Annotated in this window: 50 protein-coding genes and 1 riboswitch (1 of these 51 running past the window's edge); of the genes, 33 read left to right on the top strand and 17 right to left on the bottom strand. The window is 71.3% G+C overall.

All coding sequences use genetic code 11. The annotated features are described in order from the left end of the window. Positions 1-487 carry the 3' portion of a 2-hydroxyacid dehydrogenase gene (locus STSP_RS05105; RefSeq protein ID WP_067272611.1) on the top strand. The gene continues 518 nt to the left of window position 1, outside the view, so only the last 487 of its 1,005 coding nucleotides appear in the window; its start codon lies beyond the left edge, outside the window; the stop codon is at positions 485-487. Here STSP_RS05105 and STSP_RS05100 read toward each other — a convergent pair. Both STSP_RS05100 and STSP_RS41110 read right to left on the bottom strand, forming a co-directional pair. Beyond that, positions 430-2,325, bottom strand: a complete 1,896-nt coding sequence (locus STSP_RS05100) for an anthranilate synthase family protein (RefSeq protein WP_067272608.1) — start codon at positions 2,323-2,325, stop codon at positions 430-432. The genes STSP_RS05105 and STSP_RS05100 overlap by 58 nt on opposite strands. Positions 2,326-2,429: 104 nt before the next feature. Further along, positions 2,430-2,486 carry a trp operon leader peptide gene (locus STSP_RS41110; protein WP_078066895.1) on the bottom strand — a complete coding sequence of 19 codons (57 nt, stop codon included), beginning with the start codon at positions 2,484-2,486 and terminating at the stop codon, positions 2,430-2,432. A 165-nt stretch (positions 2,487-2,651) separates the two neighbouring features. Here STSP_RS41110 and STSP_RS05095 point away from each other — a divergent pair, with 165 nt between their 5' ends. Together STSP_RS05095 and STSP_RS05090 are read left to right on the top strand one after the other, a co-directional pair. Further along, on the top strand, positions 2,652-4,004 hold the full coding sequence (locus STSP_RS05095; RefSeq protein WP_067272605.1) for a class II 3-deoxy-7-phosphoheptulonate synthase: 1,353 nt from the start codon (positions 2,652-2,654) through the stop codon (positions 4,002-4,004). A gap of 185 nt (positions 4,005-4,189) precedes the next feature. Further along, entirely contained in the window at positions 4,190-4,429 is a 240-nt protein-coding gene (locus tag STSP_RS05090) for a (2Fe-2S)-binding protein (protein WP_078066892.1), read from the top strand. A 37-nt stretch (positions 4,430-4,466) separates the two neighbouring features. On the opposite strand, the gene bfr is transcribed toward STSP_RS05090, so the two are convergent. Then, positions 4,467-4,961 (bottom strand): bacterioferritin, encoded by a 495-nt coding sequence (gene bfr, locus STSP_RS05085; protein ID WP_067272600.1) that lies wholly within the window; start codon positions 4,959-4,961, stop codon positions 4,467-4,469. A 155-nt stretch (positions 4,962-5,116) separates the two neighbouring features. Between bfr and STSP_RS05080 the strand changes: the two genes are divergently transcribed. After that, positions 5,117-5,749 carry a sulfite oxidase-like oxidoreductase gene (locus tag STSP_RS05080; RefSeq protein ID WP_067272597.1) on the top strand — a complete coding sequence of 211 codons (633 nt, stop codon included), beginning with the start codon at positions 5,117-5,119 and terminating at the stop codon, positions 5,747-5,749. A 33-nt stretch (positions 5,750-5,782) separates the two neighbouring features. On the opposite strand, the gene STSP_RS05075 is transcribed toward STSP_RS05080, so the two are convergent. The 5 genes from STSP_RS05075 to thiO form a co-directional block, all read right to left on the bottom strand. Then, positions 5,783-6,652, bottom strand: coding sequence for a deoxyribonuclease IV (locus STSP_RS05075; RefSeq protein WP_067272595.1), 870 nt, complete (start codon positions 6,650-6,652; stop codon positions 5,783-5,785). 81 nt (positions 6,653-6,733) lie between these two features. Beyond that, a complete protein-coding gene (gene pknB / locus STSP_RS05070) occupies positions 6,734-8,668 on the bottom strand; it encodes a Stk1 family PASTA domain-containing Ser/Thr kinase (protein ID WP_067272594.1) in 1,935 nt (644 codons plus the stop codon). A 229-nt stretch (positions 8,669-8,897) separates the two neighbouring features. Further along, positions 8,898-9,692: a thiazole synthase gene (locus STSP_RS05065; protein WP_067272593.1), complete on the bottom strand. Its 795-nt coding sequence runs from the start codon at positions 9,690-9,692 to the stop codon at positions 8,898-8,900. Positions 9,693-9,700: 8 nt separating this feature from the next. Continuing rightward, complete coding sequence (gene thiS / locus STSP_RS05060; protein WP_067272641.1) at positions 9,701-9,901, bottom strand: sulfur carrier protein ThiS; 201 nt, start codon at positions 9,899-9,901, stop codon at positions 9,701-9,703. A 20-nt stretch (positions 9,902-9,921) separates the two neighbouring features. Beyond that, a complete protein-coding gene (gene thiO, locus STSP_RS05055; RefSeq protein WP_078066890.1) occupies positions 9,922-11,211 on the bottom strand; it encodes a glycine oxidase ThiO in 1,290 nt (429 codons plus the stop codon). Beyond that, a riboswitch (TPP riboswitch) is annotated at positions 11,209-11,322 on the bottom strand. It overlaps the preceding gene by 3 nt. Positions 11,323-11,369: 47 nt before the next feature. Between thiO and STSP_RS05050 the strand changes: the two genes are divergently transcribed. From STSP_RS05050 to STSP_RS05025, 6 genes are all read left to right on the top strand, one after another. Continuing rightward, positions 11,370-11,747, top strand: a complete 378-nt coding sequence (locus STSP_RS05050) for a hypothetical protein (protein WP_067272591.1) — start codon at positions 11,370-11,372, stop codon at positions 11,745-11,747. Positions 11,748-11,779: 32 nt separating this feature from the next. After that, positions 11,780-13,042 carry an NAD(P)/FAD-dependent oxidoreductase gene (locus STSP_RS05045; RefSeq protein ID WP_078066889.1) on the top strand — a complete coding sequence of 421 codons (1,263 nt, stop codon included), beginning with the start codon at positions 11,780-11,782 and terminating at the stop codon, positions 13,040-13,042. Positions 13,043-13,345: 303 nt separating this feature from the next. After that, positions 13,346-13,711 carry an Rv2175c family DNA-binding protein gene (locus STSP_RS05040; RefSeq protein WP_067272589.1) on the top strand — a complete coding sequence of 122 codons (366 nt, stop codon included), beginning with the start codon at positions 13,346-13,348 and terminating at the stop codon, positions 13,709-13,711. A gap of 118 nt (positions 13,712-13,829) precedes the next feature. Beyond that, the gene (thiE, locus tag STSP_RS05035; RefSeq protein ID WP_067272588.1) at positions 13,830-14,507 is read left to right on the top strand and encodes a thiamine phosphate synthase; all 678 of its coding nucleotides are present in this window, start codon (positions 13,830-13,832) and stop codon (positions 14,505-14,507) included. Between the two features lie 158 nt (positions 14,508-14,665). After that, positions 14,666-15,586 (top strand): methylenetetrahydrofolate reductase [NAD(P)H], encoded by a 921-nt coding sequence (gene metF / locus STSP_RS05030; protein WP_067272586.1) that lies wholly within the window; start codon positions 14,666-14,668, stop codon positions 15,584-15,586. Positions 15,587-15,631: 45 nt separating this feature from the next. Continuing rightward, the gene (locus STSP_RS05025) at positions 15,632-16,585 is read left to right on the top strand and encodes an SCO2102 family sporulation regulator (RefSeq protein WP_067272585.1); all 954 of its coding nucleotides are present in this window, start codon (positions 15,632-15,634) and stop codon (positions 16,583-16,585) included. Between the two features lie 69 nt (positions 16,586-16,654). On the opposite strand, the gene STSP_RS05020 is transcribed toward STSP_RS05025, so the two are convergent. The 4 genes from STSP_RS05020 to STSP_RS05005 all read right to left on the bottom strand — a co-directional run bounded on the left by STSP_RS05020 (position 16,655) and on the right by STSP_RS05005 (position 22,282). After that, the gene (locus STSP_RS05020; protein WP_067272583.1) at positions 16,655-18,154 is read right to left on the bottom strand and encodes a phytoene desaturase family protein; all 1,500 of its coding nucleotides are present in this window, start codon (positions 18,152-18,154) and stop codon (positions 16,655-16,657) included. A gap of 492 nt (positions 18,155-18,646) precedes the next feature. Beyond that, positions 18,647-19,315 carry a TetR/AcrR family transcriptional regulator gene (locus tag STSP_RS05015; protein WP_067272637.1) on the bottom strand — a complete coding sequence of 223 codons (669 nt, stop codon included), beginning with the start codon at positions 19,313-19,315 and terminating at the stop codon, positions 18,647-18,649. A gap of 29 nt (positions 19,316-19,344) precedes the next feature. Then, the gene (locus tag STSP_RS05010; protein ID WP_067272582.1) at positions 19,345-21,471 is read right to left on the bottom strand and encodes a YhgE/Pip family protein; all 2,127 of its coding nucleotides are present in this window, start codon (positions 21,469-21,471) and stop codon (positions 19,345-19,347) included. Then, positions 21,443-22,282 (bottom strand): ATP-binding cassette domain-containing protein, encoded by an 840-nt coding sequence (locus STSP_RS05005; protein ID WP_067272580.1) that lies wholly within the window; start codon positions 22,280-22,282, stop codon positions 21,443-21,445. Before STSP_RS05005 ends, STSP_RS05010 begins: the two co-directional genes overlap by 29 nt. A gap of 168 nt (positions 22,283-22,450) precedes the next feature. Between STSP_RS05005 and STSP_RS05000 the strand changes: the two genes are divergently transcribed. The 3 genes from STSP_RS05000 (at position 22,451) to STSP_RS04990 (ending at position 24,717) form a co-directional block, all read left to right on the top strand. After that, a complete protein-coding gene (locus STSP_RS05000) occupies positions 22,451-23,008 on the top strand; it encodes an SAV_6107 family HEPN domain-containing protein (protein ID WP_067272579.1) in 558 nt (185 codons plus the stop codon). A gap of 237 nt (positions 23,009-23,245) precedes the next feature. Then, a complete protein-coding gene (locus STSP_RS04995; protein WP_067272576.1) occupies positions 23,246-24,028 on the top strand; it encodes a methyltransferase in 783 nt (260 codons plus the stop codon). A 284-nt stretch (positions 24,029-24,312) separates the two neighbouring features. Next, positions 24,313-24,717, top strand: a complete 405-nt coding sequence (locus STSP_RS04990; RefSeq protein ID WP_067272573.1) for a DUF3040 domain-containing protein — start codon at positions 24,313-24,315, stop codon at positions 24,715-24,717. A gap of 252 nt (positions 24,718-24,969) precedes the next feature. Here STSP_RS04990 and STSP_RS04985 read toward each other — a convergent pair whose 3' ends face one another. The 4 genes from STSP_RS04985 to STSP_RS04970 form a co-directional block, all read right to left on the bottom strand. Then, the gene (locus STSP_RS04985) at positions 24,970-27,441 is read right to left on the bottom strand and encodes a transglutaminase TgpA family protein (RefSeq protein ID WP_067272634.1); all 2,472 of its coding nucleotides are present in this window, start codon (positions 27,439-27,441) and stop codon (positions 24,970-24,972) included. After that, positions 27,438-28,811, bottom strand: a complete 1,374-nt coding sequence (locus tag STSP_RS04980) for a DUF58 domain-containing protein (RefSeq protein WP_067272570.1) — start codon at positions 28,809-28,811, stop codon at positions 27,438-27,440. Before STSP_RS04980 ends, STSP_RS04985 begins: the two co-directional genes overlap by 4 nt. Then, a complete protein-coding gene (locus tag STSP_RS04975) occupies positions 28,811-29,863 on the bottom strand; it encodes an AAA family ATPase (protein ID WP_067272569.1) in 1,053 nt (350 codons plus the stop codon). The genes STSP_RS04980 and STSP_RS04975 overlap by 1 nt, the downstream gene beginning before the upstream one ends. A gap of 298 nt (positions 29,864-30,161) precedes the next feature. Further along, positions 30,162-30,710: a beta-class carbonic anhydrase gene (locus STSP_RS04970; RefSeq protein WP_067272566.1), complete on the bottom strand. Its 549-nt coding sequence runs from the start codon at positions 30,708-30,710 to the stop codon at positions 30,162-30,164. Between the two features lie 395 nt (positions 30,711-31,105). On the opposite strand from STSP_RS04970, the gene rsmH reads away from it, so the two are divergent. The 16 genes from rsmH (at position 31,106) to STSP_RS04890 (ending at position 48,937) form a co-directional block, all read left to right on the top strand. After that, positions 31,106-32,077 (top strand): 16S rRNA (cytosine(1402)-N(4))-methyltransferase RsmH, encoded by a 972-nt coding sequence (rsmH, locus tag STSP_RS04965; protein ID WP_067272564.1) that lies wholly within the window; start codon positions 31,106-31,108, stop codon positions 32,075-32,077. Positions 32,078-32,141: 64 nt separating this feature from the next. Next, positions 32,142-32,756: a hypothetical protein gene (locus STSP_RS04960; RefSeq protein WP_067272562.1), complete on the top strand. Its 615-nt coding sequence runs from the start codon at positions 32,142-32,144 to the stop codon at positions 32,754-32,756. A 5-nt stretch (positions 32,757-32,761) separates the two neighbouring features. After that, complete coding sequence (locus STSP_RS04955) at positions 32,762-34,735, top strand: peptidoglycan D,D-transpeptidase FtsI family protein (RefSeq protein ID WP_269801024.1); 1,974 nt, start codon at positions 32,762-32,764, stop codon at positions 34,733-34,735. Positions 34,736-34,754: 19 nt separating this feature from the next. Beyond that, the gene (locus STSP_RS04950) at positions 34,755-36,410 is read left to right on the top strand and encodes a UDP-N-acetylmuramoyl-L-alanyl-D-glutamate--2,6-diaminopimelate ligase (RefSeq protein WP_078066887.1); all 1,656 of its coding nucleotides are present in this window, start codon (positions 34,755-34,757) and stop codon (positions 36,408-36,410) included. Between the two features lie 4 nt (positions 36,411-36,414). Next, a complete protein-coding gene (locus STSP_RS04945; protein WP_067272548.1) occupies positions 36,415-37,845 on the top strand; it encodes a UDP-N-acetylmuramoyl-tripeptide--D-alanyl-D-alanine ligase in 1,431 nt (476 codons plus the stop codon). After that, on the top strand, positions 37,842-38,915 hold the full coding sequence (gene mraY, locus STSP_RS04940) for a phospho-N-acetylmuramoyl-pentapeptide-transferase (protein WP_067272546.1): 1,074 nt from the start codon (positions 37,842-37,844) through the stop codon (positions 38,913-38,915). The genes STSP_RS04945 and mraY overlap by 4 nt, the downstream gene beginning before the upstream one ends. Further along, positions 38,897-40,324, top strand: a complete 1,428-nt coding sequence (gene murD / locus STSP_RS04935; RefSeq protein WP_067272543.1) for a UDP-N-acetylmuramoyl-L-alanine--D-glutamate ligase — start codon at positions 38,897-38,899, stop codon at positions 40,322-40,324. Before mraY ends, murD begins: the two co-directional genes overlap by 19 nt. A 161-nt stretch (positions 40,325-40,485) precedes the next feature. Continuing rightward, positions 40,486-41,844 carry a putative lipid II flippase FtsW gene (ftsW, locus tag STSP_RS04930; protein ID WP_067272631.1) on the top strand — a complete coding sequence of 453 codons (1,359 nt, stop codon included), beginning with the start codon at positions 40,486-40,488 and terminating at the stop codon, positions 41,842-41,844. A 6-nt stretch (positions 41,845-41,850) separates the two neighbouring features. Then, positions 41,851-42,939 (top strand): undecaprenyldiphospho-muramoylpentapeptide beta-N-acetylglucosaminyltransferase, encoded by a 1,089-nt coding sequence (gene murG / locus STSP_RS04925; RefSeq protein WP_067272540.1) that lies wholly within the window; start codon positions 41,851-41,853, stop codon positions 42,937-42,939. Between the two features lie 34 nt (positions 42,940-42,973). Then, positions 42,974-43,774, top strand: coding sequence for a cell division protein FtsQ/DivIB (locus STSP_RS04920; protein ID WP_067272537.1), 801 nt, complete (start codon positions 42,974-42,976; stop codon positions 43,772-43,774). 285 nt (positions 43,775-44,059) lie between these two features. Continuing rightward, complete coding sequence (gene ftsZ, locus STSP_RS04915) at positions 44,060-45,253, top strand: cell division protein FtsZ (protein ID WP_067272534.1); 1,194 nt, start codon at positions 44,060-44,062, stop codon at positions 45,251-45,253. Positions 45,254-45,271: 18 nt separating this feature from the next. Continuing rightward, positions 45,272-46,009: a peptidoglycan editing factor PgeF gene (pgeF, locus tag STSP_RS04910; protein ID WP_067272531.1), complete on the top strand. Its 738-nt coding sequence runs from the start codon at positions 45,272-45,274 to the stop codon at positions 46,007-46,009. A 6-nt stretch (positions 46,010-46,015) separates the two neighbouring features. After that, positions 46,016-46,735, top strand: coding sequence for a YggS family pyridoxal phosphate-dependent enzyme (locus STSP_RS04905; protein WP_067272528.1), 720 nt, complete (start codon positions 46,016-46,018; stop codon positions 46,733-46,735). 138 nt (positions 46,736-46,873) lie between these two features. Then, positions 46,874-47,494: a cell division protein SepF gene (locus STSP_RS04900; protein ID WP_067272525.1), complete on the top strand. Its 621-nt coding sequence runs from the start codon at positions 46,874-46,876 to the stop codon at positions 47,492-47,494. A 50-nt stretch (positions 47,495-47,544) separates the two neighbouring features. Further along, on the top strand, positions 47,545-47,829 hold the full coding sequence (locus STSP_RS04895) for a YggT family protein (protein ID WP_067272523.1): 285 nt from the start codon (positions 47,545-47,547) through the stop codon (positions 47,827-47,829). Between the two features lie 46 nt (positions 47,830-47,875). Next, the gene (locus STSP_RS04890) at positions 47,876-48,937 is read left to right on the top strand and encodes a DivIVA domain-containing protein (protein ID WP_157902774.1); all 1,062 of its coding nucleotides are present in this window, start codon (positions 47,876-47,878) and stop codon (positions 48,935-48,937) included. A gap of 368 nt (positions 48,938-49,305) precedes the next feature. On the opposite strand, the gene ileS is transcribed toward STSP_RS04890, so the two are convergent. Continuing rightward, the gene (gene ileS / locus STSP_RS04885; protein WP_067272521.1) at positions 49,306-52,449 is read right to left on the bottom strand and encodes an isoleucine--tRNA ligase; all 3,144 of its coding nucleotides are present in this window, start codon (positions 52,447-52,449) and stop codon (positions 49,306-49,308) included. 677 nt (positions 52,450-53,126) lie between these two features. Here ileS and STSP_RS40895 point away from each other — a divergent pair. The 4 genes from STSP_RS40895 (at position 53,127) to STSP_RS04865 (ending at position 57,584) form a co-directional block, all read left to right on the top strand. Next, positions 53,127-55,250: a TraR/DksA family transcriptional regulator gene (locus STSP_RS40895; RefSeq protein ID WP_332835346.1), complete on the top strand. Its 2,124-nt coding sequence runs from the start codon at positions 53,127-53,129 to the stop codon at positions 55,248-55,250. A 125-nt stretch (positions 55,251-55,375) separates the two neighbouring features. Continuing rightward, positions 55,376-56,047 carry a signal peptidase II gene (gene lspA / locus STSP_RS04875; protein WP_067272519.1) on the top strand — a complete coding sequence of 224 codons (672 nt, stop codon included), beginning with the start codon at positions 55,376-55,378 and terminating at the stop codon, positions 56,045-56,047. Between the two features lie 107 nt (positions 56,048-56,154). Then, complete coding sequence (locus STSP_RS04870; RefSeq protein WP_067272516.1) at positions 56,155-57,099, top strand: RluA family pseudouridine synthase; 945 nt, start codon at positions 56,155-56,157, stop codon at positions 57,097-57,099. Next, a complete protein-coding gene (locus STSP_RS04865) occupies positions 57,096-57,584 on the top strand; it encodes a GNAT family N-acetyltransferase (RefSeq protein ID WP_198547267.1) in 489 nt (162 codons plus the stop codon). The genes STSP_RS04870 and STSP_RS04865 overlap by 4 nt, the downstream gene beginning before the upstream one ends. The last annotated feature ends 87 nt before the right edge of the window (positions 57,585-57,671 follow it).

Here is a 57,671-nt window from a genome sequence, read left to right as displayed (position 1 = left end):
CATCGCCGAGAACCCCGCCTGCGTCGAGCTCGGCATGGACTACGTCGAGAAGGAGCGGCTCTTCGCCGAGGCCGACCTGATCAGCCTGCACGTACCGCTGATGCCCGCGACGCAGAACCTCATTGACGCGGCGGCCCTGAAGAGCATGAAGAACGACGTGATCCTGGTGAACTCCAGCCGCGGCGGACTCATCGACTCCCAGGCCCTCGTCGACGAGCTGCGCAAGGGCCGCTTCACGGGCGTCGGCCTCGATGTGTACGAGGCGGAGGCAGGGTTGTTCTTCCTCGACAAGTCGCTGGAGATCGTCGTGGACGACACCCTGGCCCGCCTCGTCACCTTCCCGAACGTGCTGGTCACCTCGCACCAGGCGTACTACACCGAGGACGCCGTCGGCCAGATCATCGACACCACGCTGCACAACGTCCTGGACTACAAGGCGGGCCGCCGCTCCGACAACGTCCTGGTGCCCTCCGCTCCCAGGAGCTGACCCACGAGCTCCCGCACGATCGCCGCGCCGCGCAGCGACAGCACCGACTCGGGGTGGAACTGCAGCCCCGCGAAGCCGTTTCCGCGCAGTGCGTGCACCTCGCCCGTGGCCGCGTCCCGGCTGACTTCGATCCCGTGCGCCGCCAGCTCCAGGGCCGCGTCGTCGTCGCAGGCCGCCACGAAGCTGTTGTAGAAGCCGACGGTCTCCCGGCGCCCGAAGAGGTCGATGTCCGTCTGCGCGCCCTGGTACGGCACCTCCTTCCGCACGATCTCCAGACCCAGCTCCGCCGCGATCAGCTCGTGGCCGAGGCACACGCCCAGCACCCCGTGCCGGTGGCTGCCGAGGACCTCGGCGGTGAGTGCCCGCAGGAACCGCATCTTGGGGTCGCCGGTATCGCCCGGATCCCCGGGCCCCGGGCCGAGGACCAGCGGACCCTCGTGCGCGAGCACAGCGTCGCGCAGCCCCGGCTCGTCGTACCGCCGCACGGTCACCTCGAGACCCGACGCACGCAGTACATGCGCGAGCATCGCCGTGAACGTGTCCTCGCCGTCGACGACCAGCGCGTGCCCCTCCAGCGCCGACGACCTCTCCTGCATCCGCAGCCAGAACGGCGCGAGCCCGGCGCGGCGCCCGTCGAGGGCGGCCTGGACGCGCGGGTCGTCCGCAAGGCCCGGCCGGTCCCGCTCCTCGCGCGGCCGTCCCGGGCGCACCCCCAGCGCGGCCAGCACGCCCGCCGCCTTGGCATGCGTCTCGGCGACCTCGCTCATCGGGTCGGAGCCACGCACGAGGGTCGCGCCGACCGGGACCCGCAGTCGCCCCGCGGGGTCGATGTCGGCGGTACGGATGAGGATGGGGGAGTCGAGGGTCTGTGCGCCGCTCGCGTCGAGACCGACCAGCGCCAGGGCGCCTGCGTAGTACCCCCGCCCACCCACTTCGTGGCGCTCGATGACGCGGCACGCGTTCTGCACGGGCGACCCGGTGACGGTCGCCGCGAACATCGTCTCGCGCAGCACCTCGCGCACATCCAGGGACGACCGTCCCCGCAACTCGTACTCGGTGTGCGCGAGATGGGCCATCTCCTTCAGCCGCGGCCCGATGACGACACCGCCCATGTCGCCGACCGTGCACATCATCTTGAGCTCCTCGTCGACGACCATCGAGAGCTCCTCGATCTCCTTGCCGTCGGCGAGGAAGTCGAGCAGATGCTCGGGGGTGGGTCCCTCGGCCGGGTACCGGTACGTCCCGCTGATCGGGTTCATCACGACCGTCCCACCCGACATGCGGACGTGCACCTCCGGGCTGGCCCCGACCAGCGTCCGGTCGCCGGTGTGCACGACGAACGTCCAGTAAGCGCCGCGCTCGCCGACCAGCAGCCGCCGGAACAGCGCGAGGGCGTCCTCCCTGGTGAAGCCCGGGATCTCACCCTCGTACGTCCGCCGGATCACGAAGTTCGCGCCCTCGCCCCGCCCGATCTCCTCGCGCAGCACACGGCCGACGATCTCCGCGTACGCGTCGTCGGTCACGTCGAAGGCGCCGCCCTCGACGCGCACGTCATGGGCGGGAAGCTGCGCGAGCGCCTCGGCGAGCGGCATCTCGTACGCCTCCTCGGCGGTCAGCACCGCGAGCGGGGTGCCATCGTCCGTCACGTCGAAGCCACGCTCCCGGATCTGCCGGAAGGGGACGAGCGCGAGGCCCTCGTCGGGGAGGTCGGCGAGGCGGTCGTACGTGGCGACCGGGCCGACCAGCACCTCGACCGTGTCGTGATCACGACCCGGAGTGCGGCGGCGCAGCAGGGCGAAGGGCGGGCAGTCGGCGTCGAGCAGTCTGTGCAGGTCCACGGCGGGGTTCCTTCCCTGGGGCTTGTGCTGCTGGGAGGAACGGCCCGTGGAAACACCGAAGGCCGCCCCTCGGGCGGCCTTCGCGAGTCTGTGAGTACGCGCAGTCAGTGGGCCGCCGGATGAGCGGTCCACCACCAGTTCTGGGTCGTGTGCGCGAACATGCCCGGCACCCTACCCCATGCCGCGCCCCTGCGGCCCGAGACGTGGTTCCCGTCGTCGAAGACTGCTTCGAAGACGGCATCGCAGGCGCCGTCGAACGAGCACGCACCGTCTCACTTGCTGAGCGGGGTCGGGGGCGCCCGACACGACCCCGTAATGTGGGGGACGTGACCGTGAACGCTAAGTCCACCGCTGACGGTGGCAACACCTGGCGAGACCTGCCCGCGGCGCAGCAGCCCGAGTACCCCGATGCCGAGGCTCTGCGCGACGTCGTCGCGGAGCTCGAGTCGTATCCGCCGCTCGTCTTCGCGGGCGAGTGCGACCAGCTGCGCGCCCGGATGGCGGCCGTCGCCAAGGGAGAGGCGTTCCTTCTCCAGGGCGGCGACTGCGCCGAGGCCTTCGACGCCGTGTCCGCCGACCACATCCGCAACAAGCTCAAGACCCTGCTCCAGATGGGCGCCGTGCTGACCTACGCCGCCTCGGTGCCGGTCGTGAAGGTCGGCCGGATCGCCGGCCAGTACTCCAAGCCGCGCTCCAAGCCGACCGAGACCCGCGACGGCGTGACCCTGCCGACGTACCGCGGCGACTCCGTCAACGGCTTCGAGTTCACCGAGGAGGCCCGCGTCCCGGACCCCCAGCGCCTGAAGCGGATGTACAACGCCTCCGCCTCGACGCTGAACCTGGTGCGCGCCTTCACCACCGGCGGCTACGCCGACCTGCGCCAGGTGCACGCCTGGAACCAGGACTTCGTGAAGTCGTCCCCTTCGGGCCAGCGCTACGAGCAGCTGGCGCGCGAGATCGACAACGCGCTGAACTTCATGCGGGCCTGCGGCACGGACCCGGAGGAGTTCAAGACCGTCGAGTTCTACTCCTCGCATGAGGCGCTGCTGCTGGACTACGAGTCCGCGCTGACTCGTGTGGACTCGCGTACCGGCAACCTGTACGACGTCTCGGGCCACATGGTGTGGATCGGTGAGCGCACCCGCCAGCTGGACGGGGCGCACATCGAGTTCGCGTCGAAGATCCGCAACCCGATCGGCATCAAGCTCGGCCCGACCACGACGGCCGAGGAGGCGCTGCAGTACATCGAGCGCCTCGACCCCGAGCGCGAGCAGGGCCGGCTGACCTTCATCGTGCGGATGGGCGCGGACAAGATCCGCGACCGGCTGCCCGAGCTGGTCGAGAAGGTCACGGCCTCGGGTGCCGTGGTCGCCTGGGTGACCGACCCGATGCACGGCAACACGTTCGAGGCGGCCTCCGGCCACAAGACGCGCCGCTTCGACGACGTGCTGGACGAGGTCAAGGGCTTCTTCGAGGTCCACAAGGCGCTGGGCACCCACCCGGGCGGTATCCACGTGGAGCTGACCGGTGACGACGTCACCGAGTGCGTGGGCGGCGGCGACGAGATCTTCGTCGACGATCTGCACCAGCGCTACGAGACGGCCTGCGACCCGCGGCTCAACCGCAGTCAGTCGCTGGACCTGGCCTTCCTGGTCGCCGAGATGTACCGGGACCAGTAAGGACCTGGACCAGTAAGGACCTTCGGCAGGCCTTCTACGCAGGAGTGGGGCGCGGATCCGTGTGATCCGCGCCCCACCGGCGCATCCGGGGCTTTTACGCGCTTCCGGTCCCGGGTAAGGTTAGGTTAGCCTCACCGACGAGATCGGGATGGCACTCGACGATCCCGTCCGTCATCACCGGGGAGGTGAACCGCGTGTACGTCTGCAGCTGCTTCGGTGTGACCGAAGCGCAGGTGAAGGACCACGCGGCCTCCGGTGCCTGCACACCCCGGCAGATAGCCTCGGCCTGCAAGGCCGGTACGGACTGCGGGTCGTGCGTACGTCGTATCCAGGCGCTGCTGGGGCGGGGCGCCTGCCCGCGTCGGGACCTGCTCGAACAGCAGGACGAGCCGACGACGGCTGTCCTGTCCGCCGAGGCCGCCTGAGCCCCTGCGGAGGGCGCTCGAGCTGGGAGCGGCCGACTCAGTCGCTCGTCGACGACGGCTGGTGCTGTTCGATGACCGTGGAGATGTACAGCGCTTCGCCCAGCTTCTCGATCAGGTCCAGCTGGGTGTCGAGGTAGTCGATGTGGTGCTCCTCGTCGGCGAGGATCATCTCGAAGATGTTGGCCGACGTGATGTCCCCCTTGGCCCGCATGACCTCGATCCCGCGCCGGAGACGGTCGATCGCCTCCACCTCGACCTGCTTGTCGGCCTGGAACATCTCCGTGAGCGTCTGGCCGACCCGGACGTGGAACAGCCGCTGGTAGTTGGGCAGGCCGTCGAGGAAAAGGATGCGGTCGGTGAGCGTCTCGGCGTGCTTCATCTCGTCGAAGGACTCCGCACGGGTGTACTTCGCGAGCTTCCACCAGCCGAAGTTCTCCTGCATCTTCGAGTGCAGGAAGTACTGGTTGATCGCCGTGAGCTCGGCGGTCAGCTGCTCATTCAGGAACTCGAGGACCTCGGGGTCGCCCTGCATCGCAGAGGCTCCTTCCCAGTGTGTGACGGGCCATATGGCGCGCATCCTTGCACCGCTGCGGTAGGTCGTCCAGTAAGTGCACGCTTAGTGGGAGTTGTCCGGAATCGACGCGGGGCCGGTCAATTGCACTCCCTCCCGTCTGTCAGGATGGAGGCATGGGTCATCCGTCGGGTCGCGAATCTCGGGAAGCAGTGCAGTCCGAGCTGCCACCGGGACAGCGACTGCAGAAGGGCTGGCCGGTCACGCACTACGGTCCCGTACCCAAGTTCCGGCCCGAGCGCTGGGAGTTCCGGGTCTTCGGCGCCACCGCCGACGGGGACAAGCACTGCTGGACCCACGAGGAGTTCTCGGCCCTCCCGTACGCAACGGTCGTGGCCGATCTGCACTGCGTCACGAAGTTCAGCATGCTCGGCGCCGAATGGGGCGGCGTCCCGGCCACGACCGTCCTGGAGCTCGCGCCGCCCGCGCCCGATGTCACCCATGTGATGGTCTGGGCGGAGTACGGCTTCAGCTCGAATCTGCGGCTGTCCGACTTCATGTCCGACCGGACGATCTTCGCGACACACAAGGACGGCGAGCTCCTCACCGCCGAGCACGGCTTTCCGCTGCGGCTCATCGTGCCCCATCTGTACGCCTGGAAGGGGCCCAAATGGGTCCGCGGCGTCGAGTACATGACCGCCGACCGGCGCGGCTTCTGGGAGGAGCGCGGCTACCACAACATCGGCGACCCCTGGCGAGAGCAGCGCTACTCGTACCAGGAGGAGCCCGGGGACGGCCCCGAGCTCTGACTCACCGGCGGCCACTCACCGGCCTCGGATCGGTCAGCCGTCCCGGAGCTTCTTCAGGCGCGCCACGTCCGCCGCGTGGCCCTCCTTGCGGCCCGGTGTCTCGATGACCAGCGGCACCCCCTCGGTCGCGGGGTGGCTGAACAGCTCGCGGAACGGGTCCTCGCCTATGTGGCCGCTGCCGATGTTCTCGTGACGGTCCTTGTGGGCCCCCACCACATCCTTCGAGTCATTGGCGTGGATGAGGCGGAGACGCCCCTCGCCGACCGTGTCCACCAGCCGGTCGAGGGTCTGCTTCATCCCGCTCGGTCCTGCCAGGTCGTGGCCCGCCGCGAAGACATGGCAGGTGTCCAGGCAGACACCGAGCTTCGGGTGGGCGTCGAGAGCCTCGAAGTACGGGCCGAAATCCCAGGTGCGGGAGCAGAGCGAGGCGCCCTGGCCCGCGGTGGACTCCAGCAGCAGATACGGATCGTCGTCGTGGGTCAGCTCGTCGAGCAGCGGCAGCATGTGCTCGCGTACCTGCTTGAGGGCGACGGCGCGGTCGCGGCCACCGGTTGCCGAGCCGGTGTGCACGACGACGCCCAGCGCGCCGATCTCGCGGCCGCGGCGCAGCGAGTGCCGCAGCGACTCCACGGACCGCTCGACCGTCGCCTCGGTATGCGAACCGAAGTTGATCAGATACGGGGCGTGCACGTACGCGGGCACCGACTCGGCGGCGCAGGCCGCGCGGAACTCCTCGTCCTGCCTCGCGTTGCCGACGGGCGTCGCCCAGCCGCGCGGATTGGCGACGAAGACCTGGACGGTCTCGGCGCCGATCTCGCGCGCGTACGACAGACCGACGGTGGAGAGGCCGCCGGCCACGGGGACATGGCTGCCGACGGGATTGCGGGACTGCTGGGTTGTCACACCCCTCAGGGTGTCATGGGGCTGGGCGTGGTCCGGCAGCGGTGGTAGGAACGGGCGCCCAAAAGCGGGGGCCCGTGCCCGTCAGCCGATCTTGATGGTGATCGTCGAGCCCTTGGGGGCCTCGTCGCCGCCCTCCACCGACTGGCTCTTCACCGTGTCGCCGAAGAGCCCGAACAGTCCGCGGTCCTCCCTGACCTGGAACCCGGCGTCCTCGAGCTTCTGCCGGGCCTCGTCCACGCTGTCGCCCACCACGTCGGGGACCTCGACCATCACCGGGCCCTTGGAGATCGTGAGCGTGATCGTGTCGCCCTCCGCGACTTGGCGGTCCGCGGCCGGCGACTGCCTCGCCACCAGGCCCGCGTCGAACTCGGAGTTCACCTGGGCAGAGGCGATCTTCACCTTCAGGCCCTCGTCCTCCAGGTCGGCGGTCGCGTCCTCGATCGATTCGCCCGTGACGTCGGGCACGTCCACGGGCCTGCCCTTGCTGACGGTCAGCGCGACGGCCGAGCCGGCCCGGCGCACGATGCCCGCCGACGGCTCCGTACTGATCACGGAGCCCCTGTCGATCTCCTCGCTGAACGCCCGGGTGACCATGCCCGGCTCGAGCCCGGCGTCCTTCAGCTCGGACTTCGCCTGCGCCAGCGGCAGGCCCTGCAGATCGGGGACCTGCACGGTCTCCGGGCCCAGCGAGATCGTCAGCGTCACGCCGTCGTTGTGGCGGATGCGCGCGCCGGCCGTGGGGTCGCTGCTGATGACGGTGCCGCGCGTGACGGTGTCGCTGTACTGGCGCTTGACGCCGTTCACCTCGAGACCGGCGTCCGCGAGCCGCTCCCTGGCCTGCGCCTCGGTCTTCGTCAGCAGCGGCGGCACCTTCGTGAACTGGCCGGAGTTGATGTACCACACGCCGGCGCCGAGCCCCAGCGCCAGCAGCACCGCGGCGATCACCGCGAACATGCCGCGCCGGCCGCCTCCCGTACGGCGTGGAGCAGCCGGGGGCGGGCTCTCCAGCCGGCTCGTGCGGTTGAGTACGGCTTCGTCGGCGTCGTCGTTCACCGGCAGCGGCCGCGCCACGGACAGCCCGCGGGGAATCACGCTCGTACGGTCACCGGAGATGTCGCGCCCGTCATGCCCGTCGCCACGGGCGCCCGGCGGCACCGCGTCCAGCTGCTCGTCGGTGAGCCCGGCCCGCGCCTCCCGGAGGCTCGCCAGCAGCGCCACCGCGTCGTGCGGGCGCACCTCGGGCGTACGGGCGGTCGCGGACGCGACGAGTTCGTCGAGCGCGTAGGGCAGGCCCGGCACGGCGGCCGACGGCGGCGGCACGTCCTCGTTGAGGTGCTGGTAGAGCACCTGGGCCGGGGAGTCGCCGGAGTGCGGCTTGCCGCCGGTCAGCATCTCGTAGAGGACGACACCGCACGCGTACACGTCGACGCGCGGGTCCGCGGTGCCGTGCTCGATCTGCTCCGGCGCGAAATACGAGACGGTGCCGAGCACGGCTCCGGTGGTGCTGGTCACGGTGTCCACGGCCCGTACGAGCCCGAAGTCGGCGACCTTGACCCGTCCGTCGTCCCCTATGAGCACGTTCTCCGGCTTCATGTCGCGGTGCACGAAGCCGGCGCGGTGCGCGGCGCCGAGGGCGGCCAGCACCGGCTCCAGGATGTCCAGCGCGGCCCGCGGCTGGAGGGCCCCGCGCTCCCGCAGCACGTCACGCAGGGTGCACCCGGCGACGTACTCCATGGCCAGGTAGACGTAGCCGCCGTCCGTGCCCTGGTCGTAGACGCCGACCACATTGGGGTGCGAGAGGCGCGCCACCGACTTCGCCTCACGGATGAAGCGCTCGACGAACGACCCGTCGGCGGCGAGCGCAGGGTGCATCACCTTGAGCGCGAGGACGCGGTCGAGGCGGGTGTCCACGGCCCGGTAGACCGTGGCCATCCCGCCGACCGCGATACGGGCGTCGATGCGGTACCGGCCGTCGAGCACCTGCCCGACGAGGGGGTCCTGAAGGGTCGTGTCCACGGAGGCGAGTCTACGAGCCGGGACTGTCAGCCCCCGCCCGCTGCGGGACTTCCGAGCATGGAATGCAGCACAGCTGTGACTGTTCCCGCAGCGCCTGAAGGGGCGCCCCTTCAGGGGCGCGGGGCTGTATCGATATGCGGCTCCGCCGCGTGGGCGCGACCAGCCACGGCGGCGCCGCAGATAACGGACGGCACATCGCGGCACTCCCAGCGGAGCGCCTTGCGCCCCGCTAGAACGCGGGCCGCTCCGGGTCCAGCCGGGCCATCCCCTCCGTGGGGGATGACGCCTCGGCGAAGTGGCGCCGCGGGATCCGCCCCGCCCGCCGCGCCAGGCGCCCCGCCTCCACGGCATGCCGCATGGCCTCGGCCATGAGCACCGGCTCCTGGGCCCGGGTGACGGCTGAGGCGAGCATCACACCCGCGCACCCCAGCTCCATCGCCAGCGCCGCGTCCGACGCCGTCCCGGCCCCCGCGTCCAGAATCACCGGCACGCGCGCGTGCTCCACGATCAGCTGGAAGTTGTGCGGATTGCGGATGCCGAGGCCGGACCCGATGGGCGAGCCGAGCGGCATGATCGCCGCGCAGCCGACGTCCTCGAGCTTCCGTGCGAGGACGGGGTCGTCGTTCGTGTACGGCAGGACGGTGAAGCCGTCGTCGACGAGCGTCTCGGCGGCGTCCAGGAGCTCGACCGGGTCGGGCAGCAGCGTGCGCTCGTCCGCGATGACCTCGAGTTTCACCAGGTCGGTGCCGAGGGCCTCGCGCGCGAGGCGGGCGGTCAGCACGGCCTCGCCTGCGGTGAAGCAGCCCGCCGTGTTCGGCAGGACGCGGATGCCGAGCCGGTCCAGGACGGACAGCACCGAGCCGTGGACGCCCGGGTCGACGCGGCGCATGGCGACCGTCGTGAGCTCCGTACCGGACGCGACGAGGGCCCTCTCCAGGACGTCGAGGCTGGGCGCCCCGCCGGTGCCCATGATCAGGCGGGACGAGAGGGACAGGCCGCCGATGACGAAGGGGTCGTCTGCCATGAGTCTGATCAACCTCCCTGGACTGCGGTGAGGACCTCGACGCGGTCCCCTGCGGTGAGCGCGGTCGTGGGCCACTCCGCGCGCGGAACGACGGTTTCGTTGAGGGCGGCGGCGACGCCGGACGGCGCGGTGGTGAGCGTGGCGACGAGCGCGCCGAGTGCGGTGCCTGCGGGGACCTCCCGCGGCTCACCGTTGACCGAGATGCGGATCGATGTGGTGGCCGGGCGGTTCATGCGGGCTGCTCCGTGAAGGCGGCCGGCTCCGTGATCGACTCCGTGGCCGACACCGTAGGCCCCATGAGCGGGTTGCCATCCGGGCCGAAGCGGGTGGGCGTGAAGGGGCGTGCTTCTTCGGGCAGTTCGCCGGTCGTCAGCGCGTGCGCCAGCACATCACCGGTGACCGGCGTGAGCAGCACGCCGTTGCGGTGGTGGCCGGTGGCCAGCAGCAGCCCGGGCAGGGCCGACGGGCCGAGCAGCGGCGCGTTGTCGGGGGAGCCGGGCCGCAGCCCGGCGCGCGTCTCGGTGAGCGGCAGCTCGGTGATGCCGGGCACCAGCTCGTGCGCGTCGCGCAGCAGCTCGTACACGCCGCCCGCGGTCACCGTCGTGTCCCAGCCGAGCTCTTCGCTGGTCGCGCCCACCACCAGCTCGCCGTTCTCGCGCGGCACCAGATAGACCTGGCTGCCGCGGACGACGGCGCGCACCGTACGGCTCAGGAACGGCCCGTACCGATCCGGCACGGTCAGCCGCAGCACCTGCCCCTTCACCGGCCGCACGGGCGGCAGTACGTCGTCGGGGACCCCGTCGAGCCTGCCGCTGAGGCTTCCCGCGGCGAGCACGACCTGCCCGGCGCCGAGCCGTGTGCCGTCGGCAAGGACGACGCCGGCAGCCCGGTCGCGTACCACCGTCAGCCGTTCCGCCCACAGCCGGTGAAAGGTCACCCCGGCCCGCTCGCAGGCCGTGAGCAGCGCCCTTGCGAGGCGTCGCGGATCGACCTGGTGGTCGCCGTCGACCCTGAGCCCCCCGCGCACGCCCGGCGCGAGCATCGGCTCCAGGCGTCGGCACTCGCGCCCCGTGAGCCATTCCGACTCGAGGTCGCACCGGCGCTGCAGGGCGTGCAGTTCCCGCAGGTGGGCGCGGTCGTCGGCGTCCAGAGCGACGGCGAGGGTGCCCGACCGGCGGTAGCCGAGGTCCTGTCCGGTCGCCTCGGTGAGCTCCGCGGCGAAGTCCGGGTAGCGGCGCGCGGATGCGAGGTTGAGGCCGAGCAGCGTCTGCTCGCCGTAGTGCAGTTCGGTGACGGCGGCGAGCATGCCTGCGGCCACCTGGGCGGCCCCGCCGCCGGGCTCGGGGTCCACGACGGCGGTGGACAGCCCGCGCTGCGCGGCCCGCCAGGCCGTCACGAGCCCGATGATGCCGCCGCCGACCACGAGGACGTCGGGCGAGGAACCGGGATCGGCTGATTCCGGCGAATCGGCAGATGAACGGGCGGATTCTGGTGAAGTGTGCACATCGCGTGCTGGCATGGGCGTCGAGCCCCTCCCTTCGCCGGCATGACCCGGATCAGGTTCGTACGGTCGGAGGCCGTCCCAGCCTCCCTCTCAGCCCGGTACGTCCGGGCTCCCGCGAGTACGGTGGCCACCCTAGCCTTTCGTCCCGCGCCTCAGTAAGGGAGCCTCCGCCCATGGCACGCCCGTCCGTACGGTCCCTCGACGGTCTCGTCCTCGCCCCGGTCGCCGACCAGGCCCCCGGTCAGGTCGGTACGCGGACCCGGTTCACGTACCACGAGAAGGACGGTGAGATCTGGGCGGAGTACGCGGGCGGCGACGTCGTGCGCGGCCATCTGGTGGGTACGCGTGAGGGCGACCGCCTCGACTTCCGGTACGTGCAGCTGAAGCGGGACGGCACGACCTCCTCGGGCCACTGCGTGTCGGCCGTCGTCGAGCTGGCGGACGGCAGGGTGCGGCTGGAGGAGACCTGGGAGTGGGAGTCGCAGGACGGCAGCGGGACAAGCGTCGTGGAGCAGATACCGGCCGAGGAAGGTGCAGCACAGGCCCGCTGACTGACACGACGTCAGTTGATTATGGTGATCGGGTGAGCGAGCAGACCCCGGCGGGCAGCCGGACAGCACAGGACGCCCCGGGTGGGCGCTCCGCGCAGGCGCACCGCCGCGTCGTGATCGTCGGCGCGGGCATGGCCGGCGTGCAGACCGCCGTCGCACTCCGCGAGCAGGGCTTCGCCGGCGAGATCGTCCTGATCGGCGCGGAGCCGCACCAGCCGTATGACCGGCCGCCGCTGTCCAAGGCCGTGCTCCTGGGCAAGGCGGAGAGCTCCGCCTTCGACGTCGACTTCGAGGCGCTCGGCCTCGAACTGCACCTGGGCCGCGAGGTCACCGGACTGCGGCCGGCCGAGCACGAGCTGGACACGGAGCAGGGGCCCGTCCCGTACGACGTACTGGTCGTGGCCACCGGCGCCGAACCCATTCAGCTCCCCGGTGCGGAGGGCGTCCCGGGCGTCCACCTGCTGCGCACCCTGGATGACGCCGAGCGGCTGCGGCCCGTACTGGCCGAGCAGCACGACATCGTGGTCGTCGGCGCGGGCTGGATCGGCGCGGAGTTCGCCACGGCCGCGCGCGAGGCGGGCTGCTCGGTGACCGTGGTCGAGGCCGCCGACCGTCCGCTCGCGGGGGCGCTGCCCGCCGAGGTCGCCGCGCCGATGGCGGCCTGGTACGCCGACGCCGGCGTCGAACTGCGCACCCACGCGCGCGTGGAGCACGTCGAACCCGGAGCGGTCGTCCTTGCGGACGGCACCCGGCTGCCCGCGGGGGCCGTCGTCGTCGGCATCGGCGCGCGGCCCGCCACGCGCTGGCTGGAGGGATCCGGCGTCGAGCTGGGCTTCCACGGGGAGATCGTGACGGACGACCACCTGCGGACCTCGGTGCCCGACGTGTACGCGGTCGGCGACTGCTCCTCCTTCCCTTCGGGAAGGTACGGAGAGCGCCTCATGGTCCACCACTGGGACAACGCCCTCCAGGGGCCGCGCACGGTAGCCGCCAACATCATCGGGGCGACCCCCGAGACGTACGACCCCGTGCCCTACTTCTGGTCGGAGCAGTTCGGCCGCTTCGTGCAGTACGCGGGGCACCACGCGGCCGCCGACGCGCTGGTGTGGCGCGGCGACCCCTCCGGAGCCGCCTGGACGGTGTGCTGGCTCCGCGACGAGCGGCTCGTGGCACTCCTGGCGGTAGGCCGCCCACGGGACCTCGCGCAGGGCCGCAGACTGATCGAGGCGGCAACCCGCATGGACGCAACCCTGCTGACGGACCCGTCCCGCCCCCTCAAGGCTGCGACCGCCTGAACGTACCCGATGTGGACTGGCGTCCCGCACCGCTGTGGGCAGCCGTTGCGCACACCGTTGTGGGCAATCGTTCCGCAGGGCTGGGGGCACCTCCCAGCGGTAGCTGGGGGAGGGTGGGCACAACCCACGACGGTGGGCGCCCCTGCGTCGTACGGGACCCCCGTGCCGGGCGACGCGCCCACGTCCGCGCGCAGCGAATCCCGCACCGTACGCCCCGCTCAAAAGCGCCCCCGCCGGCACGGCGAGCCCCCGCTGGGAGGCGCCCAGCTTCCGAGTGTCAGTCCGGGATGGCAGGCTTGTCCCGTGACCGAGATTGACACAAAGATCGATGCTCTCGTCCCCGCCTGGCTCACTCTCCCCGACATCGCCGAAAGGATCGGTGTCGAGGTGACGCGTGTCCGGCAGCTGGTCAAGGAGGGCCAGCTGATCGCGGTGCGCCGCGGTGAGAACCGGGCACTGCACGTGCCTGCCGCCTTCATCGACGGAGACAAGGTCGTCAAGGGCCTGACCGGCACCCTGACGCTCCTGCGGGACGACGGCTTCACCGACGAAGAGATGCTCGAGTGGCTCTTCACCCCCGACCCGAGCCTGCCCGGCACGCCCGCCCAGGCCCTGAGCGAGAATCGCGGCACGGAGGTGAAGCGCCGCGCGCAGGCGCTCGCCGTCTGACACCTGGGCTCCCGAGTCCGGGGCCACCGCGCCCGGGGCCCGGGAGCCCGCGGCCCGTAACCTGATCGCCGCCACTCCGCCACACCGCCGCACCACCGTCACGGGGGACACGTACGCCATGAACGAAACCGCCGACCCGGCCACCGCCCCCGCGGCCGCACTGCGGGCGCAGCTCGCCGACGCCCGGGTCTACCTCTGCACCGACGCGCGCAAGCGCCAGGGGGACCTCCCGGAGTTTCTCGACGCCGTCCTCGAGAACGGCGTCGACATCGTGCAGCTGCGCGACAAGGGCATGGAGGCCGGTGAGGAGCTGGAGCACCTCGCCGTCTTCGCCGACGCCTGCCAGCGGCACGGCAGGCTCCTCGCCGTGAACGACCGTGCGGACGTCGCCCACGCCATCGGCTCCGACGTGCTGCATCTGGGCCAGGGCGACCTGCCCGTCCCCGCCGCTCGCGCGATCCTCGGGGACCGCGTCCTCATCGGCCGCTCGACGCACGCCGAGCCGGAGGCCGCGGCTGCAGCCGTCCAGGACGGAGTGGACTACTTCTGCACGGGCCCGTGCTGGCCTACGCCCACCAAGCCGGGCCGGCACGCACCCGGCCTGGACCTCGTGCGTTACACGGCGTCGCTCGGCACGGACCGGCCGTGGTTCGCCATCGGCGGCATCGACCTGGGCAACCTGGACGAGGTGCTCGACGCGGGCGCCCGCCGGGTCGTCGTCGTACGCGCGATCACCGAGGCCGACGACCCGGCGGATGCCGCGGCGGAGTTCGCGAAGCGACTGCGGGCCGCCTGACCAGCATGCCGTGATCGATCCCGCGTGACGCGACCGGCGTGATCGAAACCGGCCGATCCGGGGTGTATGCCGTCCGATACGTGGACAACAGCCCGACAAAAAGGGCAAATCACCCTGCTCCGGTTGGGGGACCGCCGGGGCCTGGCTAACCTGCGGGTATGGCCCTCGGAACCGCGTCCACCAGGACTGATCGCGCACGGACCGTGCGCGACATGCTCGCCACCGGCAAAACCACGTACTCGTTCGAGTTCTGGGCGCCGAAGACCCCGAAGGGCGAGCGGAACCTGTGGAACGCGCTGCGCCGCATCGAGGCCGTCGCACCCAGCTTCGTCTCCGTCACCTACGGTGCGGGCGGCTCCACGCGCGCCGGCACCGTGAAGGCGACCGAGCAGATCGCCGCGGACTCCACGCTGACCCCGGTCGCCCACCTCACCGCGGTCAGCCACTCCATCGCGGAGCTGCGCAACATCATCGGGCAGTACGCGGACGCCGGGATCCGGAACATGCTCGCGGTCCGCGGCGACCCGCCCGGCGACCCGATGGGCGACTGGATCCCGCACCCGCAGGGCCTGACCTACGCGGCCGAGCTCGTGCGGCTCATCAAGGAGTCCGGCGACTTCTGCGTGGGCGTCGCGGCCTTCCCCGAGATGCATCCGCGGTCGGCGGACGAGGACACCGACGTGCAGCACTTCGTCGACAAGTGCCGCGCCGGCGCCGACTACGCGATCACGCAGATGTTCTTCCGGCCCGAGGCGTATCTGCGGCTGCGGGACCGGGTCGAGGCCGCGGGCTGCACGACCCCGATCATCCCGGAGGTCATGCCCGTCACCAGCGTGAAGCAGCTCGAACGGCTGCCGCAGCTCAGCAACGCCGTCATCCCGGACTCTCTGAAAGAGCGGATCCTCACAGCGAAAGACGATCCGGCCGCTGTACGCTCCATTGGCATCGAGTTCGCAACGGAGTTCTGCGCGAGGCTGTTGAGCGAAGGCATCCCGGGACTGCACTTCATTACCCTCAACAACTCCACGGCGACGCTGGAAATCTACGAGAATCTGGGCCTGCACCACCCACAGGCCTAGACCGGCCGCAGCCGGACGGGCGGCGGCCCAGGGAGAGGGGCGTACATGGGCTGGACGGTCCTCTACATCGCATTCGGCATCGTCGCGCTGTGGCTGCTCGGCGAGGTGCTGCTGCAGTACAAGGCGCGGCTTCGCTGGCGGCTGCTGGCCTTCGTCGGCTTCCTCGGGGTCGTCCTCGGCGTGCTGATCCCCTCGGTGGTGGTCATCGGGATCGGTGCGGCCGCCTTCGCCGTCGGACAGACGTACGTCACGCTCTCGTTCCGCCGCGGCTTCTCGACCGGCTGGGCGCTCAGCGGCGTACCGGGCGTCAGCAAGCGCCGCGAGGAGGAGCCGCCGTCCCGCCAGGAGCCGACGCTCGAGGTGTCCGGCCTGGAGGCGGAGGAATCCGCCGAGCACGGCTTCGGATACGCGGAGGGGGACGCCGACATCCCGGCCCCCGCACAGGCGGCCGAGGGCGCCTTCGCGTATGCGTACGCGGGCGACGGAACGTACCAGCACCAGCAGCCGGGCGACGGAACGTACCGTCAGGGCGGCGACGAGACGCACGTGTACGAGCCGCTGCCGATGCCCGACGACACCGGCCAGTACGGCGTGTACAGCGACCCGAACTCGGCGGCATACGAGCCCGCCGCGTCCGCGCAGCAGACCGCCGGCTACGGCTATGACGGCTACGGCGGTTACGGCCAGCAGCAGTACGACTCGTACGGCGACCAGCAGCAGTACACCGGGTACACCGACCCGTACGCCGCGACCGGCACGTACGGCGGCCAGCAGCAGTACGACGCATACGGCCAGCCGTACGGACAGGGTGGGTACACCCAGGATCCGTACGCGGCTTCCGCATACGGCTCGGAGACGCCGCCGGGTGGCGTGTGGGTGCCCCAGCAGCGCGATGGCGACCAGCAGCAGTACGGCGGTGAACTGCCGCCGGAGCAGGGCTATCCGCAGGAGGAGCAGGGCGGTTACGACACCGGGTACAACCAGCAGTACCGCTACTGAGCTCCGGCGCGCCCGGCGGCTGCCCCGCCCCGAAGCCGGGCGGTCACTGCGAACCGAAGCCGGGCGGTGTCACTGTGAACCGCGGAAGTCCGGTCCCTCCACGATGAGTCCGGCGACGAGCGCGCCCGACATGCCCGCGTGCGGCAGCCCGCCGCCCGGGTGCGCCCAGCCGCCCACCGCGTAAAGCCCCGGTATGCGTGTGCTGTTCGACGGGTGCAGCAGGCGGCCGCCGGCCGAGGCGAGCGCGGGCGCAGGCACGGAGCCGCCGTCGGCGCCCGTGGCCGCGGCGACGTCGGCCGGGGTGCGCACCTTGTGCCACAGAAGCCGGTCCCGCACGCCGGGAACCGCCCGCTCAGCGACCGTCAGAACCCGGTCCACATCGGCCTCCGAGAACTCCGCGTGCGCCGGGACCGTGACGGTCAGGGTCACCGCCTCGTGCTCCCCGTCCGGCACCAGAGCCGGGTCGCCGGGGCGCAGCACCGTCACGGTCGGCGAGGCGGCGAGAGCGGGCCGCGGTCCGAACAGGAGGTCGAGCTCGCCCTGGCGGTCGCCTGCGTGCACCACCGTCCGGTACGCAGTGCCCTCGGGGCGGCCGCCCCGCAGGGCGAGCAGCACCGTCAGCCGGCTCGGCAGCCCGGCCTGCGGCGGAACCTCGCCCGCCGCCCGGATCGGCGGCCCTGGCAGCAGGCCGTCCAGCACCTCCGGCGCGACGCCCGCGACCACGAAGTCGGCGTCCTCGGCCGACCGGTCGGACAGCTCCACGCCCGCCGCGCGGCCGTCCTTATCGACGACCCGGACCACCTCCGCGCCGAAGCGGAACTCCACCCGCCGGGCCAGACACCGCTCGTACACCGCCTCGGCCAGCGCTCGCGGTCCGCCGCGCACGGACCAGACGCCGAAGGTCTGCTCCATGTACGGCAGTACGGCCGCGCTCGCAGGTGCGGTGCGCGGATCCAGGCCGTACGCCAGGGCATAGTGCTCCAGCAGCGCGCGCAGCCGCGGCTCGCCGCCCAGCTCCAGCTCCGCCACCTCCGCCAGCGTCGTCGCCACCCGGTCCCTGCGCAGCAGGCGCCGCTGCACGACCGCCGGATACGGCTCGCGGTCCGCCAGCACCTGCCAGTTCGGCCACAGCGGCTCTTCGAGCAGCGGGCGGCGCGAACGGTCCCAGGCCTCACGGGCACGGTTCATGAACGCCGCCCAGCGCGCCCCCGCACCCTCGCCCAGCGCGGCGTCCAGCGCCTCACCGACACCCGCGCGTGACGCGTTCGGCAAGGACACCTCGGTGCCGTCCGCGAAGACGTGGCGCACCGCGGGCTCCACCTGCGTCAGCTCGACGCACTGCTCCAGGGCCTCCTTGCCCGTCTTGAGGAACAGATCGCGGAACACCGCGGGCAGCTGCAGCAGGCCCGGGCCCGTGTCGAAGGCGAAGCCGTCGCGCTCGACGCGGCCCAACGCCCCGCCGAACGTCGCCGCGCGCTCGTACACCACCACCCGGTGGCCCGCGACGGCCAGCCGGGCAGCAGCCGCCATGGCGCCCATCCCAGCGCCGATCACCGCAATCCGTGCCATGTCAGGGACTTTATCCGCCCCCACCGACAGTCCCGTCCGGCGGCCGCCGATGGCCCGGCCCGCGGCGGGGGAGTGACGGGGCGAGTACGGGAACGGACGCCGTGGTCACCAGTCGGCAGGGCTCGCCCCTGAGGGTGAGCACACATGTCTGAGTATCCGTACCTAGGCGGTGAGTTGAGTAGGTATGCGGATGGGCTGCGACCTGCGCAGACGGAAGAGTGGGGGCACGGAAAGGGGCGCCGGCGCCGGTACCGCCGACACGGGGCGGCGGAACGGTGCGGCGCCCTTGGCCGCTCCTCCTTCGCAGGCCGGACGAGCACGGGACGGGGAACCGGAGGGGGAAGGGACCGGGGGAACGGGGGACGGGGAACCGGGAAACGGGGAACGGGGGAAGCACGGGGGATGCGCCGGTCCGGTGAGGTCTCAAGGGGGATGAGGTCGCGCCGGACCGGCGCCTTTCGTCGGGTCGGCTCAGCGACTCGTCGGATCGGCTCAGCGTCGGCCGGCCACGCGCCCCTGCAGCAGCCGGGACAGTGCGGCGTGGACGTCGTCGAGCGAGCGCGCGGGCTGGAACGCCTTCCAGTCCAGCGCGGCCACCAGCACCATCCCGAACAGCGCCGCCGCCGTCAGCGGGACGTCGATCTCCTCGCTCAGCTCGCCGCTGTCGACGCCGTCGCGCAGCACGCGTTCCACCACCGCGACGGCCTCCTGGCGCAGCACCATCAGCGTGGACTGCCAGGCCCGGTTGGTGCGCCACAGCTCGGCCACGTACAGCTGCGTGAAGGCCGGATAGCGGTCGATGAAGACGAGCCCCGCGCGGACCATCGCGTCCAGGGCGTCGACCTTGCTGCCGCCGCCCTGCGCGGTCTTGTCCGCCGACTCCCGAAGGGAGGCGGTCAGGAGGCCGACGCCGTGCCGCAGCAGTTCCTCGAAGAGGACCGACTTGCTCGCGAAGTTGTAGTAGACCGTGCCCTTCGCGACCCCGGCCCGTTCGGCGATCTCGTCCACGGTGGTCGCCGAGAAGCCCTGTTCGGCGATGAGGCTCACGGCCGCCTCGTAGAGCTTCTGCCGGGTGGCCTGGCGCCGCGTTCCGCCGCCGTCCGCGGATCTGCCGCTGCCTCCCGGGGCCCTGCTGCCGTCCACGGCGTTGCCGCCGTCCATGGCCTTGGTGCTTTCCATGGCCTTGATTCTCACAGGCTCAGCTCCGGGTGCAGCCGGTCCAGCGTCCAGACCTGCCTGCGTCGCGCGGAGACCGCGGTGAGCGCGAGAGCCCCCGCCGTGAAGGCCGCGAGCACGGCGCACGCCTGCCACACGGGGCCGAGGCCGCCACCTGTGATCAGCCTTCTGAGCGCCTCGACGACGTAGCTCATGGGCAGGAAGGGGTGGAGCGTGTTGAAGAACTGCGGGCTGGTCTGTACGGGGTACGTACCGCCCGCCGACGTCAGCTGCAGCATCAGGAGGGCCAGGACGAGGATGCGCCCGGCCGGCCCGAAGCGTGCGTTCAGCCACTGCACGATCGCCGCGAAGCACCCTGTCACCAGGCACAGGAAGCCCACGGTCCCGGCCGCCCGCACCATCTCCAGGCCCAGCCCCCAGTGCAGGACCGACATGAGCGCGGCCGTCTGCAGGACTCCCAGCGCGGCCACCGGCAGCCAGCCCGCCAGCGTGATGCGCCACGCGGAGGCGCCCACGGCGAGCGCACGCCGGTTGAGGGGCTGGATCAGCATGTACGCCACCATCGCGCCGACCCAGAGGGACAGCGGAATGAAGTACGGGGCGAAGCCCGTGCCGTAGTTGGGTGCCTTGTGCAGCGACTGTGAGGCCAGCTGGACCGGGTCGGACATGACCGCGGTGCGCTGGTCGCGGTCCTGCTTGTCGTAGTCGGGGATCCGGGCGGCGCCGTCGTGGAGGCCGCCCGCGAGTTCTCCGGAGCCGTCGGCGAGCTTGAACAGGCCGCCGTCGAGGTCGCCGGCGCCCGTCTTCAGCTCGCCGACGCCCGTGTCGAGATCGGCAGAGCCGGACCTGGCGGTGGTCAGGCCGGAGTGCAGTGCCGCGGCGCCCTGGGCGACCCTGGCGGCTCCCCGGTTGAGCTGGTTGATCTGGGACACGGCCGTGTCGAGGTCCTCGTCGAGGTGCGGTGCCGCCTCGGCCAGTGCGTTCGCCTGCTTCTGCAGCGTCGCGAGGTCCTTGCCGAGGGCGCTGACGTCGCCGTCGTAGCCATGCACCACCGTGTTGACGTCCTCGGCGAGCCTCGCGGCATCGGCGGCCGCGTCCCGCGCCTTCTTCAGATCCCCGCACGCCGGGTCGGCCACCAGTGCCTTCTCGCAGCGCCTCTCGTAGACGGCGTCAAGGGCCGCGGACGCCTCGCGGGTGCCCGCCTCGGCGAGCGGCGCGGTCCTGACGAACGTGTCCAGATGGCCGCGGACCACGCCCGCCGAGTCCGCGACGATCCGCGCGGTGTCCGCGATCGTCTTTCCGTTGGCCCTGAGGAGCGGACGCACCTGGTCAGCGGCCGTGTTGACCTTGTCGGCCAGCTTCTGAGTGCCGGCCGCGACCTGCTGCGAGCCGTCCTCGAGATCGCCCGCGCCCTTGTCGAGCTTCCGGATGCCCTCGGCCAGCCTGGAACTGCCCCCCTTGGCGTCCTTCAGCCCGTCCGCGAGATCCTTCGCCCCCTTCTTCGCCTTGCCGATCCCGCTCTCGAGGTCGTCGGCTCCCTCGGCGGCCTTCACGGTCGCGTCGTGGATGTCCGAGAACGAGATGAAGATGCCGTCCAGGAACGACCGCGAGGCGCTGGCGGAGGCCGCCGAGCGCACCTCGGAGAAGACCGTCCGGGAGATCTGCCCGACGATGTAGTTGTTCGCGTCGTTCGTACGCACCTGAAGGGCGCCGGTCTCCGGGCCCGAGCCGGAGCGGGAGCCGGGTCTGGAGGCGGTGGCGGCTGCGGTGTCGGCGCTGGAGGCGATGCGCCGGCTGAAGTCGGCGGGCATCGTCAGCGACAGATAGTAAGTCCCGTCCTCGACACCCTCGCGAGCCTCGGCGGCACTCACCTCGTGCCACTGGAACACCTCGCTGTCCAGCAGCTTCCCGGCGATCTCGTCGCCCGCCGCGACCGTCCTGCCGGAGACGGTCGCCCCCTTGTCCTCGTTGACGAGCGCCACGGGTATCCGGTCCAGCCGGCCGTACGGATCCCAGAACGACCACAGATACAGCGCGCCGTACAACAGAGGCAGTAGGAGCAGCGATGCGAGCGCCGCGCGCGGGAGCCGTCCCCTGCGGAAGCGCCTCAGCTCAAGCGCGGCCAGCTTCGGCGAGCGCATCCGCCGTCTCCTTCTCGTCGTCGGCCATGTCGGTTCGGTCGGAGGGCGCGGGCGCGCTGCTCGGGGCCGTGCGCGGGTTCTCCGTGCGGCTCGCCGTGGACACGGTCTGCACGTCCTCGGGGGCCTCGCTGCACACCGCCACCACCGTGGTCCCCGCCTCGGCGATCGACCGCAGCAGCGCCCAGGCCTCTGCGCGTTCCGCGTCCGAGAGCTTCAGGTCCGTGTCGTCGACGCCCAGCACGCCCGGCCGGCCGATGAGTGCGAGCGCCAGCGACAGCCGCAGTGCTTCCAGCCGCTCCAGATCCCGTACGGCCGTGGGCGTGCCCTTGGGCAGAGCCGACGTGTCGAGTCCGGCGGCAGAGAGCGCCGACTCGATCCGCAGCCGCACCTCGGCCGCCCTCTCGGCGCGCGGTCGCAGCAGGGATCGCAGCAGTGCCCGCAGCGAGCCGTCGTAGCGCCGCTGCAGCAGGGTTCGCTCGCTCAGGTGTTCCGCGACGGTCAGGGAGGGGTCGAGATCCGTCACCCCGGGTACCGGGCCGAGCGCGCTGATGCGCCGCACCGCCGCCATCTGCTTCGGCAGCCGGAACCGTCCGACGGACGCCCGGCCCTCGGTCGGCCTCATGCGCCCGGTGAGCGTGAGCAGCAGGCTGGTGCGGCCGGAGCCGGACGGGCCCTCGATCGCGATCAGCGCCCCGGGCTCCGCGTCGATGTCGACACCCCGGTACGCCCAGCCGCGCGGGCCCCGGAGCCCGAGCGCCTGGGCCTTGACGGCCACCCCGACCCCGTGCGGAACGTCCACCGTTTCCCCCATCGAGACCCCTCGAACTCGCTCGGTCTTTTGAACTGACTGGTCAGTGTAAAAATTAGCCCGAACCTGTCTTCGAAGCAAAGTCCCAGGTCAGAGCCGATTGTCAGTGGCGTACTCCACGATGAGCACATACGGCCGTTGTGCCGTCACACAGACGACAGGAGGTTCGTCATGGCCAGTTCGTCCGCAGCTGCCGCAGGCCGGCGCCGCGCCTCCGGCCCTGCCCCCTCACTGACAGGCCCGGCGATCGACGTGCACCCCGTGCTGCGCCGGGCCACGGCCCCGCCCGCCGCGCTCGACCTGCTCGCCCAGGCCCGCGCGGGACTGGACGAGGCGGCCCTGCTGGAAACCCCGAACGAGCGCTACGCGACAGCCCACCTCGCGGCCCTGCGCACGGCGGCAGCCGTTCTCGCCGTGCGCGGCCGCCCCGAGCCGACGGCGCGACGCCGCGCCAGGATCCGGAGCGCCTGGGAAGTGCTCCCTGAAATCGCTCCCGAACTCACCGAGTGGAGCGCCCTGTTCGCCTCCGGCGCCGAGCGCAGGGCCCGCGCCGAAGCGGGCATACGGGGCGCGGCCAGCCGGCGTGACGCCGACGACCTGCTGCGCGACGTGGCGATGTTCCTGCGCCTGGTCGAGCGGATGCTGGTGCTGCAGCCCGTACTGCCCCAGCCGAGGCCGGACGGCGCGAGGCCGGACGGCGCGGGCGGCGAGGTCCCGGACGCGGGCTGAGGTCCGCCGTGAGTGCGTCCCCGGCATGCGGGGACGGCGGGCGGTACGGATGAACCGGCAGCTGAACGGACAGCTGATACGGATGGCGCGGGCGCCGCTGGGACGGATGCCGGGGCACCGGGCGGAAGGCAATAAGGTGGAGGCGCCTGCATCCTTCCCGTGCCCGACCGGGCTGGGGAAGGCACGCCCATCGCTCCGCCGCACACGAGGCGGTGCCGCGCCGAGGAGTCAACTGCCGTGTCGGACCCGATGCGCCCCCGCGCCTCTCTCCGTACCGCCGTGGTCTGGGAGGTCCTGAAGGACGCCCTCGAGGCCCGGGTGAAAGCCACGGGGCGGGAGTCGCTGGACGTCCTCGACACGGGGGGCGGCAGCGGCAACTTCGCGGTGCCCGTGGCCCGCCTCGGTCACCGTGTCACGGTCGTCGACCCCAGTCCGAACGCACTGTTCGCGCTGGAGCGCCGCGCAGCCGAGGCCGGCGTCGCAGACCGCGTGCAGGGTGTGCAGGGCGACGCCCACGGCCTGTTCGACGTCGCCGAGCGGGGCGGATACGACGTCGTGCTGTGCCACGGCGTCCTGGAGTACGTGGACGACCCGGCCGAGGGGGTGCGCAACGCGGTCGAAGCGCTCCGCCCCTCGGGCGTGCTGAGCCTGCTCGCCGCGGGTCTCGGCGGCGCGGTGCTCGCCCGGGCGCTCGCCGGCCACTTCACGGAGGCCCGGCGCGCGCTCACCGACCCGGCCGGACGCTGGGGCGAAGGCGACCCCGTGCCCCGCCGGTTCACCGCCGAGCAGCTCACCGGGCTGGTGTCGGAGGCCGGCGTGCACGTCGGCGCGGTGCACGGCGTGCGGGTCTTCGCCGACCTGGTGCCGGGCGTCCTGGTCGACACCGAGCCGGGCGCCCTCGAGGCACTGCTCAAGCTCGAGGCGGCCGCCGCCGAGCTGCCGTCCTTCCACTCCGTGGCGACCCAGCTCCATGTGCTCGGTGAGAAGCAGGAGCGCGGCGAAGAGCGCGACGAGACCTGAGCCCGCCGGGCGCACCGGCCGCCGCGCCGCTGATCAGCAGCGCAGCCGCACATGGAGTACGCCACAGGCCCTCCGATCGGGCGTCTCGGGCCGTATGATCGAGGGAGACGGTTCCGGCATGAGGAGTCGGCCGCTGGGGAATGCACGCTTCAGCGAGCCGACGCGCCATGGCGGTCCAGGATGGCGAATTGGCGTAGAGGGGCGGGTTTCACGGGGGCGATTCCCTGCCTATCCTGAAGGGGACCCCCCGGTCGCCCCGGCGACTGCACGATGAGGAGGACTCCGTGCCGCTCTCGGAGCACGAGCAGCGAATGCTCGAGCAAATGGAGCGAGCGCTGTACGCCGAAGATCCCAAGTTCGCGACAGCGCTTGAGGGAAGCGGGCTGCGTACATACACCCGGCGACGGGTCTATCAGGCGGTCGCGGGCTTCCTGGTGGGTATCGCGCTCCTCATGGCCGGAATGGTCGCACAGCAGATCTGGATCAGCGTGGTGGGCTTCCTCGTCATGCTGGGCTGCGCGGTGCTCGCTGTCACCGGCTGGCGCAAGGCGCCGAAGCCGGGTGAGCACCCCGCCCCCGGAGCGCCGGGCGGAGCCGGTCCGACGCGCCGTCAGGGCAGGCAGCGGCGATCCATGATGGACCGCATCGAGGAGCGCTGGCAGCGCCGCCGCGACGAACAGGGCCACTGAGCACCACCGCCTTCCGGCACCTGCCCTTCCCGGGCCGGTGCCGAGCGGTTTTGATACGACAGACGGACGTACGTGAGGGGTGACCACCTTCGGGTGGCCACCCCTTTGCGTACGCGCGCCGGTGCGCTGCCCCCGGCGCTGCCCGCCGAGCTGCGCACGCAGCACTTACGCCCTCCCCGGCCGAAGATCCGGAGCCCGCAATCAGAAGGCCCGGAGCTCAGAGCTCCGGGCCTTCAGCCTCGTACGTAGCGATCAACCCTCCTGTCGGGACGCCCATGGCCGCCGTACCGTCGGCCGGTGCGCCGCCCACCGCTCCGTCCAGCCCGCTCGGAGCGTCGTCCAGCGGTCGGAGAGGGCCCACAGCACCCGGACGGCTGAGCGCGGGGCGAGCATCGCTCGGAGACGCCTGGCTCTGCTCGCCTTGCTGCTCAGGCCGTCCCTCACGCGTCGTACGTCGTCGGCGAGGCCCGCCGGCGGCTGCGGACGCGGTGCGTAGAGGACCTGCTCCACCCCGGCCGCCAGCCGGTGGACCGACTCCGCGGCCTCCGGATCGAGCTGTCCGAGCCGTACGATCCGGGCGGCCGCCTTGCGCGGGGTCTGGGAGTCGTCCGGTGGGATGCCGTGATCCCACGCCGTGTCCGTCGCCTCCAGCCACGCCGCGAGCGCCTGGGTGGCCGCGGCCCTCTTCTCCTCCGAGCTCTCCTCCGAGCTCTCGACTGCGCTCGCGTGGAGGGCGCCCCCATAGACGGGGGAACCGAGCCGGACGGCACGGACCCGCAAGCGCCACAGCAACGGCAGGAGAGGCACCGCGAGCACGGCCAGTACGGCCAGGGCCACGCCCCCGATGAGGCCCCACGGCGGGCCGCCGGCGTCCGAGGGGTCCGTCGCCTGCGGGGCCGTGCTGGCACAGCCGCCCTGCTTCCGCTCCTGCGCCGAGCAGCTCTCGGAGGTCGAGGGCGCCGCGGACGGAGCGGTCGAGGCGCTCGGCTGGGGCACCGCCGGGTTGCTCGGAGTCCCGGCCGGGGTGTTCGAGCGCGTGTAGTCGGGCACCGTGCCGCGGTTCGGGGTCGGCTCGAAGCGGGTCCAGCCCACGCCCTCGAAGTACAGTTCCGGCCACGCGTGCGCATCCCGCAGCCCCACCGCCATCGAGCCGTCGGACTCCGGTGATCCGGGGGTGAAGCCCACCGCAACCCGGGCCGGTATCCCCAGGGTCCGGGCCATCGCCGCCATGGCGAACGAGAAGTGGACGCAGAAGCCTTCCTTCTGCTGCAGGAAGCGCGCGATCGCGGCCGAACCGCTGCCCGCCTCCACCTGCGTGTCGTAGGTGAAGCCGCCCTCGTAGGCGAACCAGTCCTGGAGCTTGACCGCACGCTCGTAGTCGTTCGCCGCACCCTGGGTGACGCGGCGGGCGGTGGCCGCCACCACCGGAGGCAGTGAGTCCGGGACCTTGGTGAACTCGCGCCTCAGGTTCGACGGCGGCGCCGGCGCCGTGGCCAGCTGCCCGGCCGTCGGCTGCACTATCAGGCTCTTCACGTCGTAGTCCGCGCCGCGTGTGGTCTGGCCGCGGTCACCGACGAGCGTGCGGCCCACCGGCTCGTACCGCCAGCGGCCCTCGATGTCCACCTGGCTCGCCGGATACGGCATCGGCAGCCAGTCCTGCGCGTACCAGCCGGCCGCCGTGATGTTCGTCTGGATCTCGGTCCTGCGGACGGACCCGCTGAGGCCCTGCGGGTTCGGGAACGTGTCCGGCACGGGCCCGATGCTGCGTACGGACGGCTTCCATGCCGTGCCGTCGAACTCGTCGAGGGAGACGATCCGCAGGTACAGGTCCTGTGTGTCGTCGGTGTTCGTGCGGTACCTCATGACCTCGCGGTCCTCGGGCTGGTTGAGGCTGTTCTGCAGCGACACCAGCGGGTTCACCGCCGAGATCGTGCCTCCGCCGCCCGGGCCCGTACCGGTGCCCGCTCCGGTGCCGTCCAGCAGGCCGCCGTCCAGCGCGGGCAGGGCCAGCGGCACCACGAGCGCGATGCCCAGGGCCAGCGCGCCGATGCGCCGCCCCGTACGGACCGGGGAGACCGCACCGCCGCCCGGGCTCTCCGGGCCACCGGGCATCCGGCCCGTGCGCGGTGCACCGCCGAAGATTCGGCCCCACTGCGAGAGCCGGTCCCGGCCCTCGGCCAGGAGCAGCATCAGATAGCCGGCGGCCGCGAGCAGGAACCACACCCATCCCGCGCCGCCGTCCGACAGACCGGCGGCGACCGAGTACAGGGCGAGCAGCGGCAGGCCCGCCGGGGCCGCGCTGCGGAAGGTCACCGCGAGCGCGTCCACGGCGAGGCCGATCACCAGGACGCCGCCGACGATCATCAGGCGTATGCCGTCCGACAGCGGTGCCGGTATGGAGTACATCCCGACGTCCTCGGCGCCGTCCTGCAGCAGCAGGCCGAACTCCCGGAACACCTCAGGCCCCGGCAGTACGCCGGCGAACGCCTGCCCGCGCGCGAAGACCAGCGTCAGCAGCAGGAGCGCCACCAGCGCCTGGGCCGCCACCGTCAGCGGCCGGGCCAGCGGCACCCGCCGGGCCAGGGCGCCCACCCCCGCCTGGATCGCCAGCAGGATCGCGGCCTGCACGATCCAAGCCGACGACCGGACCAGCGGCAGCAGCGCACACGAGGCCAGCAACGTGGCCGCAGCCGAACACAACGTCAGCCGCGCCTGCCCGCTCATGACCATCCCCCTGTCGTGGTGCCCGATGGCGCTGACACCGACGAGGCGTGCTGCTGGTCCGCCTGGCGCCACAGGCCGGCGACGGTCGTGCCCGGCGTGGCCGCCAGCGCCGTCCAGCCCGCCTCGCGCAGCAGCCGCAGCCGGTCCCCGGCGTGGGTGGCGGCGGGCGTGCCGCCCGGGCCCGGGGCCCAGGCCGCGCTGTCCAGGACGAAGGCGATCGCGGCACCGCTGCGCCGGCGCATCTTCGCGGCCACCGTCGCCTGCTCCTCGTCGAGGTCGCCGAGGAAGGCGACAAGCAGCCCTTCGTTCCCGCCGCGCAGCAGGTCGTAGGCCCGGGAGAGCCCTGCGCCGTCCGAGTGGTCGATCACCGCCAGGGTGTCCATCATCAGACCGGCCGCGTCGGCCGACTCCTGAGCGGTGCCCGCGAAACCGTCCGAGCCCTCGCCGGGTACGGAGGCGCCGGTGTCCATGAGTAGCCGGACCGAGAAGCCCCGTTCGAGCATGTGCACAAGCACGGACGCGGCGCCGGACACGGCCCACTCGAAGGCCGAGTCGGGGCCCGCACCCTGGAAGGCCAGACGGCGGGTGTCGAGCAGCACCGTGCAGCGGGACCGCCGCGGCTGCTCCTCACGCCGCACCATCAGCTCGCCGTACCGCGCGGTCGAGCGCCAGTGCACCCGGCGCAGATCGTCGCCGTAGCGATAGCCGCGCGGGATGACGTCGTCCTCGCCGGCCAGCGCGAGCGCGCGCTGCCGCCCGTCCCCGTATCCCTTGGCCTCGCCGGTCAGCTTCACCGGCGGCAGCGGCTCGACGCGCGGGACGACGGTCAGCGTGTCGTACGTCGAGAAGGAGCGGGTCAGCTCGCACATCCCGAAGGGGTCCGTCAGCCGCAGCTGGAGCGGGCCCAGCGGATAGCGGCCGCGCAGGTCCGAGCGGACGCGGTACGACACCTCGCGACGGCCGCCCGCCTCCACGCGGTCCAGTACGAAGCGGGGCCGCGGCCCGAGCACATACGGCACCCGGTCCTGCAGCATCAGCAGGCCCGTGGGCAGCCGCGAGACGTTGTCCATCCGGAGGTGGACCCGGGCCTCGGACGCCGCGGGCACCCGCGCGGGGGACAGGCGCCGGCTGCCCGCGACCCGGTAGCGCGTGCGGTACAGCACGAACGTGCAGACCAGCGGCAGTGCGGCGAGCAACAGACCGACCCGCAGCAGATCGCTCTGGCCGAGTACGTACGCGCAGATGGCGGCAGCGACGCCCGCGGCCAGGAAGGAACGCCCGCGCGTGGTCAGCCCGGCGAGTGCCGTGCGCAGCCCGCCCTTCTCGCCGCTCTCGTCGGGTGCCGCCGTCGGCGGCCCCGCGGCCGTCATCACAGACTCCGGGTGCCGGGCGGCTGCTGGCCGTAGACCGGGGAGGCCTGGCCACGTCCGGTGGCGAAGCCGGCGCCCGGCTGGGGCGCCGCGGCGGGTACGGGGGTGCGCTGCAGGATCTCGAGGACGACCTGCTCGGCCGTGCGCCGGTTCAGCTGCGCCTGGGCCGTCGGCAGCAGGCGGTGGGCCAGGACCGCCACGGCCAGCGCCTGCACGTCGTCCGGCAGGGCGAACTCGCGGCCGGCGAGGGCTGCGGCCGCCTTCGCCGCCCGCAGCAGATGGAGCGTCGCGCGGGGCGACGCGCCGAGTCTGAGGTCCGGGTGGGTGCGGGTCGCGGCGACCAGGTCCACGGCGTACCGCCGCACCGCCTCGGCCACGTGCACCTGGCGCACCGCGTCGATGAGCTTCACGATGTCGTGCGCGTGCGCCACCGGCTGGAGGTCGTCGAGCGGCGAGACGCCGCCGTGCACGTCCAGCATCTGCAGCTCGGCCTCGGGGCTCGGATAGCCGATCGACACCCGGGCCATGAAGCGGTCGCGCTGCGCCTCGGGCAGCGGGTAGGTGCCCTCCATCTCGACCGGGTTCTGCGTGGCCACCACCATGAAGGGGCTCGGCAGCTCGTACGTCTGCCCGTCGATGGTGACCTGGCGCTCCTCCATCGACTCCAGGAGCGCGGACTGCGTCTTCGGCGAGGCGCGGTTGATCTCGTCGCCGATCACGATCTGCGCGAAGATCGCGCCCGGCTTGAACTCGAAGTCGCGCCGCTGCTGGTCCCAGATGGACACACCGGTGATGTCCGACGGCAGCAGGTCGGGCGTGAACTGGATACGGCGCACCGAGCAGTCGATGGACCGCGCGAGCGCCTTGGCCAGCATGGTCTTGCCGACGCCCGGCACATCCTCGATGAGCAGATGCCCCTCGGCGAGCAGCACGGTCAGCGAAAGCCGTACGACCTCGGGCTTGCCCTCGATCACAGCCTCGACCGACTTGCGGACTCGCTCCGCGGTGGTGGTCAGATCTGTGAGGCTCGCTCGATCGTCATAGGTCGTCACCCGGCCCTCCTCGGCCCTTTCCCGCGCTCCTTGGGAGCAGGGGACCATTCCAGGGCCGACGCTGCGATGCGGACCGGCCCACCCCGAAACACGGACACCGCACACGAAAAGTTCCGCGTGGTGCCACAAGGGCATTCTTGTTGCCGTTACCGGTTCGTGTCACTCGACTGTGGACAACTGACAGCCTTATGTCAGGTCTTGACGCCGTTTATGGGGCGAGCGCGGCCGATGGCATGCGTCTGCGCGCGTCCGGCCCGAGGGATGGGCGCGCGCAGACGTGAAAGCAACGTGAAAGCGGTCAGGCGGGGTCGATCTCGCGCAGCAGCCCCGTGTGCACGTCGAAGACGAAACCGCGTACATCGTCCTTGTGCAGCAGGAAGGGCGACGTGCGCACCCGCTGCATCGACTGCCGGACGTCCTGGTCGACGTCGCGGAACGACTCCACCGCCCAGGCCGGACGCTGACCGACCTCCATCTCCAGGTCGTGCCGGAAGTCCTCGGTGAGGCTCTCCAGGCCGCAGCCGGTGTGGTGGATGAGGACGACGCTGCGGGTGCCGAGCGCACGCTGGCTGATGGTCAGCGAGCGGATCACGTCGTCGGTGACGACACCGCCGGCGTTGCGGATGGTGTGGCAGTCGCCGAGCTCCAGGCCGAGCGCGGCGTGCAGGTCGAGCCGCGCGTCCATGCAGGCGACGACGGCGACGTGCAGGACGGGCCGGGCGTCCATGCCCGGATCGGTGAAGGCGGCGGCGTACCTCTGGTTCGCCTCGACGAGCCGGTCCGTGACGGTGCCGCCGCCGCGTACGGCGCCCTGGGGCTCTGTGGGTACGGATGCAGAAGTCGTCATGTCTATGAAGGTAATGGTCACGAGCGGATCAGGCTCGATGTGAGGGGTGACAAAGGACGTCAATGGATGGTGTTGTGACCTACTCCACAAGTCCGGCCACGGTGCGGCCGTACGGGTGACCTCGTCCGGTTCACATGATCCTCCACGTCTCCCGCCGGGCACCGGTTCGCGACGCGCAGGCCGGTTGATTGACCGCGCGACACGGTGGACTAAAGTGACGCGAAGCGGGAGGCGAGAGGCTCTCCCCGCTGGACTTTTCATCCCGGAGACGCCCGGTCACCACCGGACAGTGCGGCGGCCGCGCCGGACCTGAGAGGGCGCGCCGTGAGCGAGCGCAGCGAGCGAACCAGACCATGGGGCGCCTCCGACGACGGCCGGCCCGCGCGGAGCAACGCATGAACACCAACGAGACCCGGCACGTCCCGGTCATGCTCCAGCGGTGCCTGGACCTGCTGGCCCCCGCACTGGAGCAGCCGGGCGTCGCCGAACCCGTCGTCGTCGACTGCACCCTCGGCCTCGGCGGCCACAGCGAGGCCCTGCTCAGCCGCTTCCCCTCGGCGCGGCTGATCGGCCTCGACCGGGACAAGGAGGCGCTGCGCCTGTCCGGCGAGCGGCTCGCGCCCTACGGCGACCGGGCCACGCTGGTGCACGCCGTCTACGACGAGTTGCCCGACGTACTCGCCCGGCTCGGCATCCCGCGCGTCCAGGGCGTCCTGTTCGACCTCGGCGTCTCCTCCATGCAGCTCGACGAGGCGGACCGCGGGTTCGCCTACGCCCAGGACGCCCCGCTGGACATGCGCATGGACCAGTCCACCGGCATCAGCGCGGCCGAGGTGCTCAACACCTACCCCGCCGGTGAGCTGGTGCGGATCCTGCGCAGTTACGGCGAGGAGAAGCAGGCCAAGCGGATCGTGTCCGCCATCGTGCGTGAGCGGGAGAAGGAGCCCTTCACCAACAGCGCCCGGCTCGTCGATCTCATCCGCGACGCCCTGCCGCAGGCGGCGAAGCGCACGGGCGGCAACCCGGCCAAGCGCACCTTCCAGGCCCTGCGCATCGAGGTGAACGGCGAGCTGTCCGTCCTGGAGCGGGCCATTCCCGCGGCCGTGGGCGCCCTCGCCGTCGGCGGCCGGATCGCCGTGCTGTCGTACCACTCGCTGGAGGACCGGCTGGTCAAGCAGGTGTTCGCGGCGGGAGCCGCCAGCACGGCGCCGCCCGGGCTGCCCGTCGTGCCCGAGCGCTACCAGCCGCGGCTCAAGCTGCTCACGCGCGGCGCGGAACTGCCCACCGAGGAGGAGGTCGCCCAGAACCGGCGGGCCGCCCCGGCGCGGCTGCGCGGCGCGCAGCGCATCCGCGAGGAAGCTGAATGAGTGGCGTCCGCGGTACGGTGCGGAGGCCGCCCGCACGCGCGTCCGTACGCCGGGGGAGGGGCGAATGAGCAGGAGACCGGAGCTGAGGGGGAGGGCCGCCCGGCTCGCGCGGCTGCTGCCGACGGGCTCCCGCCAGGCCGCGCGCACCCCCTTCGTCCTGCTGGTCGTGGTGCTGCTAGGCGGCGGGCTGATCACGCTGCTGATGCTGAACTCGGCGCTGAACGCGGGGTCGTTCCGGCTGAACGACCTCAAGAAGGAGACCACCGCCCTCACCGAGGAGGAACAAGCCCTCCAGCGGGATGTGGACGCCTATTCCGCTCCTGAGGCGCTGCAGCGCCGCGCCCGTGAGCTCGGCATGGTGCCGGGCGGCACCCCCGCGTTCCTGAACCCCGACGGCACCGTCAAGGGCGTGCCGGGCGCCGTCGCAACGCCGTCCGGCTGGCGCCTGCCGACCGCGACCCCGCCGGAGGCCGTGGCGGGCAACACGGTGGCGCCGTCACCCGCCGCCTCGGCCACCCCGTCCAATGCGGTATCCGCCAAGCCGTCCGCAACCGCATCGTCCCCGGCTGCCGCCACACCTTCGGCCGGCCTCTCCAAGACCCCCCTGGCCGGTACGCCACCGGCCCCCGCCCCGACCCCGAAGCCCTCGAAGCCCTCGCCCACGGCCTCCGGCAGGTGACGGACGTGACCGACAGGGAACCCCCGCGGCGCCGGGTGCCAGGACCCGCCAGGCCCGCGCGCCCCGGCACGCCACGGCGCCCGGGCTCCGGAGCGCGCCCCGCGGCACGCCAGTACCGCGCGGGCGCGCCGAGGCCCCGCCCCCGCGCGTCCGGTCCCCGCATCATCCGCCTCGGCAGCCCGCGCCCCCGGCTGCGCATGGTCAGTCTCGGGCTGACCCTCGTCATGCTGGCCTTCGTGGTACGCCTGCTCCAGGTGCAGGCGGTCGACGCGAGCGCGTACGCCGCCAAGGCCGAGAAGAACCGGTACCTCAGCCACACCCTGACCGCAGAGCGCGGCGCGATCACCGACCGCAACGGCGTCGAGCTGGCGACCAGCGTGGACGCGTACGACATCACGGCCGACCCCACGATGTTCACGCAGAAGCAGACGAAGATCGCGGACGCGCCCGAGCAGGCGGCGGCGCTGCTCGCGCCCATCCTCGACAAGGACCAGGCCGACCTGGCCGCGCAGCTCCGCACTCCCAACACCCGCTACGTCCGGCTGGCTGCCCGGCAGACCCCCCAGGTCTGGAAGCAGATCAAGGACCTGAAGAACGCACTCCAGGCGGAGGCGCAGCGGGACGGCAAGACCGCCAACGTGCTCGCGGGCGTCTTCCAGGACCCCAGCAGCAAGCGCGTCTATCCGAACGGCGATCTCGCCGCCGGGATACTGGGCTGGGTGAACGCCGAGGGCAAGGGCGCGGGCGGCGTGGAGAAGCAGCTCGACAAGGACCTGTCCGGCGAGGACGGCAAGATCACCTATGCCCAGTCGGGCGGCCGCCAGGTGCCCACGGCCGGCACCAGCGAGGTGCCCGCCGTGCCCGGTTCCCAGGTCGAGCTCACCATCGACCGGGACATCCAGTGGGCGGCGCAGAACGCCATCGCCGAGCAGGTGAAGAAGTCCAAGGCAGACCGCGGTTATGTGATCGTGCAGGACACCAGGACCGGCGAGGTCCTCGCCATGGCCAACGCGCCGGGCTTCGACCCGAACGACCTGACGCAGGCCACTTCGGCCGACATGCACAACTTCGCGCTCGAAGACGCCTACGAGCCGGGTTCCACCGCCAAGGTCATGTCCATGGCCGCCGTACTGGAGGAGAACGTCGCCACGCCGGACACCCATGTGACGGTCCCGAACCGGCTGCACCGCGGTGACCGGCTGTTCCAGGACGACGTGAACCACCCGACCTGGTATCTGACGCTCAACGGCGTGCTCGCCAAGTCCAGCAACATCGGCACCATCCTCGCCACCGGCCAGCTCGGCAAGACGCAGGCCGAAGCCAACCGGGTCCTCTACTCGTATCTGCGCAAGTTCGGCATCGGCGGTGCCACCGGGCTGGGGTTCCCGGGCGAGACGGCCGGCATCCTCGCGCCGCCCGACACCTGGTCGACGTCGCAGCAGTACACGATCCCGTTCGGCCAGGGCGTCTCGATCAACGCGATGCAGGCCGCCTCCGTCTACTCGACGATCGCCAACGGCGGCGTACGCGTCGAGCCCACGCTGGTGCGCGGCACCACGGGACCCGACGGGCGCTTCACACCCGCGCCCAAGCCCGAGAAGAACCGCGTCATCAGCGAGAAGACCGCCACGACGCTGTCGCAGATGCTCGAGTCGGTCGTCGACGACGAGCAGGGCACCGGCGTCAAGGCCCGGATCCCGGGCTACCGGGTCGCGGGCAAGACCGGAACCGCCAACCGCGTCGACCCGGTCACCGGCAAGTACCGCGGGTACACCTCGTCGTTCGCCGGCTTCGCGCCCGCCGACAAGCCGCGTGTCACCGTCTACTGCGCCATCCAGAACGCCACGAAGGGCAGCTATTTCGGCGGCCAGATCTGCGGCCCCATCTACAAGACCGTGATGGAGTTCGCCCTGAAGACGCTCCAGGTGCCGCCCACCGGAGCGGAGCCGGCACGGCTGCCCGTCGAGTTCAAGCCCTGAGAGCGACCAGGAACCGCCCGTGAGAACCATCACCCCAGACTCCGGGAACCAGCGCACCCCGCCGACCTCGTTTAGCTCCGGCGGGGCCCCGCCCGGTACGCTCACCGCCGTGCCACATGCTGATCAGTACCACCTCACCCAGAAGGGCGCTCCTGTGACCTATCCAGGGCCGCCACGACCGGTCCAGGCCTCCACGACACCGCTCGCGGAGCTCGCCGATCAGCTGGGGGTCACCGTCCCCGGCACCGCGGAGGTCAGCGGCATCACGCACGACTCCCGCGCGGTGCGCCCGGGCGACCTCTACGCCGCATTGCCCGGCGCCCGCCTCCACGGCGCCGACTACGCCGCGCAGGCCGCAGGCCTCGGCGCCGTGGCGATCCTCACCGACCCCACGGGCGCGGAGCGCGCCGCCGCCACCGGCCTGCCGGTCCTCGTCGTCGACGACCCGCGCGGCCGCATGGGCGAGCTGGCGGCGACGGTCTACGGCCACCCGGGCCGCGACCTGCTGGGGATCGGCATCACCGGTACGTCGGGCAAGACCACGACCGCGTATCTGATCCGGGGCGGGCTCGCCGTCGCCGACGGGACGCCCGGGCTCATCGGCACGGTCGAGACGCGCATCGGCGACGAGCGCATCAAGTCCGAGCGCACCACGCCCGAGGCCACCGACCTGCAGGCGCTGTTCGCCGTCATGCGCGAGCGCGGCGTGAAGTCGCTCGCCATGGAGGTCTCCAGCCACGCCCTGGTCCTCGGCCGGGTCGACGGCTGCGTCTTCGACGTCGCGGTCTTCACGAACCTCAGCCCGGAGCACATGGAGTTCCACTCCGACATGGAGGACTACTTCCGGGCGAAAGCGCAGCTGTTCACGCCGAAACGCAGCAGACAGGGCGTCGTCAACGTCGACGACGAATACGGCCGCAGGCTGGTCAAGGAGGCGTCCGTACCGGTCGTCACCTTCTCGGCGGAGGGCCACCCGGACGCGGACTGGCGCGCCGAGGACGTCGAGGTGGGGCCGATGGACTCCCACTTCACCGCCGTCGGTCCCCGCGGCGAGCGGATCACCGCGAAGTCGCCGCTGCCGGGTCCGTTCAACGTGGCCAACACGCTCGCCGCGATCGTCGCTCTTGCCGTCGCCGGACTCGACCCGCAGGCCGCGGCCAACGGGATCGCCGCCGTGCCGGGCGTCCCCGGCCGCCTCGAGCGCGTCGACGCGGGCCAGCCCTATCTCGCGGTCGTGGACTACGCCCACAAGACCGACGCCGTCGAGTCCGTCCTGCGCGCCCTGCGCAAGATCACCCAGGGCAGGCTGCACGTCGTCCTCGGCTGCGGCGGCGACCGGGACAAGACAAAGCGCGCGCCGATGGGCGCGGCCGCGGCGCGCCTCGCCGACACCGCCGTACTGACCTCCGACAACCCCCGCTCCGAGGACCCCCTGGCCATCCTGGCCACCATGCTCGCCGGCGCCGCCGAGGTGCCGGCCCACGAACGCGGCGAGGTCCAGGTCTTCGAGGACCGGGCCGCCGCCATCGCCGCCGCCGTCGCCCTGGCGCGGCCCGGCGACACCGTGCTGGTGGCCGGCAAGGGCCACGAGCAGGGCCAGGACATCGCCGGCGTGGTCCGTCCCTTCGACGACCGCCAGGTGCTTCGCGAAGCTATCCAGAACACCCAGGGATGAAGTTGTGATCGCCCTCTCCCTCGCCGAGATCGCTGAAATCGTCGGCGGGCAGACCCACGACATACCGGATCCGTCCGTGACCGTCACCGGACCGGTCGTCCGGGACTCCCGCGAGGTGGAGCCCGGCAGCCTCTTCGTCGCGTTCGCCGGCGAGCGCGTCGACGGCCACGACTTCGCCGCCGACGTGGTCGCCGCGGGCGCGGTCGCCGTGCTGGCAGCGCGGCCGGTCGGGGTCCCCGCCATCGTCGTCGACGACGTGCAGACCGCGCTCGGCGCCCTCGCCCGGGCCGTGGTCCAGCGGCTCGGCGCCACCCTCGTCGCCCTCACCGGCTCGGCGGGCAAGACCAGCACCAAGGACCTCATCGCCCAGGTGCTCCGGAGCAAGGCCCCGACGGTCTTCACGCCCGGCTCCCTCAACAACGAGATCGGGCTGCCGCTCACCGCGCTCACCGCCACCGAGGAGACCCGCTACCTCGTCCTGGAGATGGGCGCCCGCGGCATCGGCCACATCCGCTACCTGGCGGGCCTGACGCCGCCGAAGATCGGCGTCGTGCTCAACGTCGGCAGTGCGCACATCGGCGAGTTCGGCGGCCGTGAGCAGATCGCCGAGGCGAAGGGGGAGCTCGTCGAGGCCCTGCCCGAGGACGGCGCGGCCGTCCTCAACGCCGACGACCCCCTCGTACGCGCGATGGCCTCACGGACGAAGGCGCGAGTGATCCTCTTCGGAGAATCGGACGACGCGGACGTACGCGCCGAAAACGTCCGGCTCACGGAGGCCGGCCACCCCTCGTTCAGGCTTCTCACACCCTCCGGGTGCAGCGACGTGACCATGCGCCTGTACGGTGAGCACCACGTGTCGAACGCGCTCGCCGCGGCCGCCGTCGCCCATGAGCTGGGCATGTCCGCGGAAGAGATCGCCCTCGCGCTCTCCGAGGCGGGCTCCCTCTCCCGCTGGCGGATGGAGGTCACCGAGCGCCCGGACGGCGTGACGGTCGTCAACGACGCCTACAACGCGAACCCCGAGTCCATGCGGGCCGCCCTGCGCGCGCTCGCCGCGATGGGCGAGGCCGCACGGGCCAAGGGGGGCCGCACGTGGGCGGTGCTCGGTCAGATGGCCGAGCTCGGTGACGAGGCGCTCGCCGAACACGACGCGGTCGGACGGCTCGCCGTCCGGCTGAACGTGGGCAAGCTCGTCGCGGTCGGCGGCAGGGAAGCCGCCTGGCTGCAGATGGGCGCATACAACGAGGGTTCGTGGGGTGAGGAGTCGGTGCACGTGTCCGACGCACAGGCGGCCGTCGACCTGCTGCGCAGCGAGCTGCGCCCGGGCGACGTCGTACTCGTGAAGGCCTCCAGGTCGGTGGGCCTGGAGCGGGTTGCAATGGCGCTGCTCGAACAGGACACGGCCGCCGCCGAGGGTGAGGTTGCCGCCCGATGATGAAGCAGATCCTGTTCGCAGGAGTCATTGGCCTCTTCCTGACCCTGATCGGCACCCCGCTGCTGATCAAACTCCTTGCCCGCAAGGGCTACGGCCAGTACATCCGCGACGACGGCCCGAAAGAGCACCACAGCAAGCGCGGTACGCCGACCATGGGCGGCATCGCCTTCATCCTGGCGACGATCGCCGCGTACTTCCTGTCCAAGATGATCACGGGCTACTCGCCGACCTTCTCCGGCGTGCTGGTGCTCGGCCTGATGGGCGGCATGGGCCTGGTCGGCTTCCTGGACGACTACATCAAGATCGTCAAGCGACGCTCGCTGGGCCTCAGGGCCAAGGCGAAGATGGCCGGACAGCTGATCGTCGGCATCACCTTCGCGGTCCTCGCGCTCCAGTTCGCCGACAACCGCGGCAACACCCCGGCCTCCACCAAGCTCTCCTTCGTGCAGGACTTCGGCTGGACCATCGGCCCGGTGCTATTCGTCATCTGGGCACTGTTCATGATCCTCGCGATGTCGAACGGCGTGAACCTCACCGACGGTCTCGACGGCCTCGCCACCGGCGCCTCTGTGCTCGTCTTCGGCGCCTACACCTTCATCGGCGTCTGGCAGTTCCAGGAGTCCTGCGCCAACGCGACGACCCTGACCAACCCGGCCGCCTGCTACGAGGTGCGAGATCCGCTCGACCTCGCCGTGGTCGCATCCGCGCTGATGGGCGCCTGCCTCGGCTTCCTGTGGTGGAACACGTCGCCCGCCAAGATCTTCATGGGCGACACCGGCTCGCTCGCCCTCGGCGGCGCGCTCGCGGGCCTGGCGATCTGCTCGCGCACCGAGCTGCTGCTCGCCATCCTCGGCGGTCTGTTCGTCCTGATCACCATGTCCGTGGTCATCCAGGTAGGCTCGTTCCGCCTCACCGGAAAGCGCGTCTTCCGGATGGCCCCGCTGCAGCACCACTTCGAGCTCAAGGGATGGTCCGAGGTCCTCGTCGTGGTCCGCTTCTGGATCATCCAGGGCATCTGTGTGATCGTCGGACTGGGGCTCTTCTACGCGGGATGGGCGGCCGACAAGTGACCGACTGGCAGGGCAAGCACGTCACCGTCGCCGGGCTCGGCGTCTCCGGTGTCCCGGCGGCCAGGGTCCTGCGCGGCCTCGGCGCGGTCGTCACCGTCGTCAACGACGGCGACGACGAGCGCTCCCGCAAGCAGGCCGCCGAGCTGGAGGCCGAAGGCATCACGGTGCGGCTCGGTGACGGCGCAACCCTGCCCGAGGGCACGGAACTCATCGTCACGGCGCCAGGCTGGAAGCCGGACAAGCCGCTGTTCGCCGCAGCCGCCGAGGCGGGCGTCCCTGTCTGGGGCGACGTCGAACTGGCCTGGCGCCTGCGCGGCCCCGACGCCGCTCCCTGGCTCGCGGTCACCGGCACCAACGGCAAGACCACGACCGTCCAGATGCTCGCCTCGATCCTCGAGGCGGCAGGGCTGCGCACGGCCGCCGTCGGCAACATCGGGGTCTCCCTGCTGGACGCCGTCCTCGGTGACGAGAAGTACGACGTCCTCGCGGTCGAGCTCTCCAGCTACCAGCTCCACTGGGCGCCCTCCCTGCGTGCCCACTCCGCGGCCGTGCTGAACCTGGCCCCCGACCACCTCGACTGGCACGGCTCCATGGAGGCGTACGCCGCCGACAAGGGCCGCATCTACGAGGGCAACAAGGTCGCCTGCGTCTACAACGTCGCCGACAAGGCCACCGAGGACCTGGTGCGCGCGGCCGACGTCGAGGAGGGCTGCCGCGCGATCGGCTTCACGCTCGGCACGCCAGGGCCGTCCCAACTCGGCGTCGTGGACGACATCCTCGTCGACCGCGCCTTCGTCGAGAACCGGCAGAAGCAGGCCCAGGAGCTCGCCCAGATCTCCGACGTCAACCCACCGGCCCCGCACAACATCGCCAACGCACTGGCCGCCGCCGCCCTGGCGCGCGCCTTCGGCGTCGAGCCGGCCGCCGTACGGGACGGCCTGCGGGCCTTCCGGCCCGACGCGCACCGCATCGCGCATGTCGCCGACGTCGACGGCGTCGCCTACATCGACGACTCCAAGGCCACCAACACCCATGCCGCGGAAGCCTCGTTGGCCGCGTACGACTCGATCGTGTGGATCGCGGGCGGACTCGCCAAGGGCGCGACCTTCGACGAGCTGGTCGCCAAGTCGGCGAAGCGGCTGCGGGGTGCCGTCCTCATCGGGCAGGACCGCGCCCTGATCCGCGAGGCGCTCGCGCGACACGCGCCCGAGGTGCCGGTGGTGGACCTCGACCGGACGGACACTGGGGCGATGTCGGCGGCGGTACGGGAGGCGGCGCGGCTCGCCGTGCCGGGGGACACGGTGCTGATGGCTCCGGCCTGTGCGTCGATGGATATGTTCACCAACTACAACAAGCGCGGTGAGGCGTTCGCGGAGGCGGTTCGCGCCCTTGGCGCCGTAGGCGCCTGAAACGGGGCCCCGTCGTCCGCGGGTGCCCCGCGATCCCTGGGAGGGACGCGTGGCAGCGTTGTGGCTGAGGTTTCGTCGGCGGCTACCCGCCGGTGGTCGTCCGCTGTGCCAGCCCGTCCCGCCTAGCGGGACGATCTCCCACAGCGGTGGGGGTGCTGCCGATGGCCAGTAGCTCCAGTCGTGCTCCTGCCAAGCGGGCCCCCGTACGCCCCGCTCCTCCCCGTCCCCCGCGCGAGAACCCCCTCCAGCGGTTGCACACCCAGGCGCGGCGGGCCTGGGATCGGCCGCTCACCGCGTACTACGTGATCCTCGGCAGCAGTCTGCTGATCACCGTGCTCGGGCTTGTGATGGTGTACTCGGCGTCGATGATCAAGGCGCTGCAGTTGTCGCTGCCCGCCTCGTACTTCTTCCGGAAGCAGTTCGTGGCCGCCATGATCGGTGGGCTGCTGCTGCTGATCGCCGCGCGGATGCCGGTCAAGCTGCACCGCGCGCTGGCGTACCCGATACTCGCCGGATCCGTCTTCCTGATGGTCCTCGTGCAGATCCCGGGGATAGGGATGGCGGTCAACGGCAACCAGAACTGGATCTCGCTGGGCGGGCCCTTCCAGCTGCAGCCCAGTGAGTTCGGCAAGCTGGCGCTCGTGCTGTGGGGGGCCGATCTGCTCGCCCGCAAGCAGGACAAACGGCTGCTGACCCAGTGGAAGCACATGCTGGTGCCGCTGGTTCCGGTCGCCTTCCTGCTGCTCGGGCTGATCATGCTCGGCGGCGACATGGGCACGGCGATCATCCTGACCGCGATCCTCTTCGGGCTGCTGTGGCTGGCCGGGGCGCCGACCCGGCTCTTCGCGGGAGTCCTCGGCATCGCGGCCGTGATCGGGCTGATCCTCATCAGGACCAGCCCCAACCGTATGGCCCGGCTCGCCTGCATCGGCGCGACCGAACCGGGACCCGGCGACCAGTGCTGGCAGGCCGTGCACGGCATCTACGCCCTGGCCTCCGGCGGACTCTTCGGTTCCGGCCTCGGTGCGAGTGTGGAAAAATGGGGTCAACTGCCCGAGGCCCACACGGACTTCATCTTCGCCGTCACCGGGGAGGAACTCGGTCTGGCAGGGACGCTGTCGGTGATCGCACTCTTCGCGGCTCTAGGCTATGCGGGTATCCGCGTGGCTGGACGCACGGAGGACCCCTTCGTGAGGTACGCCGCGGGAGGCGTGACCACCTGGATCACGGCCCAGGCCGTGGTCAACATCGGTGCGGTGCTCGGCCTGCTGCCGATCGCCGGAGTCCCGCTCCCGCTGTTCTCCTACGGTGGGTCCGCCCTGCTGCCGACCATGTTCGCCGTCGGGCTGCTGATCGCCTTCGCGCGCGAGGAACCCGCTGCACGGGCGGCGCTTGCGATGCGGCAACCTGTCTTTGGTAGAAAGCGGGCTGCGGTGAGAGGCTCCGAGACCGGTCGGGGGCCTCGGAGATGGAACACGATGCGACGGCGCGCCACGGCGCGTCCGTCCGGAGAGCGGTGAATTTCGGTGCATGTCGTACTCGCCGGTGGGGGGACCGCCGGCCACATCGAGCCCGCGCTCGCCCTCGCGGACGCCCTGCGCAGGCAGGACCCGACCGTGGGGATCACGGCCCTCGGCACGGAGCGTGGACTCGAGACCCGTCTCGTCCCTGAGCGGGGTTACGAACTCGCGCTGATCCCCGCCGTCCCGCTGCCCCGCAAGCCCACGCCCGAGCTGATCACCGTCCCCGGACGGCTGCGCGGCACGATCAAGGCGGCGGAGCAGATCCTGGAGCGCACCAAGGCGGACGCGGTCGTCGGCTTCGGCGGCTACGTGGCGCTGCCCGGCTATCTGGCGGCCAAGCGGCTCGGCGTGCCGATCGTGGTGCACGAGGCCAACGCCCGCCCGGGCCTCGCCAACAAGATCGGCTCCCGGTACGCGGCCCAGGTCGCGGTCGCCACCCCGGACAGCAAGCTCCGGAACGCCCGCTACATCGGAATCCCGCTGCGGCGCTCCATCGCCATGCTCGACCGCGCCGCCGCGCGCCTCGAAGCCCGCGCCGCCTTCGGGCTCGACCCGAACCTGCCGACGCTGCTCGTCTCCGGCGGCTCGCAGGGCGCCCGCCGCCTCAACGAGGTCGTGCAGCGCGTCGCCCCGCTCCTCCAGCAGTCCGGCATCCAGGTCCTGCACGTGGTCGGCCCCAAGAACGAACTGCCGCGCGTGGACAACATGCCGGGAATGCCGCCCTACATCCCGGTACCGTACGTGGACCGGATGGACCTCGCGTACGCCGCGGCCGACATGATGCTCTGCCGCGCGGGCGCGATGACCGTCGCCGAACTGTCCGCCGTCGGGCTCCCGGCCGCCTACGTCCCGCTGCCCATCGGCAACGGAGAGCAGCGGCTGAACGCCCAGCCGGTGGTCAAGGCCGGCGGCGGGCTCCTCGTCGACGACGCCGAGCTCACGCCCGAGTGGGTGCAGGGCAACGTCCTGCCGGTGCTGGCTGACCCGCACCGGCTGTACGAGATGTCCCGCGCCGCCGCCGAGTTCGGCCGCCGGGACGCCGACGAGCTGCTGGTCGGCATGGTGTACGAGGCGATCGCCTCGCGCCACTAGGACACCGCGCGCATGTGAGAGAAGGCAGGGCACCGTGGCCGGAGCGACGACCGCCGAGAGCGGGGAACGGCAGCCGTCTGCGTCCGGCCCTCCCCGGCCGCCGGGACCCGGCGGCCGGCCCCCGCTCCGGGTGCGGCGCCTCCGCGTCCTGATCCTGCTGCTCGCCGTCGCCGCCCTGCTGGGTGCGGGGGCCGTCTGGGTGCTCTACGGCTCGCAGTGGCTGCGCGTCGAGAAGGTCACGACATCGGGCACCCAGGTGCTGACGCCCGGAGAGGTGCGCGCGGCGGCCGGTGTTCCGGTCGGTTCGCCGCTGATTTCAGTCGACACCGATGCCATTGAGGATCGGTTGCGCCGGAAATTGCCCCGAATTGACTCGGTTGATGTCGTCCGATCCTGGCCGCATGGAATCGCACTCAAAGTGACCGAACGGAAGCCGGTACTCCTTATCAAAAAGGGCGAAAAGTTCGTCGAAGTGGACGCCGAAGGGGTCCGTTTCGCTACCGTCGGCAACGCTCCGAAGGGCATCCCGGCACTGGAATTGACGGCGGATCAGTCCGCGAGCCGACAGCGCTTCGGGCCGGACCGTCTCGTGCGGGAAGCCGTACGGGTCGCCGGTGACCTGCCGGCCGCGGTCGCCCGGGACACACGCGTCGTCAAGGTCCGTACCTACGACTCCATCTCGCTGGAGCTGACCGACGATCGCACCGTCGCCTGGGGGAGCAGCGAAAGGGGTCGCGCGAAGGCTGCCACACTCTCCGCCCTGATGAAAGCAGCCCCCGGCGCGAGGCACTTCGACGTCAGCGTTCCCACCGCCCCGGCGGCGTCAGGGAGTTGACGGACGTCGTCGCAGGCCAGCACCCTGGTTGTTCATCGCTATGGGTGATCACATAGGGTGAAAAGAAAAACGGGAGGTTCGGCGTGTTCGTTGAACGTGCGCCACTTGTCGACTTAGTGTCCTGTTCGGAAGGGTCAAACGAAAACCAGCAACAGGCACACTGGTAACCCTAAACTTCAGGGTTAGGGTTCGGGTCGGCGTTCGGACCGTCCCATTCGGCATCAGTCGTCGGTTCGCAGCACCCGCGAGGCGGCGACACGTAACTCGAGGCGAGAGGCCTTCGACGTGGCAGCACCGCAGAACTACCTCGCAGTCATCAAAGTCATCGGTGTCGGCGGCGGTGGTGTCAATGCCATCAACCGGATGATCGAGGTCGGTCTCAAGGGCGTCGAGTTCATCGCCATCAACACCGACGCGCAAGCTCTGTTGATGAGCGACGCCGACGTCAAGCTGGACGTCGGCCGTGAACTCACGCGCGGACTCGGCGCCGGAGCCAACCCGGCCGTCGGCCGCAAGGCCGCAGAGGACCACCGCGAGGAGATCGAGGAGGTCCTCAAGGGGGCCGACATGGTCTTCGTCACCGCCGGCGAAGGTGGCGGCACCGGCACCGGCGGCGCCCCCGTCGTGGCCAACATCGCGCGCTCCCTCGGCGCCCTCACCATCGGCGTCGTCACGCGCCCGTTCACCTTCGAGGGCCGCCGCCGCGCCAACCAAGCGGAGGACGGCATCGCCGAGCTCCGCGAAGAGGTCGACACCCTCATCGTCATCCCGAACGACCGGCTGCTGTCCATCTCGGACCGCCAGGTCAGCGTCCTCGACGCGTTCAAGTCGGCCGACCAGGTGCTGCTCTCCGGTGTCCAGGGCATCACCGACCTCATCACCACGCCGGGCCTGATCAACCTCGACTTCGCCGACGTCAAGTCTGTGATGTCCGAGGCCGGTTCGGCGCTCATGGGCATCGGCTCGGCCCGCGGCGACGACCGCGCGGTGGCCGCGGCCGAGATGGCCATCTCCTCGCCGCTGCTCGAGGCGTCCATCGACGGTGCCCGCGGCGTGCTGCTCTCCATCTCCGGCGGCTCGGACCTCGGCCTCTTCGAGATCAACGAAGCCGCACAGCTGGTCAGCGAGGCCGCCCACCCCGAGGCCAACATCATCTTCGGTGCGGTCATCGACGACGCCCTCGGCGACGAGGTCCGGGTGACCGTGATCGCGGCCGGCTTCGACGGCGGTCAGCCCCCGGCCAAGCGGGACAACGTCCTGGGCGCGTCCTCCGCCAAGCGCGAGGAGCCCGCTCCGGCCCGCCCCTCCGAGACCCGCCCGGCCTTCGGCGGCCTCGGCAGCGTCACCCCCCGCGAGGACAACGCCTCCGCGGAGCCCGAGCCGGTCGCCGCGAGCGAGCTGCCGCCCCCGGTGCCGCCGTCCCGGACGTACTCGGACAGCGCGGCCGAGGAGCTGGACGTACCGGACTTCCTGAAGTGACGGGCCGGACACGCTGAAGTGATAGGACAGCACGACATCGTGGGCGGCGCCCACTTCGCCTTCACCGACAGGTGGGGCGGGGTGAGCGCCGCTCCGTACGAGGAGCTCAATCTCGGCGGAGCGGTCGGCGACGACCCCGAGGCCGTACGCACCAACCGCGAGCTGGCGGCCAAGTCGCTGGGGCTCGATCCTGCTGGTGTGGTGTGGATGAACCAGGTGCACGGGGCCGACGTCGCCGTGGTCGACGGGCCGTGGGGCACCGCTGCGAACCCGGCGGTTCCCGCGGTCGACGCGATCGTCACCGCCCGGCGCGGCCTCGCACTCGCCGTACTCACCGCGGACTGCGTCCCGGTCCTGCTGGCCGACCCGGTCGCCGGAATCGCGGCCGCCGCCCACGCCGGACGCCCGGGCATGGTGGCCGGGGTCGTCCCCGCCGCCGTCGAGGCGATGGTGAAACTCGGCGCCGAGCCGGACCGCATCACCGCCCGCACCGGCCCCGCGGTCTGCGGGCGCTGTTACGAAGTTCCCGACACGATGCGCGCCGAGGTCGCCGGGGTCGAACCGGCGGCGTACGCCGAGACGAGCTGGGGCACACCCGCTGTCGACGTGACCGCCGGTGTGCATGCGCAGCTCGAGCGGCTCGGGGTGCGCGACCGGGAGCAGGCGCCGGTGTGCACGCGCGAGTCGCGCGACCACTTCTCGTACCGCCGCGACCGCACCACCGGGCGGCTCGCGGGCTATGTCTGGCTGGACTGATGGGGCATGACGGACCGTAAGGCTCAACTCGCTGCGAATCTGGAGAAAGTCGAGGCGCGTATCGCCGCGGCTTGTGTGGCGGCGGGCCGCAAGCGCGAAGAAGTGACCCTGATCGTGGTCACCAAGACCTATCCGGCCGGCGATGTGCGGATCCTGTCGGAGCTCGGGGTGCGGCACGTGGCCGAGAACCGCGACCAGGACGCCGCACCGAAGGCCGCCGCATGCTCGGATCTGCCGCTTACATGGCACTTTGTCGGTCAGCTGCAGACCAACAAGGTCCGTTCTGTGGTCGGTTATGCCGATGTGGTGCAGTCCGTCGACCGTTCCCGGCTCGTCACCGCGCTCTCCAAGGAGGCCGTACGGGCCGGGCGCGAAGTCGGCTGCCTGATCCAGGTCGCGCTCGACGCGGACGAGAGCGGGCGGGGTGCGCGAGGAGGCGTCGGGCCTGACGGAATCGAAGAGTTGGCCGACCTTGTCGCGAACGCGCCCGGGCTCCGGCTCGGCGGACTGATGACGGTCGCGCCGCTCACCGGACCGTACGCGGGTCGCCAACGGGACGCCTTCGACCGGCTGATGGAATTGGCAACCCTCGTGCGCCGGAACCATCCTGCTGCGAACATGGTGTCAGCAGGGATGAGTGCGGACCTCGAACAGGCCGTGGCTGCCGGGGCGACACATGTGCGCGTCGGTACGGCGGTACTCGGAGTCCGACCCAGGCTCGGGTAACGTCGCCAAGAAGTCGGACCACAGCAGAAAATATGGTCATTCCCGCCAATAGCGGGGCGGACCCGTGGATCGCGGGCACATTGGTTGGCGTGAGCCGATCCACCACGCCGATCCACCACAGAGCGGAGGATTCAGAGCATGGCCGGCGCGATGCGCAAGATGGCGGTCTACCTCGGCCTCGTGGAGGACGATGGGTACGACGGCCGGGGCTTCGACCCTGACGACGACTTCGAGCCCGAACTGGACCCGGAGCCCGAGCGCGACCGTCGGCGGCACGAGCCGTCGCATCAGTCGCACCAGCCCCAAAGGGAAGAATCCGTACGAGTAGTACAACCTCCGGCACAACGGGAGCCGGTCGCAATTCCGGCAGAAGCGGCGCGTCCGGCACGAATTGCTCCAGTGTCATCCATCACACCTGAACGTCAGAGTCTGGAGAAGAGCGCGCCGGTGATCATGCCCAAGGTCGTGTCCGAGCGAGAGCCCTACCGCATCACCACACTGCACCCGCGGACCTACAACGAGGCCCGTACCATCGGGGAACACTTCCGTGAGGGCACCCCGGTGATCATGAATCTGACGGAGATGGACGACACGGACGCGAAGCGACTTGTCGACTTTGCCGCGGGTCTGGTCTTCGGTCTTCATGGCAGTATCGAGCGCGTGACGCAGAAGGTGTTCTTGTTGTCGCCTGCTAACGTCGATGTCACGGCGGAGGACAAGGCCCGCATCGCAGAGGGCGGGTTCTTCAACCAGAGCTGAGACGCAGGGCCGACACAAGGTCATGGAACAGGGGAGAGGGAAGCACGGTCATGAGCGTGGTACTGGATGTACTCGAGTTCGCGCTGATGTGTTTCCTTGTCGTGCTGATCTTCCGGTTGGTCATGGACTATGTCTTCCAGTTCGCCCGCTCGTGGCAACCCGGCAAGGCGATGGTGGTCGTTCTGGAGGCCACCTACACTGTCACCGATCCACCGCTGAAGCTTCTGCGGCGGTTCATTCCGCCGCTGCGTCTCGGGGGCGTGGCGCTCGACCTGTCCTTCTTCGTCCTGATGATCATCGTCTACATCCTGATCTCCATCGTGAGCCGGCTGTGAACGATACGGTCTTGCCGAATGCCGACGACTACGTTGAGGTGAAGAGATGCCGTTGACCCCCGAGGACGTGCGGAACAAGCAGTTCACGACCGTCCGCCTCCGAGAAGGCTATGACGAGGACGAGGTCGATGCCTTCCTCGACGAGGTCGAAGCCGAACTGACCCGTCTGCTCCGCGAGAACGAGGACCTGCGCGCCAAGCTCGCCGCGGCCACCCGGGCCGCCGCCCAGAGCCAGCAGCAGGCCATGCGGAAACCGCCTGAGCAGCAGGATCGTCCCGGCGCTCCGGTACCCGCTGCCATATCCGGACCGCAGCCGGTGCCCCCGCAGCAGCACCAGATGGGCGGTCCGCCCCAGCTGCCCGGCGGCGCACCCCAGCTGCCTGCAGGTCCCGGCCATGGCCCTGGTCCCCAGGGTCCCGGTCCGATGGGCCAGGGTCCGATGGGCGGCCCGATGGGCGGTCCCATGGGTGGTCACGGACCCCAGCTGCCCGGCCCCGGTCAGGGCCCCGGCGGCGACAGCGCCGCGCGTGTGCTGTCCCTTGCGCAGCAGACCGCCGACCAGGCGATCGCGGAGGCCCGTTCCGAGGCCAACAAGATCGTCGGCGAGGCGCGCAGCCGCGCCGAGGGCCTCGAGCGCGACGCCCGCGCCAAGGCCGACGCCCTTGAGCGGGACGCCCAGGAGAAGCACCGCGTGGCGATGGGCTCCCTCGAGTCCGCGCGCGCGACGCTGGAGCGCAAGGTCGAGGACCTGCGCGGCTTCGAGCGGGAGTACCGCACGCGTCTGAAGTCCTACCTGGAGTCGCAGCTGCGTCAGCTGGAGACCCAGGCCGACGACTCGCTGGCTCCGCCGCGGACCCCGGCGACGGCTTCTCTGCCGCCGTCCCCGGCGCCCTCCATGGCACCGGCCGGCGCGAGCGCCCCGTCGTACGGCGGCAACCAGACGATGGGCGGCAACCCGTCTCCGGCCGCCCCCTCCTACGGCGGTCAGCAGCAGATGTCGCCCGCGATGACGCAGCCGATGGCGCCGGTGCGGCCGCAGGGGCCGTCGCCGATGCAGCAGGCTCCCTCGCCGATGCGGGGGTTCCTCATCGACGAGGACGACAACTGACGCGCGGTTGATCGCGCCGTAGGCGTCGGCACGCCTTCAAAGGGCCGGGCCCCCGGATTCTCCGGGGGCCCGGCCCTTTGGTGTGCGCTTCAGCGGGCCGCGCTCCCAGCGCAGTGCAGCTCAGCGACGGCGCCGTGGCTGAACTGCGTCGCTCTGGGTGCCCGACGACGGGGTGCCGTGCCCACCCGTGCCGCCCCAGCGGCACGATTGCCCACGGCGGTACGGCGGAACGCCTGCCCACAGCGGTAACGCTGCCCATGGCTGTGGCGGTGTGGGCGGCGCGCAGTTGTGCGACGGTACGAAACGCCGAAAGGCCCGGGTGCCCAAGATTCTTTGGGTACCCGGGCCTTCGGTGGCCCGCCGGGGGCCTACGCCTTGCGGAGGCTGAACGTCAGGGACAGAGGCTCGTCCGTGAAGGGATCGCCGTACGTCCCGTCCGGCTCGCCCTGGGCGAAGTCCGTCGCGAGTACCTCGTCCGCGATGAGCGACGCGTGCTCGGACAGGGCCGTGACGACGGCCGGCTCCGTCGCAGTCCAGCGCAGGGCGATACGGTCCGCGACGTCCAGGCCGCTGTTCTTGCGGGCCTCCTGGATCAGGCGGATCGCGTCACGGGCGAGGCCCGCCCGGCGCAGGTCCTCCGTGATCTCGAGGTCGAGCGCGACCGTGGCACCCGCATCCGACGCCACCGACCAGCCCTCGCGCGGCGTCTCGGTGATGATCACCTCGTCCGGGGCCAGGGTGACCGTCTCGCCGTCTACCTCCACCGACGCCGTGCCCTCGCGCAGCGCGAGGGAGAGCGCCGCCGCATCGGCGTTGGCGATCGCCTTGGCGACGGCCTGGACGCCCTTGCCGAATCGCTTGCCCAGTGCACGGAAGTTGGCCTTGGCGGTCGTGTCGACCAGCGAGCCGCCGACCTCCGAAAGCGAGACCAGGGCCGAGACGTTGAGCTCCTCGGCGATCTGGGCGCGCAGCTCGTCCGAGAGCGACTCGAAGCCCGCCGCCGCGACCAGCGCACGGGACAGCGGCTGACGCGTCTTCACGCCCGACTCGGCACGCGTCGCACGGCCCAGCTCCACCAGCCGCCGCACCAGCACCATCTGCTTCGACAGCTCCGGGACGATCGCGGACAGGTCCGCCTCCGGCCAGGACGAGAGGTGCACCGACTCGGGCGCGCCCGGCGTCACCGGCACGACGAGGTCCTGCCACACCCGCTCGGTGATGAACGGCGTGAGCGGGGCCATCAGGCGCGTCACCGTCTCGACGACCTCGTGCAGCGTGCGCAGCGCCGCCGCGTCGCCCTGCCAGAAACGGCGCCGCGACCGGCGTACGTACCAGTTCGACAGGTCATCGACGAACGCCGACAGGAGCTTGCCGGCGCGCTGGGTGTCGTACGCCTCCAGGGCCCCCGTGACCTGGTCGGTGAGCGCGTGCAGCTCGGACAGCAGCCAGCGGTCCAGGAGCGGGCGCTCGGCCGGGGCCGGGTCGGACGCGGACGGCGCCCAGTTCGACGTACGAGCGTAGAGCGCCTGGAAGGCGACCGTATTCCAGTACGTGAGGAGGGTCTTCCGCACCACCTCCTGGATCGTGCCGTGGCCGACGCGGCGCGCCGCCCACGGGGAACCGCCGGCCGCCATGAACCAACGGACCGCGTCCGCGCCGTGCTGGTCCATCAGCGGGATCGGCTGCAGGATGTTGCCCAGATGCTTCGACATCTTGCGGCCGTCCTCGGCGAGGATGTGGCCGAGGCAGACGACGTTCTCGTACGAGGACTTGTCGAAGACGAGCGTGCCGACCGCCATGAGGGTGTAGAACCACCCGCGCGTCTGGTCGATGGCCTCCGAGATGAACTGCGCCGGGTAGCGGCTCTCGAAGAGCTCCTTGTTCTTGTACGGGTAGCCCCACTGCGCGAACGGCATCGAGCCCGAGTCGTACCAGGCGTCGATGACCTCCGGGACGCGCGTGGCCGTCTTCCCGCAGCCGTCCTGGGGGCACGCGAAGGCGACCTCGTCGATGTACGGCCGGTGCGGGTCGAGGGACGACTGGTCGGTGCCTGTCAGCTCGGTGAGCTCCGCGCGCGAGCCGACGCAGGTCAGGTGGCCCTCCTCGCAGCGCCAGATCGGCAGCGGGGTGCCCCAGTAGCGGTTGCGGGACAGCGCCCAGTCGATGTTGTTGTTCAGCCAGTCGCCGTACCGGCCGTGCTTGACCGAGTCCGGGTACCAGTTGGTCTTCTCGTTCTCCTGGAGGAGACGGTCCTTGATGGCCGTGGTGCGGATGTACCAGGACGGCTGTGCGTAGTAGAGGAGCGCCGTGTGGCAGCGCCAGCAGTGCGGGTAGCTGTGCTCGTACGGGAGGTGCTTGAGCAGCAGGCCGCGTTCCTGCAGGTCCTTGGTCAGGGCCTCGTCGGCCTTCTTGAAGAAGACACCGCCGACCAGCGGCACGTCCTCCTCGAAGGTGCCGTCCGGGCGGACCGGGTTCACGACCGGCAGGCCGTACGCGCGGCAGACCTTGAGGTCGTCCTCACCGAAGGCGGGGGACTGGTGGACCAGGCCCGTACCGTCCTCGGTGGTCACGTACTCGGCGTTGACGACAAAGTGCGCCTCGGCCGGGAACTCCACGAGCTCGAAGGGGCGCTGGTACGTCCAGCGCTCCATCTCCGCGCCCGTGAACGTCTGGCCGGTGGTCTCCCAGCCCTCGCCCAGGGCCTTTGCGACGAGCGGCTCGGCGACGACCAGCTTCTCTTCGCCGTTCGTGGCGACGACGTACGTGACCTCGGGGTGCGCGGCCACGGCCGTGTTGGAGACCAGCGTCCAGGGGGTCGTCGTCCAGACCAGCAGCGCGGCCTCGCCCGCCAGCGGGCCGGAAGTGAGCGGGAAGCGGACGTACACGGACGGGTCGACGACCGTCTCATAGCCCTGCGCCAGCTCGTGGTCCGACAGGCCCGTGCCGCAGCGCGGGCACCAGGGGGCGACGCGGTGGTCCTGGACCAGCAGGCCCTTGTTGAAGATCTCCTTCAGCGACCACCAGACGGACTCGATGTACTCGGGGTCCATGGTGCGGTAGGGGTCGTTGAGGTCGGTCCAGTAACCCATGCGGGTCGTGAGCGCTTCAAAGGCGTCAGTGTGGCGGGTCACGGACTCACGGCACTTGGCGTTGAACTCCGCGATGCCGTACGCCTCGATGTCCTGCTTGCCGCTGAAGCCGAGCTCCTTCTCGACGGCGAGCTCGACGGGGAGGCCGTGGCAGTCCCAGCCGGCCTTGCGCGCCACGTGGTAGCCGCGCATGGTGCGGAAGCGCGGGAAGACGTCCTTGAAGACGCGGGCCTCGATGTGGTGGGCGCCGGGCATGCCGTTGGCGGTGGGCGGGCCCTCGTAGAACACCCACTCGGGGCGGCCCTCGGACTGCTCCAGGCTCTTGGCGAAGATCTTCTGCTCGCGCCAGAAGTCGAGCACGGCGTGCTCAAGGGCGGGCAGGTCTACCTGAGCGGGTACCGGACGGTACTGGGGCGGCGTCATCGAATGAGCTCCTCCAACGGACTGCTGTCTTCCGTCGGAGGGACGAGAGGCGCTGTGCGCTTCCCGCGGTACCACCCTCCTTGGCCCCTCGGTGCGTGTACATGTACGTGCACCGATGAGCCCCCTCATTTGGGGTCGCGATGCCGGGTCTACTTGCGTCCGCTCGCGTGCTGCGAGGCTTTGGCTTTCTTCCGGCGGCTCCGGGGTGATCTTCACGTCGCGCTCGCCCCCGGGCTCACACCGTCCCCGGGTCGCTCATGGCTGCGTACGCCGCTACTCGTCCCCATCCACGCTTTTCGCTCCGCCCAGTGTACGGCGCCCGGGGAGGCGGGGCCGACCGGTTTTGCGGGGCCCGGGGACGGGCGGCCCCAGCTGCCGGGGGGTGCCCCCCCGGCAGCCGGGCACGGTCGGCCCGAGGAGGCCGGAGCGGTGCGCCCGAGGCTGCGCGCGCTGTGGGCCGAATGCCATTCCCGGCCGTCCGTGGGCCGTCGGCTCCCCATACGGCCTGCTCGGCGGAATACCTGGCGACGAGCTGGGCACAACGCATGCAGGCTTGCCGCGCGGACCCGCGGGGCGGGCGAATCGGGCGGCGTGCCCCGTTGCCGCGGGCCGGAAGTCGATTTATCGTCCCAGCACGATTCGCGAGCAAGATCACAAAATGTGAAGGGGCCGCGGCCATGGTGGCGAAGAAGACCGCCGTACAGCATTCGGCGTCCGCCAGATCCACTGGTAGTACGGCTGGTGCGGCGGCCAAGGACGCGACGGGCAAGAACGCGACGGGCAAGAACGCGACGGGCAAGGACGCGACGGGCAAGAACGGCACGTCCGGGATGTGGGTGTTCCGGGCGGCGCTCGATATCGCCCGGAGGGCCATGGGCACCATGGGCGTGAAGGGCATGGCCCAGGAGGCCGCGACAGCCCAGGGGCTCCGTGAAACAGCGCAGGTCAAGGAGGCGCCGGCCAGGAAGGCGGCCGTGAGGAAGACGGGCGCTGAGGTGACGGCGTCCTCGGCGGCGGCCAGGAAGGCTGCTGCCGAGGAGGTGCCTGCGATGAGCGGTGCCGCCGAGAGGACGGCAGCCGGACCGGTCAAGAAGGACACGCCTGCGAAGGCGGCCACGGCGCGGACGACGGCCAAGAAGACTGCCAGGAAGACGACCGCGGCGAAGGCGGTGGCTGAGAAGACCGCCGCCGTGGAGGCGCCGGCGAAAAGGGGGACGGCCAAGGAGGCCCCTGCGAAGAAGGCGGCCGTGGCGAAGGGGCCCGCGAAGCGGGCGCCCGCGAAGAAGGCGACTGTGGCGGAGACACCGGCGAAGAAGGCCGCGGCAGGAAGGGGGACGGCCAAGAAGACGGCCGCGGTGGAGACACCGGCCAAGAAGGCGGCGGCAGCCAGGGGCGCGGCGAAGAAGACCCCGGCCAAGCGTGCGGCGGCCAAGAAGACGGCCGCGGAGGCGCCCGCGAAGAAGGCGACGGCCAAGAAGACGGCCGCGGAGGCACCCGCGAAGAGGGCCGCGGTGAAGCGGGCTCCTGCGAAGAAGGCGGCCGTGGCGAAGGCACCTGCAAAGAAGGCACCTGCAAAGAAGGCACCTGCAAAGAAGACGCCCGCGAAGAAGGTGTCCGTCCGGCAGGTCCCGACCGAGACCGCGACGGCCAAGAAGTCCACGGCCACGAAGGCGGCGCCAGCCACGGGAGCGGCGAAGAAGGCCACGGCGAAAACGGCCCCGGCCAAGAAGACCACAGCCAAGAAGACCACGGCCAAGAAGACCACGACGAAGAAAGCCCCGGCCAAGAAGGCGCCCGCCACGAAGGCCCCGGCCAAGCGTGCGGCGGCCAGGACCGCCGTACCCGCGAGGACGGCGGCCAGGAAGACGGTCACCGCGGAGGCTGCCGCCAAGAAGACGCCGGGCCGGAAGAAGACACCGGCGAAAGACGCGCCGCCTGACAAGGCGCCGCCTGACAGGGCCCCGGTCGACAGGGCACCGGCCGAGAAGGCAGCACCCGACGAGATCGCGGTCACGACGGCGCCTGAGCAGGCGGCGGCAGACGAGATCGCGATCGCGACGGCGGCCGAGCAGGAGGTCGAACAGGAGGCCGCGGTCGGCGAGGCGCCCGTACAAGCCGTCAGCGAGGCGGCGCCCGTACAACCCGAAAGCGAGGCGCACGTACAACCCGTACCGGAGGTCGTTCAGGAGGCCGCTGCGGAGAGTGCGGCGGCGGCAGGGAAGCGCGGGCCCGCAAAGGCCTCGGCGAGGAAGAGCACGGCCAAGAAGACGGTCGCGTCCGCGGCCGAGGACGCGGCTGCGGCCGCGACGACGACGGGAGTCACGACGGTGGTTGCGAAGAAGACTCCGGGCACGGCCACGGAAGCGGCACAGGCCGCCGCGGTGCCCAAGGCGCGTGCTGTGGAGCCGGGCGAACTCCCGGTACGGCCGGGGGAGGACCCCTGGACCACGGAAGAGGTCGAGGAGGCCCGTGGAGAGCTGCTCAGCGAGGCGAAGCGGCTGCGTGACGAACTCGAGTCGTCCGAGGCGTCGCTCGTCGGCCTGATGCGTGATTCCGGGGACGGCGCGGGCGACGACCAGGCGGACACCGGCGCGAAGAACATCACCCGCGAGCACGAGATGGCGCTCGCCGCCAACGCCCGCGAGATGCTCGTGCAGACCGAGCACGCCCTGCAGCGCATCGAGGCCGGGACGTACGGGCTCTGCGAGAACTGCGGCAACCCCATCGGAAAGGCCCGTATGCAGGCGTTCCCGCGCGCCACGCTGTGTGTGGAGTGCAAGCAGAAGCAGGAGCGGCGGTAGCGGCCGTTCGGTCGCCCGTACCGCTCCCTGTCGTCGTGCGCGGTCAAGCGGCTCCTGAGCACGTGGGGCCGCACCCGCGTGTCGTACTCTCGTCCTCAGTCAGGCACCTAGGTTGAGGGACTCACGTGGCAGAGGCGGAGCGCATCATCGGTACGCCGGATACCCCAGAGGCGGCACGAGCCGTCCCGCCGGAGCCGTCCGACGGCGATGCGGCCGCGGCCGTGCCGCAGCCGGCCGGCGACGGCGCGGCGCCGGAGCGGCAGGGCGGCTCCGAGGAGGGCCCCGTGCCGTCCGCGGCCGAGCAGCCCAAGGGCAAACGCAAGCTGTTCGTGCTGATCGCGGTGGCCGCCTTCGCCTACGTCCTCGATCTTGTCAGCAAGATGATCGTGGTCGCGAAGCTGGAGCACCACGAGCCGGTGGAGATCATCGGCGACTGGCTCAGGTTCGAGGCGGTCCGCAACGCGGGTGCGGCGTTCGGGATCGGTGAGGCCTTCACCGTGATCTTCACGGTGATCGCGGCGGCCGTGATCGTCGTGATCGCGCGCCTCGCCCGCAAGCTGTACAGCCTGCCCTGGGCGATCGCGCTCGGCCTGCTGCTCGGCGGTGCGCTCGGCAACCTCACCGACCGGTTGTTCCGCTCGCCGGGCGTCTTCGAGGGCGCCGTCGTCGACTTCATCGCGCCGAAGGGCTTCGCGGTGTTCAACCTCGCGGACTCGGCGATCGTGTGCGGCGGCATCCTGATCGTGCTGCTCTCCTTCAAGGGGCTGGACCCTGACGGGACCGTCCACAAGGACTGAGTCCACAAGGACTGAGCCCCGGGTTTATCCACACCCGGGCCTCTCCACTGGGGCGCTTGTCCACAGGCGCGGTCGGGGGTGCCGGGCCTGTCCGGCATACTCGACGGGTGAGCACGATTCCCGAGATCCGTACCCTGCCCGTGCCCGACGGCCTGGAGGGCGAGCGCGTCGACGCCGCCATCTCCCGCATGTTCGGCTTCTCCCGTACGAAGGCCGCCGAGCTGGCGGCGGCAGGCAAGGTGCTGGTCGACGGCGCGGCGGTCGGCAAGTCCGAGCGGGTGCGCGGCGGGGCCTGGCTCGAGGTGGAGATGCCGCAGGCGCCCGCGCCGGTGCAGGTCGTCGCCGAGCCTGTCGAGGGCATGGAGATCGTGCACGACGACGATGACGTGGTCGTGATCGGCAAGCCGGTGGGCGTGGCCGCGCACCCTAGCCCCGGCTGGAGCGGCCCGACGGTGATCGGCGGGCTCGCGGCGGCGGGGTACCGGATCTCGACGTCCGGCGCCGCCGAACGGCAGGGCATCGTGCACCGGCTCGACGTGGGCACGTCCGGGCTGATGGTGGTGGCGAAGTCGGAGCGGGCGTACACGTCGCTGAAGCGCCAGTTCAAGGAGCGCACGGTCGACAAGCGGTACCACACGCTGGTGCAGGGCCACCCCGACCCGACGAGCGGCACCATCGACGCGCCCATCGGGCGCCACCCCACCCACGACTACAAGTGGGCGGTGACGGCGGACGGCAAGCCGTCCGTCACGCACTACGACCTCATAGAGGCGTTCCGCGCCGCCTCGCTGCTCGACGTGAAGCTGGAGACCGGGCGTACGCACCAGATCCGCGTGCACATGGCGGCGCACCGCCACCCGTGCGTCGGCGACCTGACGTACGGCGCCGACCCGACGCTCGCCAAGCGGCTCCGCCTGACCCGGCAGTGGCTGCACGCCGTGCGGCTCGGCTTCGACCACCCCAGCAGCGGGGAGTGGGTCGAGTTCGAGAGCGCGTACCCGGACGATCTGCAGAAGGCGCTGGACCAGGTGCGGGCGGAGACGTACGCATGAGCCTTCCGTCCATGCCGTCCCTTCCGTCGTACGTGGTGCGGGTGGCCGAGGACGCGACGGACCGCGAGGCGTGCTTCGCGGTGCGCAAGGAGGTCTTCGTCGTCGAGCAGGGCGTCCCGCAGGACATCGAGTACGACGCGTACGACGCCGATGCCGTGCATGTGCTCGCCGTGCGGGATGACGGGTTTCCGCTGGGCACGGGGCGCCTGCTGTACGGCGAGGCGGCCGCCGCCAAGAACGGTGGCGATCCGGCGGTGGGGTCCCTGGGGCGGCTCGCGGTGGCGAAGGCCGCGCGCGGGCTCGGCGTCGGGGCGGCCCTCGTGCGTGCCATCGAGGACGCGGCGCGGGAGCGCGGGCTGACCGCGGTGGACCTGCATGCGCAGACGCATGCGCTGGGCTTCTATGAGCGGTTGGGGTACGTGGCGTACGGGGCGGAGTTTCCCGATGCGGGGATTCCGCATCGGGCGATGCGGAAGGCCCTCTAAGCTCCGCTGGAAGTGCCGCGATGTGCCGTCGGTCGTCTGCGGCACCGTCGTGGCTGGTCGCGCAGTTCCCCGCGCCCCTTCGGGGCG

This window comes from Streptomyces jeddahensis (assembly GCF_001642995.1).
Taxonomy (GTDB): domain Bacteria; phylum Actinomycetota; class Actinomycetes; order Streptomycetales; family Streptomycetaceae; genus Streptomyces; species Streptomyces jeddahensis.
This window is presented reverse-complemented; position numbering and strand designations above follow the sequence as displayed.

Excerpts from the sequence above, each read along its gene's own strand:
- STSP_RS04960 (WP_067272562.1), top strand. The coding sequence starts at position 32,142 with ATGAGCAGGAGACCGGAGCTGAGGGGGAGGGCCGCCCGGCTCGCGCGG.
- STSP_RS05010 (WP_067272582.1), bottom strand. The coding sequence starts at position 21,471 with ATGCGCTCGCCGAAGCTGGCCGCGCTTGAGCTGAGGCGCTTCCGCAGG.
- STSP_RS05015 (WP_067272637.1), bottom strand. The coding sequence starts at position 19,315 with ATGGACGGCGGCAACGCCGTGGACGGCAGCAGGGCCCCGGGAGGCAGC.
- STSP_RS05005 (WP_067272580.1), bottom strand. The coding sequence starts at position 22,282 with ATGGGGGAAACGGTGGACGTTCCGCACGGGGTCGGGGTGGCCGTCAAG.
- mraY (WP_067272546.1), top strand. The coding sequence starts at position 37,842 with ATGATGAAGCAGATCCTGTTCGCAGGAGTCATTGGCCTCTTCCTGACC.
- murD (WP_067272543.1), top strand. The coding sequence starts at position 38,897 with ATGGGCGGCCGACAAGTGACCGACTGGCAGGGCAAGCACGTCACCGTC.
- bfr (WP_067272600.1), bottom strand. The coding sequence starts at position 4,961 with ATGCAGGGCGACCCCGAGGTCCTCGAGTTCCTGAATGAGCAGCTGACC.
- STSP_RS04970 (WP_067272566.1), bottom strand. The coding sequence starts at position 30,710 with ATGACGACTTCTGCATCCGTACCCACAGAGCCCCAGGGCGCCGTACGC.
- rsmH (WP_067272564.1), top strand. The coding sequence starts at position 31,106 with ATGAACACCAACGAGACCCGGCACGTCCCGGTCATGCTCCAGCGGTGC.
- STSP_RS05020 (WP_067272583.1), bottom strand. The coding sequence starts at position 18,154 with ATGGCACGGATTGCGGTGATCGGCGCTGGGATGGGCGCCATGGCGGCT.
- ftsW (WP_067272631.1), top strand. The coding sequence starts at position 40,486 with ATGGCCAGTAGCTCCAGTCGTGCTCCTGCCAAGCGGGCCCCCGTACGC.
- STSP_RS40895 (WP_332835346.1), top strand. The coding sequence starts at position 53,127 with ATGGTGGCGAAGAAGACCGCCGTACAGCATTCGGCGTCCGCCAGATCC.
- STSP_RS04905 (WP_067272528.1), top strand. The coding sequence starts at position 46,016 with ATGACGGACCGTAAGGCTCAACTCGCTGCGAATCTGGAGAAAGTCGAG.
- thiO (WP_078066890.1), bottom strand. The coding sequence starts at position 11,211 with ATGCCAGCACGCGATGTGCACACTTCACCAGAATCCGCCCGTTCATCT.
- STSP_RS05025 (WP_067272585.1), top strand. The coding sequence starts at position 15,632 with ATGGGCTGGACGGTCCTCTACATCGCATTCGGCATCGTCGCGCTGTGG.
- metF (WP_067272586.1), top strand. The coding sequence starts at position 14,666 with ATGGCCCTCGGAACCGCGTCCACCAGGACTGATCGCGCACGGACCGTG.
- ileS (WP_067272521.1), bottom strand. The coding sequence starts at position 52,449 with ATGACGCCGCCCCAGTACCGTCCGGTACCCGCTCAGGTAGACCTGCCC.
- STSP_RS04895 (WP_067272523.1), top strand. The coding sequence starts at position 47,545 with ATGAGCGTGGTACTGGATGTACTCGAGTTCGCGCTGATGTGTTTCCTT.
- STSP_RS05080 (WP_067272597.1), top strand. The coding sequence starts at position 5,117 with ATGGGTCATCCGTCGGGTCGCGAATCTCGGGAAGCAGTGCAGTCCGAG.
- STSP_RS05050 (WP_067272591.1), top strand. The coding sequence starts at position 11,370 with ATGGCACGCCCGTCCGTACGGTCCCTCGACGGTCTCGTCCTCGCCCCG.
- STSP_RS04985 (WP_067272634.1), bottom strand. The coding sequence starts at position 27,441 with ATGAGCGGGCAGGCGCGGCTGACGTTGTGTTCGGCTGCGGCCACGTTG.
- STSP_RS04900 (WP_067272525.1), top strand. The coding sequence starts at position 46,874 with ATGGCCGGCGCGATGCGCAAGATGGCGGTCTACCTCGGCCTCGTGGAG.
- STSP_RS04890 (WP_157902774.1), top strand. The coding sequence starts at position 47,876 with ATGCCGTTGACCCCCGAGGACGTGCGGAACAAGCAGTTCACGACCGTC.
- STSP_RS04865 (WP_198547267.1), top strand. The coding sequence starts at position 57,096 with ATGAGCCTTCCGTCCATGCCGTCCCTTCCGTCGTACGTGGTGCGGGTG.
- STSP_RS04980 (WP_067272570.1), bottom strand. The coding sequence starts at position 28,811 with ATGACGGCCGCGGGGCCGCCGACGGCGGCACCCGACGAGAGCGGCGAG.
- STSP_RS05000 (WP_067272579.1), top strand. The coding sequence starts at position 22,451 with ATGGCCAGTTCGTCCGCAGCTGCCGCAGGCCGGCGCCGCGCCTCCGGC.
- STSP_RS05065 (WP_067272593.1), bottom strand. The coding sequence starts at position 9,692 with ATGGCAGACGACCCCTTCGTCATCGGCGGCCTGTCCCTCTCGTCCCGC.
- thiE (WP_067272588.1), top strand. The coding sequence starts at position 13,830 with ATGAACGAAACCGCCGACCCGGCCACCGCCCCCGCGGCCGCACTGCGG.